General features: G+C 60.8%; 54 protein-coding genes and 4 pseudogenes (1 of these 58 running past the window's edge). 15 read left to right on the forward strand and 43 right to left on the reverse strand.

Annotated features, from left to right (window positions below; translation table 11 throughout):
- The first annotated feature begins 356 nt into the window (after window positions 1-356).
- A pseudogene (locus tag U5A58_RS40910) lies at window positions 357-1,067 on the forward strand (DDE-type integrase/transposase/recombinase).
- Between the two features lie 511 nt (window positions 1,068-1,578).
- Here U5A58_RS40910 and U5A58_RS36365 read toward each other — a convergent pair.
- From U5A58_RS36365 to U5A58_RS36380, 4 genes and pseudogenes are all read right to left on the reverse strand, one after another.
- Entirely contained in the window at window positions 1,579-2,085 is a 507-nt protein-coding gene (locus U5A58_RS36365) for a helix-turn-helix domain-containing protein (protein WP_321916161.1), read from the reverse strand.
- Window positions 2,086-2,349: 264 nt separating this feature from the next.
- A pseudogene (locus U5A58_RS36370) lies at window positions 2,350-3,018 on the reverse strand (alpha/beta fold hydrolase); the annotation flags it as partial.
- Window positions 3,019-3,409: 391 nt separating this feature from the next.
- Window positions 3,410-4,987 carry an aldehyde dehydrogenase (NADP(+)) gene (locus tag U5A58_RS36375; protein ID WP_321964979.1) on the reverse strand — a complete coding sequence of 526 codons (1,578 nt, stop codon included), beginning with the start codon at window positions 4,985-4,987 and terminating at the stop codon, window positions 3,410-3,412.
- 15 nt (window positions 4,988-5,002) lie between these two features.
- Window positions 5,003-5,626: an isochorismatase family cysteine hydrolase gene (locus tag U5A58_RS36380; RefSeq protein WP_321964980.1), complete on the reverse strand. Its 624-nt coding sequence runs from the start codon at window positions 5,624-5,626 to the stop codon at window positions 5,003-5,005.
- 476 nt (window positions 5,627-6,102) lie between these two features.
- Between U5A58_RS36380 and U5A58_RS36385 the strand changes: the two genes are divergently transcribed.
- On the forward strand, window positions 6,103-6,288 hold the full coding sequence (locus U5A58_RS36385; RefSeq protein ID WP_321964981.1) for a hypothetical protein: 186 nt from the start codon (window positions 6,103-6,105) through the stop codon (window positions 6,286-6,288).
- A 670-nt stretch (window positions 6,289-6,958) separates the two neighbouring features.
- On the opposite strand, the gene U5A58_RS36390 is transcribed toward U5A58_RS36385, so the two are convergent.
- The 3 genes from U5A58_RS36390 to U5A58_RS36400 all read right to left on the reverse strand — a co-directional run bounded on the left by U5A58_RS36390 (window position 6,959) and on the right by U5A58_RS36400 (window position 9,880).
- Window positions 6,959-7,768, reverse strand: coding sequence for a DUF2971 domain-containing protein (locus U5A58_RS36390; protein WP_321964982.1), 810 nt, complete (start codon window positions 7,766-7,768; stop codon window positions 6,959-6,961).
- Window positions 7,769-8,420: 652 nt separating this feature from the next.
- Complete coding sequence (locus U5A58_RS36395; protein ID WP_321964983.1) at window positions 8,421-9,605, reverse strand: PDDEXK nuclease domain-containing protein; 1,185 nt, start codon at window positions 9,603-9,605, stop codon at window positions 8,421-8,423.
- Window positions 9,602-9,880 carry an HU family DNA-binding protein gene (locus U5A58_RS36400; RefSeq protein ID WP_321964984.1) on the reverse strand — a complete coding sequence of 93 codons (279 nt, stop codon included), beginning with the start codon at window positions 9,878-9,880 and terminating at the stop codon, window positions 9,602-9,604. Before U5A58_RS36400 ends, U5A58_RS36395 begins: the two co-directional genes overlap by 4 nt.
- A 439-nt stretch (window positions 9,881-10,319) precedes the next feature.
- Here U5A58_RS36400 and U5A58_RS36405 point away from each other — a divergent pair, with 439 nt between their 5' ends.
- On the forward strand, window positions 10,320-10,799 hold the full coding sequence (locus U5A58_RS36405; protein WP_321964985.1) for a hypothetical protein: 480 nt from the start codon (window positions 10,320-10,322) through the stop codon (window positions 10,797-10,799).
- Window positions 10,800-11,170: 371 nt separating this feature from the next.
- Complete coding sequence (locus U5A58_RS36410; RefSeq protein ID WP_321964986.1) at window positions 11,171-11,362, forward strand: hypothetical protein; 192 nt, start codon at window positions 11,171-11,173, stop codon at window positions 11,360-11,362.
- A 64-nt stretch (window positions 11,363-11,426) separates the two neighbouring features.
- Here U5A58_RS36410 and U5A58_RS36415 read toward each other — a convergent pair whose 3' ends face one another.
- Both U5A58_RS36415 and U5A58_RS36420 read right to left on the reverse strand, forming a co-directional pair.
- A complete protein-coding gene (locus U5A58_RS36415) occupies window positions 11,427-11,657 on the reverse strand; it encodes a hypothetical protein (protein WP_321964987.1) in 231 nt (76 codons plus the stop codon).
- 276 nt (window positions 11,658-11,933) lie between these two features.
- Window positions 11,934-12,536 carry an H-NS histone family protein gene (locus U5A58_RS36420; protein ID WP_321964988.1) on the reverse strand — a complete coding sequence of 201 codons (603 nt, stop codon included), beginning with the start codon at window positions 12,534-12,536 and terminating at the stop codon, window positions 11,934-11,936.
- Window positions 12,537-13,138: 602 nt separating this feature from the next.
- Here U5A58_RS36420 and U5A58_RS36425 point away from each other — a divergent pair.
- Entirely contained in the window at window positions 13,139-13,471 is a 333-nt protein-coding gene (locus U5A58_RS36425) for an H-NS histone family protein (RefSeq protein WP_321964989.1), read from the forward strand.
- Between the two features lie 91 nt (window positions 13,472-13,562).
- On the opposite strand, the pseudogene U5A58_RS36430 reads toward U5A58_RS36425, so the two are convergent.
- Window positions 13,563-13,730: pseudogene (locus tag U5A58_RS36430) on the reverse strand (hypothetical protein); the annotation flags it as partial.
- A 34-nt stretch (window positions 13,731-13,764) separates the two neighbouring features.
- Here U5A58_RS36430 and U5A58_RS36435 point away from each other — a divergent pair.
- A complete protein-coding gene (locus tag U5A58_RS36435; protein WP_321964990.1) occupies window positions 13,765-14,079 on the forward strand; it encodes a helicase in 315 nt (104 codons plus the stop codon).
- A gap of 122 nt (window positions 14,080-14,201) precedes the next feature.
- Here U5A58_RS36435 and U5A58_RS36440 read toward each other — a convergent pair whose 3' ends face one another.
- The 21 genes from U5A58_RS36440 to U5A58_RS36540 form a co-directional block, all read right to left on the reverse strand.
- Window positions 14,202-17,201, reverse strand: a complete 3,000-nt coding sequence (locus tag U5A58_RS36440; protein WP_321964991.1) for an LPD7 domain-containing protein — start codon at window positions 17,199-17,201, stop codon at window positions 14,202-14,204.
- 22 nt (window positions 17,202-17,223) lie between these two features.
- Window positions 17,224-17,625, reverse strand: a complete 402-nt coding sequence (locus U5A58_RS36445) for a plasmid mobilization protein (RefSeq protein WP_321916920.1) — start codon at window positions 17,623-17,625, stop codon at window positions 17,224-17,226.
- 62 nt (window positions 17,626-17,687) lie between these two features.
- On the reverse strand, window positions 17,688-18,023 hold the full coding sequence (locus tag U5A58_RS36450) for a killer protein (protein WP_236597020.1): 336 nt from the start codon (window positions 18,021-18,023) through the stop codon (window positions 17,688-17,690).
- Between the two features lie 39 nt (window positions 18,024-18,062).
- A complete protein-coding gene (locus U5A58_RS36455) occupies window positions 18,063-18,554 on the reverse strand; it encodes a hypothetical protein (RefSeq protein WP_321964992.1) in 492 nt (163 codons plus the stop codon).
- Window positions 18,551-19,279 (reverse strand): StbB family protein, encoded by a 729-nt coding sequence (gene stbB / locus U5A58_RS36460; RefSeq protein ID WP_321964993.1) that lies wholly within the window; start codon window positions 19,277-19,279, stop codon window positions 18,551-18,553. The genes U5A58_RS36455 and stbB overlap by 4 nt, the downstream gene beginning before the upstream one ends.
- Before the next feature lie 41 nt (window positions 19,280-19,320).
- The gene (locus U5A58_RS36465) at window positions 19,321-21,939 is read right to left on the reverse strand and encodes a DUF5710 domain-containing protein (protein ID WP_321964994.1); all 2,619 of its coding nucleotides are present in this window, start codon (window positions 21,937-21,939) and stop codon (window positions 19,321-19,323) included.
- The gene (locus U5A58_RS36470) at window positions 21,932-23,977 is read right to left on the reverse strand and encodes a type IV secretory system conjugative DNA transfer family protein (RefSeq protein WP_321964995.1); all 2,046 of its coding nucleotides are present in this window, start codon (window positions 23,975-23,977) and stop codon (window positions 21,932-21,934) included. The genes U5A58_RS36465 and U5A58_RS36470 overlap by 8 nt, the downstream gene beginning before the upstream one ends.
- 373 nt (window positions 23,978-24,350) lie before the next feature.
- Entirely contained in the window at window positions 24,351-25,502 is a 1,152-nt protein-coding gene (locus tag U5A58_RS36475; protein WP_321964996.1) for an ATPase, T2SS/T4P/T4SS family, read from the reverse strand.
- Window positions 25,503-25,523: 21 nt separating this feature from the next.
- Window positions 25,524-26,732: a type IV secretion system protein VirB10 gene (gene virB10, locus U5A58_RS36480; protein WP_321964997.1), complete on the reverse strand. Its 1,209-nt coding sequence runs from the start codon at window positions 26,730-26,732 to the stop codon at window positions 25,524-25,526.
- Window positions 26,725-27,561 carry a TrbG/VirB9 family P-type conjugative transfer protein gene (locus tag U5A58_RS36485; RefSeq protein WP_321964998.1) on the reverse strand — a complete coding sequence of 279 codons (837 nt, stop codon included), beginning with the start codon at window positions 27,559-27,561 and terminating at the stop codon, window positions 26,725-26,727. The genes virB10 and U5A58_RS36485 overlap by 8 nt, the downstream gene beginning before the upstream one ends.
- Window positions 27,558-28,460: a type IV secretion system protein gene (locus U5A58_RS36490; RefSeq protein WP_321964999.1), complete on the reverse strand. Its 903-nt coding sequence runs from the start codon at window positions 28,458-28,460 to the stop codon at window positions 27,558-27,560. The genes U5A58_RS36485 and U5A58_RS36490 overlap by 4 nt, the downstream gene beginning before the upstream one ends.
- 185 nt (window positions 28,461-28,645) lie before the next feature.
- On the reverse strand, window positions 28,646-29,005 hold the full coding sequence (locus U5A58_RS36495) for a hypothetical protein (protein ID WP_321916935.1): 360 nt from the start codon (window positions 29,003-29,005) through the stop codon (window positions 28,646-28,648).
- Window positions 29,006-29,027: 22 nt separating this feature from the next.
- A complete protein-coding gene (locus U5A58_RS36500) occupies window positions 29,028-29,960 on the reverse strand; it encodes a type IV secretion system protein (protein ID WP_321916936.1) in 933 nt (310 codons plus the stop codon).
- 14 nt (window positions 29,961-29,974) lie between these two features.
- A complete protein-coding gene (locus U5A58_RS36505; RefSeq protein WP_321916937.1) occupies window positions 29,975-30,847 on the reverse strand; it encodes a type IV secretion system protein in 873 nt (290 codons plus the stop codon).
- Window positions 30,844-33,243: a transporter gene (locus U5A58_RS36510; RefSeq protein ID WP_321916938.1), complete on the reverse strand. Its 2,400-nt coding sequence runs from the start codon at window positions 33,241-33,243 to the stop codon at window positions 30,844-30,846. Before U5A58_RS36510 ends, U5A58_RS36505 begins: the two co-directional genes overlap by 4 nt.
- Window positions 33,234-33,431, reverse strand: coding sequence for a hypothetical protein (locus U5A58_RS36515; RefSeq protein ID WP_321916939.1), 198 nt, complete (start codon window positions 33,429-33,431; stop codon window positions 33,234-33,236). Before U5A58_RS36515 ends, U5A58_RS36510 begins: the two co-directional genes overlap by 10 nt.
- Window positions 33,424-33,852, reverse strand: coding sequence for a VirB3 family type IV secretion system protein (locus tag U5A58_RS36520; protein WP_321916941.1), 429 nt, complete (start codon window positions 33,850-33,852; stop codon window positions 33,424-33,426). Before U5A58_RS36520 ends, U5A58_RS36515 begins: the two co-directional genes overlap by 8 nt.
- Before the next feature lie 6 nt (window positions 33,853-33,858).
- Window positions 33,859-34,203: a hypothetical protein gene (locus U5A58_RS36525; protein ID WP_321916942.1), complete on the reverse strand. Its 345-nt coding sequence runs from the start codon at window positions 34,201-34,203 to the stop codon at window positions 33,859-33,861.
- Between the two features lie 12 nt (window positions 34,204-34,215).
- Window positions 34,216-34,887: a lytic transglycosylase domain-containing protein gene (locus U5A58_RS36530; RefSeq protein WP_321965000.1), complete on the reverse strand. Its 672-nt coding sequence runs from the start codon at window positions 34,885-34,887 to the stop codon at window positions 34,216-34,218.
- Between the two features lie 37 nt (window positions 34,888-34,924).
- A complete protein-coding gene (locus U5A58_RS36535) occupies window positions 34,925-35,218 on the reverse strand; it encodes a hypothetical protein (protein WP_321916944.1) in 294 nt (97 codons plus the stop codon).
- Window positions 35,219-35,221: 3 nt separating this feature from the next.
- Entirely contained in the window at window positions 35,222-35,434 is a 213-nt protein-coding gene (locus U5A58_RS36540; RefSeq protein ID WP_321916946.1) for a hypothetical protein, read from the reverse strand.
- A gap of 614 nt (window positions 35,435-36,048) precedes the next feature.
- Between U5A58_RS36540 and U5A58_RS36545 the strand changes: the two genes are divergently transcribed.
- Window positions 36,049-36,447 carry a helix-turn-helix transcriptional regulator gene (locus U5A58_RS36545; RefSeq protein WP_321916947.1) on the forward strand — a complete coding sequence of 133 codons (399 nt, stop codon included), beginning with the start codon at window positions 36,049-36,051 and terminating at the stop codon, window positions 36,445-36,447.
- Window positions 36,448-36,764: 317 nt separating this feature from the next.
- On the opposite strand, the gene U5A58_RS36550 is transcribed toward U5A58_RS36545, so the two are convergent.
- Both U5A58_RS36550 and U5A58_RS36555 read right to left on the reverse strand, forming a co-directional pair.
- Window positions 36,765-37,373, reverse strand: a complete 609-nt coding sequence (locus U5A58_RS36550; protein WP_321916949.1) for a hypothetical protein — start codon at window positions 37,371-37,373, stop codon at window positions 36,765-36,767.
- 445 nt (window positions 37,374-37,818) lie between these two features.
- A pseudogene (locus tag U5A58_RS36555) lies at window positions 37,819-38,045 on the reverse strand (IS110 family transposase); the annotation flags it as partial.
- Between the two features lie 579 nt (window positions 38,046-38,624).
- On the opposite strand from U5A58_RS36555, the gene U5A58_RS36560 reads away from it, so the two are divergent.
- Window positions 38,625-39,092, forward strand: coding sequence for a hypothetical protein (locus U5A58_RS36560; RefSeq protein WP_321916951.1), 468 nt, complete (start codon window positions 38,625-38,627; stop codon window positions 39,090-39,092).
- Window positions 39,093-39,140: 48 nt separating this feature from the next.
- Entirely contained in the window at window positions 39,141-39,410 is a 270-nt protein-coding gene (locus tag U5A58_RS36565) for a hypothetical protein (RefSeq protein WP_321916952.1), read from the forward strand.
- 574 nt (window positions 39,411-39,984) lie between these two features.
- On the opposite strand, the gene U5A58_RS36570 is transcribed toward U5A58_RS36565, so the two are convergent.
- The 4 genes from U5A58_RS36570 to U5A58_RS36585 form a co-directional block, all read right to left on the reverse strand.
- The gene (locus tag U5A58_RS36570) at window positions 39,985-41,142 is read right to left on the reverse strand and encodes a hypothetical protein (RefSeq protein WP_321965001.1); all 1,158 of its coding nucleotides are present in this window, start codon (window positions 41,140-41,142) and stop codon (window positions 39,985-39,987) included.
- A gap of 276 nt (window positions 41,143-41,418) precedes the next feature.
- The gene (locus U5A58_RS36575) at window positions 41,419-42,429 is read right to left on the reverse strand and encodes a ParB/RepB/Spo0J family partition protein (RefSeq protein WP_321916956.1); all 1,011 of its coding nucleotides are present in this window, start codon (window positions 42,427-42,429) and stop codon (window positions 41,419-41,421) included.
- Window positions 42,413-43,636 (reverse strand): ParA family protein, encoded by a 1,224-nt coding sequence (locus tag U5A58_RS36580; protein ID WP_321916958.1) that lies wholly within the window; start codon window positions 43,634-43,636, stop codon window positions 42,413-42,415. The genes U5A58_RS36575 and U5A58_RS36580 overlap by 17 nt, the downstream gene beginning before the upstream one ends.
- A 530-nt stretch (window positions 43,637-44,166) precedes the next feature.
- Entirely contained in the window at window positions 44,167-44,508 is a 342-nt protein-coding gene (locus U5A58_RS36585; protein ID WP_321916960.1) for a hypothetical protein, read from the reverse strand.
- A 22-nt stretch (window positions 44,509-44,530) separates the two neighbouring features.
- Between U5A58_RS36585 and U5A58_RS36590 the strand changes: the two genes are divergently transcribed.
- A complete protein-coding gene (locus U5A58_RS36590) occupies window positions 44,531-45,001 on the forward strand; it encodes a hypothetical protein (protein WP_415774345.1) in 471 nt (156 codons plus the stop codon).
- Window positions 45,002-45,126: 125 nt separating this feature from the next.
- Here the strand turns inward: U5A58_RS36590 and U5A58_RS36595 are convergent, their stop codons facing one another.
- From U5A58_RS36595 to U5A58_RS36615, 5 genes are all read right to left on the reverse strand, one after another.
- Window positions 45,127-45,456: an XRE family transcriptional regulator gene (locus tag U5A58_RS36595; protein ID WP_266232672.1), complete on the reverse strand. Its 330-nt coding sequence runs from the start codon at window positions 45,454-45,456 to the stop codon at window positions 45,127-45,129.
- Window positions 45,457-45,951: 495 nt separating this feature from the next.
- Window positions 45,952-46,182, reverse strand: coding sequence for a DUF3717 domain-containing protein (locus U5A58_RS36600; RefSeq protein WP_321916964.1), 231 nt, complete (start codon window positions 46,180-46,182; stop codon window positions 45,952-45,954).
- A gap of 63 nt (window positions 46,183-46,245) precedes the next feature.
- Window positions 46,246-46,554: a hypothetical protein gene (locus U5A58_RS36605; protein ID WP_321965002.1), complete on the reverse strand. Its 309-nt coding sequence runs from the start codon at window positions 46,552-46,554 to the stop codon at window positions 46,246-46,248.
- 51 nt (window positions 46,555-46,605) lie between these two features.
- The gene (locus tag U5A58_RS36610) at window positions 46,606-47,433 is read right to left on the reverse strand and encodes a DUF932 domain-containing protein (RefSeq protein WP_321916967.1); all 828 of its coding nucleotides are present in this window, start codon (window positions 47,431-47,433) and stop codon (window positions 46,606-46,608) included.
- 51 nt (window positions 47,434-47,484) lie between these two features.
- The gene (locus U5A58_RS36615; RefSeq protein WP_321965003.1) at window positions 47,485-47,898 is read right to left on the reverse strand and encodes an antirestriction protein; all 414 of its coding nucleotides are present in this window, start codon (window positions 47,896-47,898) and stop codon (window positions 47,485-47,487) included.
- Between the two features lie 208 nt (window positions 47,899-48,106).
- Between U5A58_RS36615 and U5A58_RS36620 the strand changes: the two genes are divergently transcribed.
- Complete coding sequence (locus tag U5A58_RS36620) at window positions 48,107-50,152, forward strand: ParB/RepB/Spo0J family partition protein (RefSeq protein WP_321916970.1); 2,046 nt, start codon at window positions 48,107-48,109, stop codon at window positions 50,150-50,152.
- Window positions 50,153-50,254: 102 nt separating this feature from the next.
- Here the strand turns inward: U5A58_RS36620 and U5A58_RS36625 are convergent, their stop codons facing one another.
- Window positions 50,255-50,842: a hypothetical protein gene (locus U5A58_RS36625; RefSeq protein ID WP_321916971.1), complete on the reverse strand. Its 588-nt coding sequence runs from the start codon at window positions 50,840-50,842 to the stop codon at window positions 50,255-50,257.
- A gap of 1,197 nt (window positions 50,843-52,039) precedes the next feature.
- Between U5A58_RS36625 and U5A58_RS36630 the strand changes: the two genes are divergently transcribed.
- From U5A58_RS36630 to U5A58_RS36645, 4 genes are all read left to right on the forward strand, one after another.
- On the forward strand, window positions 52,040-53,278 hold the full coding sequence (locus U5A58_RS36630) for a hypothetical protein (RefSeq protein ID WP_321916972.1): 1,239 nt from the start codon (window positions 52,040-52,042) through the stop codon (window positions 53,276-53,278).
- Window positions 53,279-53,550: 272 nt separating this feature from the next.
- Window positions 53,551-54,348, forward strand: a complete 798-nt coding sequence (locus tag U5A58_RS36635; RefSeq protein WP_321965004.1) for a hypothetical protein — start codon at window positions 53,551-53,553, stop codon at window positions 54,346-54,348.
- A gap of 384 nt (window positions 54,349-54,732) precedes the next feature.
- Window positions 54,733-55,446 (forward strand): hypothetical protein, encoded by a 714-nt coding sequence (locus U5A58_RS36640; protein WP_321916975.1) that lies wholly within the window; start codon window positions 54,733-54,735, stop codon window positions 55,444-55,446.
- Window positions 55,447-55,906: 460 nt separating this feature from the next.
- Window positions 55,907-56,819, forward strand: the 5' portion of a protein-coding gene (locus U5A58_RS36645) for a RelA/SpoT domain-containing protein (RefSeq protein WP_321965005.1). 2,108 nt of this gene lie beyond the right edge of the window; the window shows 913 of its 3,021 coding nt (coding positions 1-913); the start codon lies at window positions 55,907-55,909; the stop codon falls past the right edge of the window.

Raw genomic sequence — 56,819 nt, forward strand, 5'->3', positions numbered from 1 at the left:
CGGACGAGGACAGCTTGAGGTCGACGACACCGTACTCGCCACGCTGGGCGCTGGGGTCGTGATTGACGGTGGTGTGGGTGTTGCCCGAGAAGAGAACCTTGTCGATCGTGGTCATGATCTATTCCTTGATGAAAACATGGGTTAAGACGTATATGCGTCGCATGTGATCGTATCGCATGCGACGCAGTATGCAGGCAAGCCACACCATTGTCAAGCACATGAGATCTAATCGTATGCGATATTAATAATTGGACGGGATTGCTGACTGGCCCGAAGTTGTGGCCCATCAAGGGGCACCGGTCACAGCAAATGTTGGCTCTGCCGGCTTGACGGGGAGGCGGCGGTAGAATGAAGTGGTGAAGAAAACGAATTCGCTTTCTCACGGTCACCGCTTCCCAGCCGTCGTCATCAGCGGCGCGGCTCGCTGGTATTCCGGTTCAGCCTAAGCCATTGTTGCTTTAGCGTGATGTTGTGGTCACATACGAGACGATCCATTGCTGGTGCGACAGGTTCGCACTCGAATCGCCCATCGCGCCAAAGCGGCGAGGCGCAATCCTGGAAGAACATGGGATGTGGAAAAATGCTCGTGACGCTGCATGGGAGCCGTATTTGTCGCGGCGAGCGGTCGACGAGCATGGTGCTGAACTCGACGTGCCGGTGCACGAGCGGCGCGACGCCGCGGTAAAGCGCTTCTTCCAGCGGGTGTTGCGTTCAAACCTGCTGCCGCGCAAGACCGTTACCAACCAACCGCGCAGCTATCCCGCAACAAGGGCTGACATGCCCGAGCTCGCTCATGTGAAGCACGTCTTCGTCAAAGCGGCGGCACGCGTGAACAACCGTGCCCAGAACAGCGACGACCATTCGATCCGTAGAGGCGAACGCCAGATGTGCGCTTTTCGCGATGCGCGTCGCACGCAGGCATCCCTCTCATGCCTCAACCGAACAGGCAGCACTTTGCTTTGCCCTGACATCAAATAGACGCAGCATGTCATTGTGCCATACTCAAAGAACGCTTCGCCGCATGGCATGGTCGGACTGTTACTGCCGCACTCGAGGAAGTTGTCTGATAAGAATAACGACGCTTCAGCTCAGCAAGTTATCTTCGCCTGCCAACATCACAGAGCCTTGTGAATTCCTCGGCAATCCTTTCGTCATCCTGCCATGCATATATGCGAATGCCGCGGAGTTCACCCGGACGATGCCACTGAACCGAAGCGTGCCGCCCTCTTTCGGCTTTATCTTGGAACCCATTGGTCGAATGGCGCATAGCCCTCTAAGCTGTCAGAAAACGGACCGCCCAAGAACGGTGTGAGGCCGTAGCGGGGTACATCCTCAATGTTTGGGAGGAGGACACTGACGCTCTCGCGCAAGCGCAGAAGAAGGTCCTCTGAAGTCTGGATTGTATATACGCGATCAACAAGCCCACGAACCTTCGCCTTGTCGTGGATCCCACAGCTCTCAGTGACCAATGCGCCCCAGCGCGACGCACGTGGCGACAAGCTCATCGGTCACCAGCGCCTTGGGGCAGTAGGCGCTTATTGAGCCCGAAAGCAACACTCGCACATCATCGTATCTGCGTCATGCTGACTTCAGTGCTTTCGCTGCCTCCTGTCGCGCAGCGCGCTCCTGTGCGTATGAGGGACTCAATTCGGCCTTCAGATCGCTGCGCTTCAATGGTTCGCCACACGCCTGACAGAAGGTGCCAACGCCGGCATCGTGGCCACAGGTGAGATGCGTATAGCGCACCGCAATGTCCTCGCCCCGTGACTTGCACCAAGTTTCGCCCCATTCGCGCAGTGCCAGGATGACAGGGTAGAACGCTCGGCCCATCTCCGTGAGTTCGTATTCGTAGCGGGGCGGCTTATCCATGTAGCGCTTGCGCTTAATCACGCCGTCTGCTTCGAGCCGTTTGAGGCGCGCGGAGAGCATCTGCGGGGTTGCCTGCGACTGCGCCAGCAGGCTATCGAATCGTCGATTGCCCATGAAAAGTTCTCGCACGATCAGGACAGCCCACCTGTCCCCAATGATGGCCTGAGACCGTGCGACCGGGCACAGCGTATCGTTCATTTCAGGCAGCCCAGCCATTCGAACCTCCTTCGAAATCACATTGCCTATTAAATATGATAATCATATTGATTATGGCATCGTACAGTACACTGGTGCTCCGGTCACGCATTCCTTTGAAAGCCTGCGACGTGCGCAGATGCCTTTCACGCTAGTGTCAAGGCGCCCGCCGATCACGTTGCCAACAGCTCTTCATCACTTCTGCGCGTTGGCTCTGGCTTTTCTGTTTCCTGTCACGACTCACGTGTGCGCGTTACGTTCTCTGTCGGCATTCAATACAGCCTGTCACGCGGCGTCCAAAAACAACTGCGCATGACTGACAAACAATTCGGGATACTGGAATTGTGAGCCGTGCCCAGAGTCGGGATACACGATGAGCTGCGCGTTCGGGATACATTGCGACAGCGTGAAGGAATTGACCGTCGGCACCATCACGTCGTTGCTGCCGTTCACCACTAGCGTTGGCTGCTGAATCGTCTTAAGGTAGACGTACCGTTCGCCACGCTGCTCGCGCCATGCGAGGAGCGCGGCCACCTGAGCCTGAGCGGTCTGAGGGGAGGAAGGTGGATCCTGGTCCTTACGCTGGTGGCGACGCTCCCAAAACGCCCGCCCCGCTGCCTCGCTCGATGCCGAAGGTGAGAAGAACAGAAACAGGAAATCCTCCCGGTTAGGTGTCGGGTTGCCCGCCACCTTGAGCACCTTCGGATCCGTCCCCGGCTCGCCGTTACGCGGAGCGGTGCCCAGCAGGATGAGCTTTCTAACTAGGTGCGAGTGGCGCAGCGTGAATTCCTGTGCGACATAACCGCCGATCGAGAAACCGATCACATCGACCTGAGACACTCCCAGAGCATTTACGAATACCGCAACGTGATCCGCCATTTCTTCAATCGTATTGGGCGTCTCGCCGGTAGAACTCGCCACGCCCGCGTCGTTGAACAGGATGATTGGCCGCCCTTTGGCGAGCCCATCCGTTACAAGTGGATCCTAGTGGTCCATCCCGCCGCGAAAATGTTGCAAGAACAGGAGCGGTGTGCCCGTATCCGCGCCGAAACGCCGGTACGCGTATCGGATTCCATTGGCCTCGACGAAACGCGTGGGGGCCGTAACATGAGTGTCAGCAGTCGTACTCTTTCCGTGGGTTAGCTAATATGGTGTTGAGCCGCGAGTCCCCCGCGGTTGTGTACCGCAGGGCCCTCGGCCGTCACCAGGTTTCCGCGTCGCGCATGAAGCACAACGTCGGATCTTTCACCGGTAGCTCGGCTCCCAAACTCTCCGGTGTGAACGGATTCCGACAGAAGCGAATATCACCGCCAATCACGTTCACGTTACTGAGGACGTCCGTCTATCACGCTTTGGACAACTCTCCATCGGTGAGACGCCAGATACCGAGAGGATTGTTATGCTGCAGGGCTTCCGGCAGCAGTTCGTCGGGAAAGCCCTGATAACAAACAGGTCGCAGGAAGCGCTCAATCGCACTCATGCCAACCGAAGTGAATCGACTGTCCGAAGTTGCGGGAAACGGGCCGCCGTGAATCGATGCATATGACACCTCTTGCGGATGCGCAAATGCATTAACAACGATGCGCCCAGTACGACGTTCGAGAACAGGTAGCAGGCGTTCAGCGAGCGCATAGTCGACCGTATCGATCTGCATTGTTGCCGAGAGTTGGCCGCGAAACCGCCGCGCGATGGCGATCAGTTGCTCTACATCCTCGACCCGCACCAGCAGCGCAGCCGGGCCAAAGACTTCCTCCGACAATGTGGGTTTGTCGAGCAAGCATGCGCCGTCGACCTCGAAGAGAACCGATTGACCGTCCCACTCACCATGTGGTTCACCGCCGGCTGCAATTTGCACCGCACCCGCATTGTTCTGACGCTCCAGGTTCTTGCGATATGCCATGTTGATGCCTGGCGTAAGCATCGTACGCGCCTGCATTTCGTCGACGCGGAGCATCATCGCGTTCTTTAGTTCAAGGTAACCCGGGCCGTCCACGGCGAGCAGGATTGCCGGCTTCAGGCAAGCCTGACCAACGGTGACGAGCATGCGCTCGGTAAAGCCGTCGCCGATTGCGGCGCCACGCGCGGCAAGCGCGGCCGGCAGGACAAAGGTCGGATTGACGCTCGTCATTTCCGTAAAGACCGGTATCGGATCCGGGCGCCGCTGCGCGCGCCGGAACAGCGCCATTCCACCACCCTCAGAACCCGTAAAGGTCACGCCCTTGATCAGTGGATGATCGACCAGCGCTTCACCGATCTCGTTACCGGCGCCACGAAGCAGTGAAAACACCCCTTCATGCAGGCCAGAATCGCTCACAGCCTGCTGGATCACACGCCCCATCAGCTCCGATGCACCCGGATGTCCGTTGTGCGCTTTCAGGATGACAGGACAACCTGCGGCCAGCGCCGACGCAGTGTCACCGCCCGCGACCGAGTATGAAATCGGGAAATTGCTTGCGCCAAAGATCGCGATCGGACCCAGTGCGATTTTCTGCATCCGGTGATCCATCCGTGCGCGCGGTTGCCGGGCCGGCTGAGAGGGATCGATCGTTGCCTGGCGAAAGCGTCCTTGTCGGACGACGCTCGCGAACTGCCGGAACTGAATCGCCGATTTCGCAGCCTCTCCTTCGAGCTGAGCGACCGGCAAGCCGGTCTCAAGTGAGGCGCGCCGCGCCAACTCCGGTGTGATGGCATCGAGGCCGTCCGCGATACGCTCGAGCAACGCAGCGCGCACGGCAAGACTTGTGCGGTTATAGCTCTCGAACGCGTCATCAGCCAGTTGTACCGCACGATCGACCTGTTCGATTCCACCAAATGTAAACAGCGGTTCAATCTCGACATTCATCACTGGATTCAGCGCCATCATTCTGCCGGCCGTCCCCGACACTTCCTGCGCGCCAATTAATAAATTACCGGTTAGCTTCACTAGTTATCCTTACAATTAGATGGGAAGTGCGGCAACCATCTGTGCCGTCGTCAGGATTGCATGGGCGAAGGTCGGGCCGTTCAAATCGTGTGCGGCACGCATCATTTCCTTGGTGAAAGCGGCCGTTGCATCTCTGACAAGCGTCACGTGATAGCCCAGTTCCATCGCGAAGCGGCTCGTGGACTCAATACATGTGTTCGCCAGCAGGCCGACTACGATCACATGCGTGATCCCTTGTTGTTTAAGCTGGAAGTCGAGGTCGGTATTCGCAAACCCGCTTTGGCCCCAGTGCTCGTGAACGATGATGTCGCCTCCCTGCGGCACGAAATCAGGATGCCACTCTCCTCCCCACGTACCCTTGGCAAAAGTCTGGCGTTGCTGCACGAGGCGTTGAGTCGGATTCGGGTGATCCCAGTTGTCGTAGTCACCGGCCTGCCAGCGTCGATGCGGGACGTAGATGATCTGAATATCCGCTTTCCGCACGGCCTCTACCGCGGCGCGGAGGTTGTCGAGAAGGCGGACGTCTGTGGCGACATCGCGGAGCATTGGGAACAGCTTGCCGCCGTCCGAAAGAAAGTCGTTGTACGGGTCGACCAGCAACAGTCCCGTACGCTGCGCTTCATAAACAAGATCGGACATTTCAGTACTCCATTCACAAAGTGTGTGCGAACAGCTTCGCGTCGTGCAGTCGTTTTGGACTGCTTTTGTTGGACGATTCGTGATGCCTTCACGCATCACATGGTCCCGCCAAGGATATAACTATGATAATCATATCGTCAAGATCATGTGAAGCCTTGCGGCTAGTTTTCGTCCAGTCGACAAAGCTCGCTATCCGCGTCTGGACCGCGTCAGTTGCCGATCTTCGTATCGATTGCATGATGGCTGATGGAGGCCACGACGATGCCTTTTCAGTGATAGGAGGGGCGCACCGACGGCCATAACTCTCCGTTCAATGCAATGCTCTCATTTACATCCATTCGGATACGCATGCGATTAAATCTCATCCGCCTTATGCCACAGCTAACTTTGCGCATCTTACTCCACGCTGCACTTGACACTATGAATACCATAGTTATATAGTCGCAGCGCGTGTCCACGCATAGGAGGGATTCGTCATGGAAGGGATCGAGAAGATCCTCGTCTCAGGCAACGGCCACGCCAAGCCCATTCGCGCTACCGATGACCAGCGTGGTGGGCACGGCGCGCTCGAACTCAAGCTGTCAGCATCCGCCGTCGAACGCCTGGAATTCACCGCCACCGAGCTGCACCCGAGAGCTGAGAAATTGTTTGCGGGCACCTGATCGGCCTGTTACGCGACAGTATTCGGGAAGGTGCCCAGTAGAAGAAGATCACACTGGCGCCCGGCTACTCCGTGGACATTCAGCTAAGCATGACGTTCGAGTTGGGGTCCGCCTGCGGCGGTAACTACAACTTCACGACACGGCATGTCTTCTCGGACAGTGACGGTACGCGATAGAGGTGAATTGGGTCTGATTCTGTTCACATGCATAATGGCGTGGCACTCCGATTTGTCGAGTTACTCGGTTTATGGCCCGGTAAGCAAGGCGTTTCAAAGTCGAGCGGCCGTCTAGTCAGAGGTCCCTGTAACCGACCTCGTCACAACACCCAATCTCGAATTCAAAAATGAGATTGAAGAAGCGGGTGGCGCCGAACGGCTGGAGTCAAGCATCGTTGCGACGTTCGGTGAAAACCGCCGAAAGGCAGGTACGGGTCGCACTGCGCCTGTCGCCACCCTACCAATCACGCCGCACCCATGCAAAACACATGAGGCCGTAGCCGGCAAATACCGGCCTTCGATCCAAGCATTCGCGCCGACTTTCATACGTTGGCTCCACACCTTCAGCAGCCGTTCGCTTCCTGTAACCCCAAAGCCGGCCCTTAGCTCTACACAGATTGAAGGTTATGTCGGGGGCTACGGGGCACTCCAGTTCGTGGTTTCCGCGGTGGTGGTTAAATCGTACCCAGCATGGTGATGTCCAAAAGGAAGTGCCTGTCGTTCAACTTGGCTTCGTAGAGCGTCACCGGACTACCCCTCTGTTTGAGTAAGTTCGTTGCGTAATCACGATCTTCTGGCGACATCAGTCGTCCGAAAATTACACCTTCTAATAGTTCGATTGGATAGGCAGTGAGACGTTTCGCTGGGTCCTTCCTGAAATTGATGACTCGCCATTCGTGCTCATACTCCCAGCCCTGATACTTCGTCAGGAATATTCGCTCAAACTGACTTTGCTTGTCCGTGTCGTCGAAGAAATCGACGACCGGGTAGTCCATGCCGTATTGCACCGGCTCCGCGAATGCGAAGAAATCAAGGCTACGAAACTTTAGGCACATACCTGTATGCCCGGCCGCGTAGTGATAGAACATCACCGGATCGCGATCATTCTCTGAGAGGCATAAGACGCCAACCGTATTTTGCAAGTCTTTCGACAATAAAGCATGCCCCATGCGGCAGAGTGATTCATCGAACTGCGGATACTGCCTAGCGTACTCTTCCAGCAGGTTCCTGCAATGATCGCCTTGCGCATCTGGATGATCGTGCTTCACCTTGGCTTTGATTACGGTTTGACGAAATTTTTCTCGTTCCTCCGGTGTCCCACCGTCGAAGGCGAATCCTGGTCTGCAATCCATCGGATCGTTGAAGGACTCAGGAGCGGCAAACCACAGATGAGGTGCGAGTAACAGGTCGTCAAGTTGCTTCTGACGCTTCTCGTCCGATGGCGCTCGTAGGGGGGTGTACTTGAAAAGGTAATCCGGAGGCATGGCTCGAACTCGACGGGTGGCTATCAGGTTACTCTAACAACAGGATAGCCATCTGCATCGGGAAGCGGTAGATGAGGTGCAGTGTGCGGACATCTACCCTGTAGCCAAACGGGCGAACGGCCGTTGTACCTTGGAAGCCGCCGTGTTGGTCACGCCGGCTTGAAGGTCCGAAGTGGGTGGCGGATTCAACCGGTCGATGCAACACCTAGAATCTGCGTGAGCAGCGGAGGTATTGCATCGACCGGTTGAATCCGCCGTCGGCAACACGCATTCGCTGAGCTTCGTAGCGGTCGTTCGCCTCAGGTTGCAGACGCGATTTTAATCAGTCCGGCATTCGCTCACCCGGCGACCTAGTGGAGCCCGCCTCAGGTGGAAGACCAGGGGTGAAAAACAGTGACAATTCAGCCCATCCGGCGTCCACTACCTGCTGGCGCTGCACGTCTCTGGCTGACCGAGTCGTTCGACATGTCCTAGGCGTTAGGTTGTTCGCAACGCGAATCTCAACATTACAGCCGGAACTTCACGCGCGGATTTAATAAGCAGTGCGAATACCTCAGTCAGTGCGGTGCGACATGACGATTACATGCCTGACTGAGGCGATGCGGCCCGGGACTTTCAATGGAGGCTGATTTATTGTGGAATGCGACGGCTATCAGGATTCCGGCGCTCCCTCGTCCGAACGTGCGGATTGCTTGCGCTCTTCCAGTGCAATGCGGGTGCGTTCGAGTTCCCCCGCTATCAGCATCTCGTCCGGCAGCACTGTCCGGTACTCGGCCGCCAGGATCTTGTTCGGCAGGTTGTCGAGTGCGTAGTGCGCTTCGGCCGCCCCTTTCTCGGCGCACAGTATCAGCCCGACCGGCGGGTTTTCACCCGGCTTCATCCAGTGCTCCCGTGCGTAGTTGAGATACAGGTGCATCTGCCCCGCGTCCGCGTAGCTGAAGCGGCCGACCTTCAGGTCGATGATCACAAGGCACTTCAATCCGCGGTGGAAAAACACCAGATCGACGCGAAACCACGTGTCGTCGATCCGCAGGCGACGCTGACGGCCAAGGAAGGCGAAGTCATCGCCGAGTTCCAGAAGAAAGTCCGCAAGGTGCTGGATCAGCGCCGCTTCTAGATCCGACTCCGAGTACTCGTCCCGGATATCCAGAAACTCGAGGACGAACGGGTCACGAATCGCCTCTTCGGGCGTCACAACGTCACCCGGCTGCGCATCGCCGGCCTTGCTGAGGAGGGCCGCCTTGTTGCGCGAGAGCGCCAGTCGTTCATAGAGCTGACTGCCGATCTGACGGTCGAGCTGACGCACCGACCAGCCCTGCCGCAACGCCTCCGTCTCGTAGAAGGTCCGGGCGGCCGCGGTCTTCACGGAAAGCAGCCGCACATAGGCGGACCATGGAAGCGTGAAACGGCTGGCCAGCGAGAGATAATCCGGCGCCGCTGCACCCACGTTGACCGCACCGCCTGCCGGGGGCGATTTTCCAGACGGTGTCTGGATGTTCCCGGGGGGCATCGATTTTCCAGACAGTGTCTGGAAAATCTCTTCCTCTGGCCAGGCGAGATAGAACGCGCGCATGCTCGCCAGGTTGGCCCGCCCGAACCCGCGGCCAAAGCGGCGCGTCAGGTCGTCTGCGAGGTGCGCGATGAGTGCCTGCCCGTAGCCGGCGCGTGCCCGGCCGCCCTGCTCGCTGCCGACAATACGCCGCCCGATCTCCCAGTAGGCAGCGGTCATGACCGAATTGACGTTGCGTGCGGCGGCCTGTCGCGCGGACTCGACCACCGTGACCACGCCATCATGAAGCCAGGCGTAGTCGCCGGGCACTATCACAGGCTTCGTCATGACGCGCTTACCGCCTCCTTGAGTGCCTTGGCGGCAGTAAATTTCGCCGTTCTCACTGCGGAGATGTAAATCTCCGCACCGGCGGCCGGATTGCGGCCGCTGCGGGCCGCGCGTCGCCCCACCGAAATTGGACCGAAACCAACCCGTTGCACGGAGCTACCATCGACAAGTGCATGCGTAATGATCCCGGGCACGGCGTTCCCCAAGCCAGACGTGGCGGTCTTGCTCCCGCCGGTACCAGCCGCTACCGTATCAATCAGTCCCTGCCTGTTCATGGCCTCTCCTGTCCAGGATGCGAAACCTGGCACCCTACCGCACGTGCCGCACGCTGGCAAATCCAGGGCGTACAGGCGGTCGGGGGTGCCCCTTCCTTCACCCGCCCGGTTCCAGCCATTTTGCCCAGTCGGCGCGACGAGTGCGTATCAGCCACCGTCTGCTACCCAATCCCCCGCTGTCGGTCACTCCTGCCGCCGTGAGGCGCAGGTTGCAGGCACAGCGCGATGACGGTTAGTTGCACGAATACATTGAATGGTAGCAGGCCGGCGGAAGATTGAGGAGCAGCAGGAGTCACTCGCGAGAAGAACCGCAACGGCCGGCGACGGAGGTGAAAACCCGGACCGCCTCGTCAAAGGTTAAATCTGGCAGTGGCACTTGATGCCGCTATGTGTGATCCCAATATGGCCGTGTCAAATCCAGATCAACCAGCTGCCGGACATGCCCAGCAAGAAGAACTCCCGCTCAACGCTTCGGCCAGGTGCCGGAATGCACGCAAAGTCGCTCTTTCTCCCCATGCCGCACAAGGAAGCGATGGATCTCGCGCTGCGTGCGCGGATCGCGCTTGAGCGCCTGCGCAATGGTGCAGCGGACCGACCGCTGATCAATCTCGTCTCGCAGGTCGTCATCATCGCGGGCTTCATCACCCGGGCGGGACACGGGAAGCTCGATATCGGGGAGATTGAACGCGTTGAGCGTGGCCTCGGAGACGTGCTCGCCGAGGCAGATAGCAGCGGAATGTGGAATGTGCCTGAATTGTTAGTCGAAGGCCTCATTACCGTAATAAATGAGTACGACCGGCAGCTCTGTGTCACGCGGATGGAGATCATTGTCCGGGCAAGTGATCATCTCGGGAAACAGGTTGATCTGGCCGCGCGTGATACCCGCACCGACGACAGCCACCTGCAGGTCGCACGGTAGCTCATCAAGTTTCCCTTGCCTGCATCACTCATCAGTCAACGCGCCGTGCATTAAAGCTCGCCGGCAGTGGCAGACCTGCGGGTGTGAGAAACCGAGAGCAAACGTCATACGGTTTGTTCTCGCCAGCCCGATGGTAACCAGCCCCCATAGACGGAGACCAAACCACAGTGCGTACGCCGCGAAGGAACAGGAATCGCGATGGTCACGCCGTGTCATGGCCTGCGAAAGCGCGCAACCACTCACAACAGGCAATTCAGCAACGCCCAGCAGACCGAAGACAGGCGTATCCCGCGCTACACTGCGTCCACAACCAAACGCCCCCCGCTCTCGAACAATGCGGTGCCAGCAACCACGCCCCAGAACGAAAAAACATGGAAATTCGCGTTGCGTACGAACATAGTCTGGCCTCTGCGCCAGAAGAATTCATCGTTCAGGTGCCCTCGCAACTTGTGACCGATATTCCCGCGAATGTGCCGCGCGCGCTGTTGCCGGAGTTCATCGCGAACCTGATCGTCGAACGCTCACCGAGCATTGGAAAGATTCGCAATCTCAGGGTTCTCTAGCGGATTGCTTATCCTGCGGTGACGTCTGACTGATGAGCGACGTTGTCGCGCAGCGCAAGAAAACTCAGAAGAGGCTCTGTTGCCTGATATCGCGCGCCGGCGGCAGTGAAGGTTTCTGGCGTCGTGCGCCTTTGCGTCGGCGACGCACGTGGGCGGACAGTTCGAAGCTTTCATCCGCAATGCTGAGCGTCAGCCTGAACTGCGTCAGCCCATCCGGTCCGATACCGGGCTGCACCCGCAGCGATGCACCCATGTCGAGCCGACGGGCACGGTCCACAAGTTGCGCGCGACTCATCCCCGGCCACGCGTGCGAAATCAGTCGACCAACCGCCGGAGGAACCGACTCGGGTGGACAGTCAACTGGCAATGCGAGAGAAACAAGTTCAAAACGGTAAGCCATTGGATTGACGGCTCGCGGCCCGAAGTCCGCACTTCCTCACGTACAAACATGGCGCCGCTCTCATGTGAGGTGACGCGCGAAGGGACCTGAGTAATCAGTCGTAGCGGGCCGCGAATGCGGCGTGGCCCAGCATGTCACTGCGCCAGCTACGACTGGATCGCCCGTTACCGGTTACACTGCTGCGACTTCAGGCGTGGCAGCAGCATCAGCTGCGGCCGGTGCCTTTCTGGCTGCAACCTTGCGCGGCGCCGATGCCTTTTTCGCGGGTGCTGCGGCCTTGCGTCCACGCGCGCCCTTTGCCGGAGCCGCCGCTGCACGGCCAGCCTTTTTCATGGCCACTGCCGTCGTCGCCGCCTTTTTGGCCACGACACGCTCTGCTGCAGCCTTCTTCGCGGGAGCCGCCTTTGCCCCGGTGTCCTTCGCTGTTGCACCGCCTTCAATCAGAAATTTTGAACGATCCTTGACATCGCGAATCCAGAGCGGTGCCAGGCCACGGCCCGACCACGTCGCACCCGTTTTCGGATCTGCGTATTTCGGCGCAACGTGATGCACAATTGCACGCGGAGCTTTTGCTGCCGCCTTCGCCTGTCCAGCCGCAGGCTTGCGACCGCGCCGTTTCGCAACAAAGCCTTCAATGTCGGCGACAGTCAGTCCGTGCTTGTGCATCAGGTCGCGGATTTTCGTCAGACCCACCGACGACTGCTTTTCGGCAATCGCTGCTGCCTGCTTCTGGAGTTTGGCAATTTTCGAGTTGATTGTGTCCAGGGTAACCATTTCTATTCCTCTCTGTGGGATTTACCGTTCATGCGATCCTGGAACTTCCCTGTCCGATTTCCCAGGCACTTCGAAGTTTGGCATGCCCGTCAGAATTGACGCCTTCGTCACGGTCGTGATTATGACTTTATTAATACGCCCGCGCAAATCAAATACATGGTGCGCAGCGGTTTGAATGCCACTGGTGGTTAAAAACAGACTCACGCCCGAGTTGTCTGCTCGTTCCGCAAGGCCTGCTTTTCCCGATCGAATGCTAACCCACTGCGAAGGAATCGACTCTCTATTGTCCAGACATGTACCCACGCATCGTCGTTCGCCCGACCAAAGTTGCTGTCCACTGGACCCACGATATCGCGAGTACAACAAAAGACGACGAATCGTGCGTACGCAAACGAAGCGACGCTCGCCGGTTGGCTTATACTATTTAAATGTGCCAGCCGCGAGTCGCGGCGCCTTCCGTGTGCCGCTCCCACCAAAACGTCGATCAAGCCGTCACCGCCCACTTCGCTACCGCATGTCCAGCGTTGGGTCACGTGATATCCTGGCGGCACGCGATTTGCATTCACCTGCCCAACGACAGATTGTTGCGCGGAGAAGACTCAATGGATGAACGAAAGCGCGAAAGCATCGTGGCCTATCTGTTGCGACGGATGGCCGAATTCGGAATCAACCCGGAAGACATTGCCACATCAATTGCAGCCGACCAGGAGCGTTTGCGGGCAGTGCGTTTTCGCGACGCTTCTGGCAACACCTGGGATGGCAAAGGTGCTCCGCCACAATGGGTAGTCCAGGCGATCAGCGCTGGACAGTCTCTTGAGCATTTCGCAATTGATGGGGCATCAAACCGGGACTCGGGCAAACGCACCGGCGCGAACTGGCGCAATGACCCGTTTGCAGGTACCAGACTGGCAACAGCCAGGACAGAGGACGTTTGAACTGCCCTGGAGCAGAACGTGAGAACGCAGGCATTATCCCCTTGAATATAGCTTGCAGGTCGTCACGCGGCTCCAGGCATTCAAGTCTCTCAAGCAGGCTCGCCAGATTGTGGTAAGCATCCGCGTACGACGGATCATGCTCAAGGCAACGCTCATAGCCTGCAGCGCCGTCAAGCCGCCCCGGCTCCTCAAGGGCAACGGCCCGCTCCCCAGGGTTGAAATGCTCCAGAGATATCACGCCGGTCGCAATTACGCCCACTGTTAGAATGGCAGCCTTTTTTCAGGAGACGCAAATGTCCTGGTTCATCTATGAAGTGCCCGAATACAACGAAGACGGGGCGCGCATCGAACCGTTCAGCGACCTGCGTAGCCGCGTCGTGAAACTCAGTGGGCAGGCAATGGCTGACGAACTGGAAAGCGTCCGGGAGAACGCCGCAACGACGGCGGACACGCCCACGCGCCCGCTGCGCACGGCGGAAAACCCGCACGTTTTTCCGATCCCTTATGCCGACTCCATGATCCTCGTCGGGTTTATCTTCGAACTGAAGCGCGAGTTCCGGCAACTGGTGGTGTCACCCGTGGAAATGCCCTGGCTCAGGGACGCGTAGAGAACGGGACAATCGAAGCAATCCCAAACCTGAGCGGCGAACTACACGGCGGCGGCGCCATGTCGCGAAGCCGGCCCACGAACTACGGACAGCTGATTCCGGAGTGCCAGGCCGATCGAGCATCAGAGGGTCGGCTTGCCATCGTCGGAGGAGTTCGGCCAATCCTGTGCCAGTCGATCGGTTTTCGGCTGTAGTGGTGGATCGGTTGGCGGAGAGGCACCAGGCGTGCCGAGCGCGTCCTGCACCTGCTGGTTGACGCGCGCGTGGCGATATTGGTCCATCGCCCGGTTCAGTCGCTCGTCGCTGAACTGTACGCGCAGCCCGGCGTCCACGACCACCCTCGCGGCCGCCAACTGGTGCGCGTCGTCGCCAGTCAGTTCGAGCGTGCGACCGAACTTGCTCTGCGCGAGCCGTAGCCCTGTTTCGATGGCGGACCGCTCCGCCTGCAGCACCTGAACACTGGCGCCACGATCGCGAACAACGTCGCGGCCATCATACTGATAGGTGACGTGGCCACGCTCATTAACCGACCAGGACAGACCAGGCGAGCGGAAAATGATCGCGTTGTATTCGTCCTGTGCGTGCCCCCGCGGCGTGTTCGGCCGGATCACATTGAAGGCTTCGCCGCCGAGATCGGCATTGACCTTGACCGCACCCGATACACGCTCCGGGCCCGCAGTGCGTCGCAACTCCTCGAGCGCGCGCTCATCGCCCTGCACCGCGCGCGTGCGCAGCCAGCCGGAAAAGCTCGGGCCGCCTGCCGCTCCGAATTTTTCCTTGAGTGCGGCCCGCTCGCGTGCGATCGACTCCCGCAGCGCGTCGTCGCGGCCCAGTTGCCCTGCGCGTGCGAGTGACGTCGCCGCGCGTCGGCCAGCCGGTGTGAGTCGCACATCCCGCCGGATTTCCGCACGCCTGGTGTCGAACGCGGCGCGGATCTCAGCGCGGCGCCACTGTTCATTTGCGCGCTGTGTGAGCCACGCGTCGCTACGGGCCGCGACATGCGCTTCGCGCGCGACCGAGTATTCACGCCAGAGCGCCGCGCGTGGCAGCTCGCGCGAAGCCGGGACCGGCTCACCGGCCTGCTGTCGCTCATACACTGCGCGTAGCAATGGTGCGGCTTCGCTCCACGACAGATTCAGTTCTTTAGTCAGGAAGTCCGACACGTTGAGGTTGCGCGAGCCCGCGCGGATGCGATCGGCGCCGTCGCGTCCCGTCGTGACCGCATATTTCGCGGGCCGCACGCCGTGCGTGTGCGACAGTTCGGCAAGCAGGCGACGGGCGTCAAGACCCTGGCGAATCTCACGAAACTCGGTGTGCTGACTACCTGACTCATCACGCTGCCGAAGCTCGCGCGCGAGTTGCGAGACCACACTGTCCGAGACGCGGCCAGTGTGCCGCGGTGTGGCATACGTGGCGTCGTCGGTGCGAGAGCGGCGCGACCGGTACGGTGGAGCATCAACCGCGAATGCGTGCAGCGTCCGCAGGATTGGCCCGCTTGCCTCGAACTCGAACGACGCGTCGATCGAGTCGAACCGGCCTGGAAGCGCGTCTCGCCGGTTGCCGGAAAACCAGCCTGGCGGCGACATGCCGGATGGTGTCCGTGCCGGATGCGACTGCATCATTGGCAGGCTGTCGAACGGATCGCCGAACGCATAGTGCCTCTCAAGCGCACGGTTGTACGCGTCCAGCCCGCTGACTGAGGGGGCTGCGTGCCCTACTCGTTGCGCTGCAGGCTCTCCATCGCGATCTGCAGCCCGTCGCAGGCCGTGCGCGGATACGGCGCCGTCTGGCTCCAGCTGGTGAAACGCATGATGCGGCAATAGCACTGCAGATCGATGTCCGACGCCGTCCACAGGGCGGCCGGGCACGTTTCGCACAGCGTCGAAGGGTTCGGGCGCCGCGTGCGCCCCACCTGGGATAAGGTCAAACTCGGCATCGAGGCCGCCGTATCCATCATCGAAGGGTTCGGGCGCGTCGAGTTCTGATTCGCGCGCGCCTCTCCCGTCGACTGCGTCGGGCGGCTGGGCGCCGAATTCAAATGCGCGTCCGCTTCTGTGAAGATGTTCTGCGAGGGCTGGGAGGGAGTCGTCTGCTCGTTCATGATGTGCCTTCAGATGTTGTGCGTAAAAACCGCGTTCGAGATCCGCAAGCATCAGCTCGCGATCGTGGGGAGAGGATTCCTGATAACGCTGGTACTGACGGCTACCGCTGTTGAGATACTTCACTTCGCGCGCGCGGGTCGCGTACCACTCATCCAGCACGGCCGCTATGTGCGCTGGTGTGCGTCTGGGCGCAACACCCGCCTCATAACGGTCGGCCGCATCTGCCGACAGCGCCTGCAGCTTCTCTGCGGTCGGCAGTGCGATGAATTCAGGCGTGAATACGTATTCCTTGAGGTTCACGCCCTTGTCGGCGCCAGCCGGCTTCACATTCAGGTAGGCGTTGTCGAGACCGGTATTGCGCATGCGCACGGCACCGTGCCCGTGCAGCAGCGCCATGAAATCCGCATGGGTCTCGATCTGGCGATCCAGCACCGCGTCGAGAATCTGTTCCTTCAGCTCACGACCGTTCGCACGGAACAGGTCGCCACGGTAGCGGCTGATCATTTCCGATGCGTCGGTCAGCAGCGTGCGCCGGTTGTCCTTCGGACTCGCAAGGCCATACTGCGCGTTGACATGCTCCTGGAACGCGTCGATGAAACTCAGGTTGGCGCGCACGTAGCCGAGCGGTTCCAGGTGCCTTTCAGCCAGCAGGTTCCAGCGCGGAATGACGATGTGGATGTGCGGCTTGCGCTCAACCAGTTCGCCAGTCCGCTGGTCCACATAGCTCTTGATCCGGGGCAGGTGTGCCTCGGCATAGAAGCTGTATTCGTCCGGGCGGTAGGCGTGCAGCGCGAACGCCTCGAACTCCCGGACGATCTGAAACAGCGTTTCCCGGGCGACGTGATCCTCCTTGAAGGAGAGCGTGATGGACAGGTAACGTTCGACACCGGGTGCGGCGTTGATCGACTGGATCACTGCGTCGGTCAGGTCGAGATCACCGGCGAGCACCACGCGCTCATCAAGGTCATCACGATCCAGGTCGCGGCCAACCTTGCGGCCTTCCTCGAGGTACTGCTTCACGCCGTCGTGACGGCCGTCCACTCTAATCAACACGATGAAGATGGGCCTTCAGCAGTTGCGTGATCAACTCCAGTTCGTCGACCAGGGCGACGAACGTGGATTCGGATAGCTGGCCAGCCACGCGCGCCGTATTCGCCACGTGGACCAGCTGGTTGAGGTTGTTGCCGGTCTTGTTGATCACGTACATGATCCGTTGTCGCTCAACGGACGCGGGTGGGCGCGCGACGATCTGCGTACGGTTCGTCAGGATGCATTCGCGCAAAAAAACAGACGGACTCATGCCGGAACGTTCGACCTTTTCATTGAAGATCTGCCACTGGTCGTCGGTGAGCCGCGTGCTGACCGGCCTGCCAAGGGCCTTCTGCGCTTTTTTTCGACCACGGCGCCTGGCTTGCGCCACAACATTGAGATCGTCTGCGCTCATCGCATGTTTTCCGTTACCAGAGAGACATCGGGCGGCGTACTGCCGCCACCGGCGTGCAAGAGTCAGGGACCGTACTGGGTTCGCCCGTATTGCGAATTGACAGGCCCCTTCACGTCACTCCCGGCCGACTGGCACTGGTTCAGGAAATCGCCTCGCGCGTTGGCCGTGCCGCCCTCATCGAAGTGACCGTGGTGAAAGCGGACGATGGAAAAGTAGCCCGTCTCGTATTCGGCGCACGTCTTGCCGCCATTGCCACCCATGATCAAGCCGGCAAGACAGAGCACCGCGCCACACGCATCCTGGTTATCAGCGGCGTGCGACGACGGCGTGGCGAGCGCACAGGCCAGTGCCGCGCTGCACAGCGCGGCCGCAATCGCCCGTCGTTTCATTGCGTTCATGATCTAACGTTCCCCTCGAGGAGATGCGGTGGTTTTCGGCTAGGTGAGCGTGTGTGCCAGACGGGCAACGACCCAGATGAGCGCGGCGCCCGCGCAGAAGGCAATGCCCATGAAGGCGACGAGCGAACCGGTTGCTGCAACTGCCGGATTCGTGGGTACGACGCGACCACGCGATTCAACGGCAGCCCGCAGCCGCGCCAGTTCGTCCACGACATCCGCTGTTGCCGCACGTCGCGCCTGGTCAGCCGCCTTCGCGGCCACCTCGCCGATGAACGCCTGGCGCGATTGCGTGAGCAGCTTCGTCAGTTGCGTGTTCTCCTCGCGCAGCGCCTGCACCGTCGCGGTCAGTTTCTGGTCGGTGGACTCCATCAGCGCGACAACATGGTGTTGTGCATCCACGACCTTCATCTGCTCGATCAGGATCTCCGCGAGCACGGCCAGCTCGTTCGACGCCGGCATCGTGGCGATCACGTGGCCCAGGCGCTCAGACGCTCGCCCGGCGTGATCCGGCTGCGGCGTCGGCTCGTTCATGCATCTACCCCTGCCATCAGCGCGGTAAACGCCCGATCCAGCAACGGCTCGATCGACAGCGCCTTGCGTTTGAGGCCAACCAGCCTCACAAGACGGTCCTTCTCCGAGGCACTCGCAGCGTCGATCAGCTGCACCTTGTAGTCCACCCCGTCTGTCGCAATATCGTGGATCGTACGACCGGCGGCCGCCGCAAGCGTAAACACGTCGTTCTTTGGGATCAGCGCATCCTGATTCAGTTCGAAAGTCCGCTCCCTCTCATGCAGTTCGAACAGTTCCCCGAAGTGCCGGCGCAGCGTTACCTCGCGGTCCTCGCTCCTGACCAGATCGACCTTGTTCAGCAGCACACGGATGCGCCCAGGCTCGACGTCGAGATCCGCGAGCATGTTGATCGTCTTCATGGAGTCCTTCATCTGCTTGCTCTCCGGTTCGACCGGCACAACGAAGCACGCGTAATCCTCCTGTGCCCCTTTGGCACCATTGAGGCGGTTGAGATACTCCTCGACGTTCGACGCACCGATATCGACCAGCAGATCACGGCCGCGCATCAGCTCGTCATGCAGTTCGTCAAAGCGCGCGGCAATCATCACCTCGACCTTCGGGCCGGCCGAGTCATCCGTATTGATTGACTCAATCTGGCGCACCAACATGGACGGCAGCCTTGGCGCGAGCAGTTCGCGGGTCACGGTAGTCTTGCCGACGTTGCCTGAGCAGTTCACGATAGCCATACTCATTTCGAAGTCCTCATCAATATTTGGAGTGCCGCCACTTACATCACCTTCGGCGCCAGTCGGCCTGTTTGCGCTTGCGCGGGCGGCGGGATGTTCGACGGGCCCTGGGCAGGCGCGGCCTTCGGTGCCGTCCACGCCGCATGCAGCTCGGCCGCGCGCCTGTCGATCTCGGCCGGGCCGGCATCACGACCCAGTTCGCCGCGTGCAATCCGGGCCTCGATCTCCGTGCCCGCCTGCATGCGGGCATCGAACCGGCGGATCACCTCGGCACGCATGCGCGTGGGGGCCCGCTCAAGTGACTTTTCAAGGACTTCGCGCAACTGCGCGACAGTTTTGGGTGCTTCAGGCGCGGGCGATGCCGCCGTGTGCGCTGCAGGCGAGAAACGCGCTGCGCTAGCCGCCGCTTCCGGTTTTGGGTTTGACGGCGCGCCCGCTGGATTCTCCTTCGCCGGGTTCGTCTTCTGCGCGACATCCGGCGCGGGCGACGTTCCGGCCTTGATCGTCAGCGCCGCACGTTCACGCTTCACGGCCTCGAGCAATGCCTCGTCGCTCTCGGCGGGCCTGAAGCCCTTTACATCCACACCTGCGAGGGACGCTTCGATCCACGCGTTGCGGCGGAACGTTTCGCTGCCGCGCACGACGATCGAATCCCAGTTCTTGGCCTTCGCCACCGCCACCATGTCGGCAATCGTTGCGCGATCGTTCTGCCGGGAGTTCAGGCGTGCCCCCACATCCTCGAAGTGCGGCTGCATGGTCGCTCCTGGATCCCGCTGCGCGCCCGAAGACGTACCCAACCCGGCCTCCATGCCATCGAGCTTCCAGAACCGGCCATCCTTCACCATATAGCGCGCCGCGATATGGGCGGGCACGTCGTAGCCGTCTTTCGTCACGACCGGCTTGCGTGAGGCAGGATCGACGCCGATCTGGTTGTCGCTACTGTCGGCGACACCCGCAACGGCAGCCTCGTGCGCGTCTGCCGCTGCACCGGCGTCGCCCGCGTGCTGCCCTGGCATCGGCTTGCCCTGTTCGCGAAGCAACCGCTCGGCGGCCTCTCGCTCGCCGTCGCGCACCGTGCGCACGCGCTCCAGATCCTGAGTCGACACGGAGTCAAACGCCGGGCGCTCCGGATCGTTCGCCGGATTTCTTGCGTCCGTTTCATTCTGCGCGAGCGTCTGCGTGCGCCCGATCTGCGTGTCGATCGTGCCCGACACGGCTGGTGTGTTCATCGACGTATCGTTCGCTGCGCGGCCGGGCTGAACGACGGGTTCGTTAGCCGCCGCCGCGTTGACAGTCGGGCGAGCGACGTCCTCGTTGCCGGGTACGGCATTTCCCGTGATGCCACGTAGGCGCATTGCGTCGTCGATTGCCGCTGCATCGCCGACGTCGGCAAAGGTCACCGCATCGCCGTCCATCTTGACGTCCGGCTGCGCCTGCGAGGCTGGAGATTGCGCCAGTGATGCATCGACCTGCCTGTCGAGTGCTTCGCGCACGTGGGTCACGAACGGCTCGCGGGCGGCCGGCGACATAAATTCAAGCTCCTGATCGAGCGCGGCGGCAACTTCAGGCGCGGTCCTGCCTTTCGCGAACTCCTCGCTGATACGCCCCGTCAGCTCGCGAAAGTCGGCCAGGTCTTTCGCCACCATCGGCCAGTCCGTTCTGTCCTCGTGCTCACGACCGGTCGCAGGCATCGCCTCCACGGGGTCGAACGCTTCGGCGATGTCCGCGAAGGTGGCAATGCCGTCGTTGCGCTCCGGCTCGCGATGGCGATGCCGGTGTTGCGGCGCGACGCTTGCCCCGTCAACCGCAGGCGCATCGTCCACCGGGTCGGAATCCGTCACGTCGCGCGCAGGCGTGCGCTCGTCGATTTCCATCGGACTCAAGCCCGCTTCGTCGCGAAGTTTGGCCAGCGCTGCGGCTGCCCGTGGCGGCAGGGTCTCCGCCGCAAAACCGGTGCGGTTGCGGATCTGCTCGCCAATCGCGCGCTCGCCATCAACAGCGTTGCCGGACTTGCGCCACGCTTCACGATGGATCGACTCCAGCCGCTGCTCAAGCGCCAGCGTATGGTTGACCTCGTTGCCACGCAGCGTGACCGCCGTCGTAATCGACTGGATCATTTCGCGAAAGCGGCGGCCGAGCGCCGCGTCGTCGAGCTTCGGCTGTGCCGCCTGCTGGCCAACGCGCGCGCCCCGTCCATACAGATGCTGCCGGTCGGCGAAATACTGGTGCCGCGCGTGAACACCGGCTTCCCGCACTCCGTCAATCATCTCGAACGCAGAGGCACCCTGCGCGCGCAACCGGTCCCGTGCCTCCAGTCCCGCCTTTTCCGCGGCGGCCTGAAGGGAATCCCGCACGAAGGCGCGGGACTCATCGAGCGGTTGACCCATTAGCTCGCTCAGCCGCGCGGCTTCCCGCTCGATGTCGGCTTCACTGCCGAACAGCGTCTGCGACTGCCCGCGCACTGCTCCGGGTGGCTTCCCTGCCTGCGGCTCTTGCGCTGGCATCCACCGCGCAAAGGGCGCCACGTTAGTGCCGCGCGGCACGTACCATTTTTTCGATCGCCGGTCGAACCTGGCGCCCAGATCGTGCGCCGCGTCCTTCTCCCTGAACGGGACGTCCAGATACGTCCGTTTGCCTTTCGGCCTGTTCGGGTCAGCCATGTGATACCTCCTTTGCCTCGTTGTCCGCCGGCGCGACAGACGCGAGCGCCGGTTCAATCCGGTCCTGGACAGCGTCATCCCCGCCTGCCACGTTGAAATCGATGCGGATGCCCGCGAGCATTTCGCGCACGTCCTCGCGCATCGCGACGCCAAGCTCGGCCAGGTCAGCCTCGAAGCCCGCGAGCGCCATGCCGGTCGCGAGTGGCCCGGGCGCGCGTTGGTCAAGCGCGAGAAGCTCGGCCGCGGTCAGCGGCTTCGCACCCGCCTGACGTGCAAGTCGGATTTCGCCAGCGGCCCTCGCGGACAGCGCCGCGTGATACGTCTGCGGGTTGTGCGTCGGGATGCCGGTCGCGCGCAGCTCACCAGCACGCCAGGCCGCCCTGATTTCGTCTTCGGTGGGCAGGCGCTTGTTGATTGCAGCGAGCATCGGACTGACCGAGCGCATGCGGTCGATGAACAGGTCATCCTCGTAATAGGTCGCCTTCTCGCACAGGATCGGACGCTGGAAACCAAGCACGATTTCCTGGTCCTGCTCCATGCGCTTCAGTTCCTGATCGAGCATCAACGCGCGGCCCTGATCTGACGTGTTCGTGCCGGTCGACGTGTTGCGGCCGTGATTACGGCTTTTCGAGGTTGCCTTCTCGGTGAACGTCCCCAGGGTCTCGGACAGTTCCTTTGCATCCTGCTGGTTGCCAGGCGCGTACGCCACCAGGACTGCGTGGTTGGTGATCAGCGTGCGCGCCCCGGCCGGCCCGTACAGATCGTTCGGCTCCAGCTGCGCCTTCGACTGCAGGATCGTGAGCAGGCGAATCCAGTAGCCCGCGATGAACGCGTTGCCCTTGTCGAGTACCTCGATGCGACCGAGCGCAGTAAATTCGTCCCCCACGCCAAGACACTGATATTTGATGGTCGGATCGTCGCCCGGCAGCATGTCGAGGTTGTCCTCGATCCACTGCGTGTAGAACAGGTTGCCGAGCAGGCTCGCGACGGCAAGCTCACGCACCGGCAGCACAACGTAGATCGACATCAGCTCGCGCCGCACGCGGTCGAGCTCGAAGTCGCATGCGCTCGTCGCCTGGTCGACGATCGGGTTGCTGAACAGGCGCAGACCGGCGTTAAACGTCGCAACGATGTTCAGCATCGTCTCGTCGGGCGAGGCCAGCACGCGCGAGAGCGCGCCCAGGCAGTCGCCCGACAGCGGCAGCCCCTTCTGCGGCTCGTGCTGCATCAGATCCGACAGGTGCTCACGCACTTTCTTGTCGGGCGTGCTTGCGAGCCGCAACACCTGTCCGAACGTACAGTCACCCGTCATCTCCATCAGGTAGAGCGCAAGGCCCATGAACAGGTCACTCGCCTGCTCATAGAAGAACTTGTTGCGCCCGTCGGTCGTGTGATACAGGCGCGCTGCAATCGCCTGCAGGCGACCGACCCGCACGAAGGATGCACTCTTCGCAATCCTGAAAAGCGGATTCCAGCGGTGCGTGTAGCCAGTCTGATCAAATGGCGCCCAGCGAAACACCTGCTGGCCGCAGGCCTGCCGGTACCGTGACGTCAGGTCGTAGTTCTCTCCCTTCACATCGAGTACGACCACCGAATCCGGAAAGGTGAGCAGATTCGGGATCACAATGGCTGCACCTTTGCGTGAACGCGTTCGCGCAGCAACCATCACGAACTCCGTTCCGCGGAACGTCAGGTACTTGCCCTTGTACCGCCCGACGATGATCGACGGGTCGCGGTGATCGCCCTTGCGGCCGCCCCTGTTTCGACCGCGCCCGTTAGCCTCATCGAGCAGGCCGTACCGCCGAACCTCGTAGCTGTAGGCGAAGCGGGCATCGCCATGCAGTTCGCGCTTCGGCTTCATGACCAGCGCCGCGACGATCGCCGCGACCGGCACAAGCGGCACGATGACCGATGCCGCTGTCGCCATCTGCAGCGAGCGTTTCACCGCCTTCACGTCGCCAAAGGCGCGCCAGTAGTCGTGCAGCGTCCACACCCCGATTGCGGAGTCCGGCAGCTTTTCCAGCTTCGCAAACAGCATCGCGCCAACGTACTGGCCAGCCGCAGCGAGACCGATCGGAACCACCAGTGCAAACAGACCGGCCGCGATGATCCGGTCGGCAAGCGTCGCGGTCTTTAGCAGCACGGCGCTTGCACACACACCCCACAACGCGCACGTCACGACGACGAGAGCAATCACGGCACCCATTTCGACAGGATCGCTGATCGCGTCGAGATGAAGCAGACGGCCGGCGGCGAACACGACTGCGCCGGACACAATGCCAAGCAAACCGCCAACAAGGAGACGGGCTTTCATGCTGACGCTCCCGCTGCCGCCTGCGTCTGCCGCTCCTGGGGTTCCGGGCCGGTTTGCCCGCCACTGTCACCAATGGCGGAATCGTTCGGTCGCGCTCTCATGCATCACCTCGCAGCAGCCTGTTTTTCGTCGCCGGATCGAACCAGATTTCCGTCAGATCGCGGTTCTCCATGAACAGCACCACGTCGACCGTCGTGCGGATCTCGCGCATCAGGTAATCAAACGGGAGCGTCTGGCCGACCGGGCTTTGTTTGACCAGCGTGGCGATGCGCGTGAGCGTCGCGACCGAGTCGTTTGCGTGCACCGTCGTCAACCCGCCCTGGTGCCCGGTGTTGAGCAGCGTCAGGTAGTCCCAGGTTTCGTCGCCGCGCAACTCCGCAAGCAGCACGCGATCGAACTTCATGCGCAACGTCGCCTTCACCAGGCGTCGCGCCGGAATCGCCTCACTGTAGAAGAGGTGAACGTGATTGCGATGCAGTGGCAACGGCAGCTCGTGGGTATCCTCGATCGTCGCCAGACGCGCCTCGCGCGGAATAATCGGGATCAGGTCGGCCAGCGCCTTCATCAGCGTGGTCTTGCCGGAGCCCGTGCCGCCCACGAGCACGATGTTCAGCCGGTTCAGTATGGCCAGCTTCAGAAACCGCACGACATCGCGCTGCGCAAGTGCGTCGAGCATCTCATGCTGGAAGCGCGCCAGGCCATAGGCGCCCAGCGCCCGGGACGGATTGAACACCGCAGTGGCACGGCTGACGTCCAAACCCTCTGAGCCTGCCGGTGCCGCCGCAGCGTCGATGTCGCCCTGCGTCATTGCGCTACTACCGCCGGGTGCGTCCCGGACCACATCACGGAACCTGGCGAACCGCCCGGCGTCCGACCACTGCTGTACCGAAAGGCGCGTTGAATTCGGTACGCGAATCGTCAGCGACACAGTGCCCGGCTCGCACGCCGGTGGAATCACGATCTGGCCGCGCTCCCCGTCGGGCAGGCGCACCGGCTTTTCCGGCTCGGCCGCCGATAGCGGCGGCTTCGCCTTGTTGTAGATGGCCAGAGCCGGTGCGAACTGGTTCAGCATTTCCAGCGACGCATTCGGAAGATCATGACGCTGCCAGCCGTCACGCGTTTCGGTCCAGCCTTCATAAGGTCGGTTGATCGCTAACTCGGTGACGCCGGGCATCGCCAGCATTGCGGCGATGCCGAGTGTCTTGAGGTGACTGCGTACCGTAAGACTGTCGTCGTATTGCATGCTCATAAGCATCCCGAATTAAATGAATCACGGCGTGGCCAATTCGTACACATCGGAGAAATCCACATCGCGCGCAACGAAGATTGTCGTCATCGACCCGTACTTCGAATACGCGGTCGGCGGCACGTTGATGGTGTTGCGCAGCGCTTCGGCCGCTACCTCACCACCGGCATTCGTGGTGTTGTTAAACTGGATCCCGCTACTGCCCGAGTTCGCGGCCAGTGTCGACAGCGCCTGACCGGCATCGCTGATCAGGCTGACCATCATGGCGCCGCCAAACCGCGTCCAGAAGTGGTTGTCGACGTAGGCCGGCAGGCCACTACCGCCGAGCGCATCGGCCGCCGGCGAATCGAGTTGCACCTTTACGCCGTCAGGCGTCGTCAGCCGCGTCCAGATCACGAAGATCCGCGCCTGACCCTGCATCAGCGCCTGCCGCTGCTCACCCACGACCTCGGAGCCGCGCTCGACCAGCAGCACCTTGCCGTTCGCCGAGTACACGTCTTTCGCCACGTGGCAGGTGGTCATGCCCGGGTAGTCGGTCACGATCTCCGCACCCTGCACGCACGGGATCGTGGTGCCCGCGATCAGCAGGTAGTCACGCGACGGTATCAGTTCCGCCTTCACCGTTTCCAGCTTCGATGGCTGCAGCTCGCTGTCCAGTCCATCCTTCGCAAATCCGGCATGCGAATTGGTCAACCCGGGCGTGCCACCAGGGGCTGCCGCGTCGGGCGTCTTCTCATCCTTGACGGTGAGCAGCACGTCGCCATCGAGCTTGCGTTGTGCCGGCGTCTCCACCGCGCTGGCCGCCGTCGCTGCAGCAGCGCCGTTTCCATTCGCCGCACTGGCTGCGTTCGCATGCGCAGGTGTAGCAAGCGCCGCGCTAGCCGCGGCCGCTTCCGACGCCATCGCCGCTTCCTCTGCCCGCTGCTTCTCGATCTTTGCCTTGTCGCGCGCAAAGTCGTGCCGGTCATCTGACGGCTTGTCCTTTGCCGCTTCCGCCCTTGCCGCCTCGGACTCGGCGTGATGCTGCGCCGACCACCGCTTGATCGCGACACCCACTGCGATCGCGCCGAACAGCAGGATCAGCACCATCCCAATGACGATCGGTAGCATCCGGAACGGGCTCTTGCGCTTCGTGCGGCCAACACCCGGCACCCCGCGCTCGCCTATGCCGGCGGGCTCGACCGGTGTCGGGTTCGCCATGTTCGGACCGTTCAGATTGATATCGTCACTCACCGCCCGCCTCCTTTTGCTTCACGAGACGCACCGTGCCCGGAATCGTCGTGCCTGTCGGGTTCAGCTGGCCGTCTGGCCGGTATGCATTGTTGCGAATGCCGAGTACGGCGTCCCCCAGGCGCAGGTTGAAGCGCTGCGCCGTGTCGTGCACCACGAGTACGGGGCCGCGCACGTCATCAGGATTGACGAGCGCTTCCTTGCCGTCCCCGTACACGCGATAGATCTGCGGCAGGTCGCGGCTCGTACTGAACTCGAAGTAGGTAAAGCGGCCGTCATCCCACAGCGCCGTTGGCGCGAGTGTCGTGTCACCATGCATGTCGTAATTGAAGTTGCCCACGCCAGACGTGCTGACGGTCTGCGCCAGCAGTGACCGCGCTTCGGCCGAGCGCACCGCGGCGGCCGCCGACGCCTTTGCACGCGTGTCCGGATAATCGAAGGTCAGCGACCAGACTGCTTCCTCGTGCCTCCTGACCGGGACCAGCTTGAGCACATAGCGACGTCTGTTCGTGAGCAGAATCAGGTTGGTGGCCGCCTGAGGTGCCTTCGGCTTGAAGAAGAAGCCGTTGCCGGCAGGGCCAGCCGTCCATGCCTTACCGTCGCCCATGCCACCACCGTCGATTTTTTCGCCTTTCTCGAAGACGAGGACGGTCGCCTCACCCGGGCGATAGGCGATCCGGTAGGTCTCATTCGGGTCATACACGGCGCACGCAATGTGCCGGTCACTGCCGCACGCACCGGGCACGACTTCGGCGACAGCCGGTAGCGACATGCCGAATAGCGCGGCAGCGATCGACGCAGCAGCAAGCGCTTTCGGGAGCCGGGCGGTCATGGGTTGGCCCCTCCGGCCGGTGCGCTCAAGGACATACTCGACGGTGCCGACTGGGACGATGTGGCCGCGGACGGCATCGGTGTCACGCCGTCTGCGGTGCTGCGCGTCCAGTCGCGGTCGACAGAGTAGCTGGTGACACGAAAGCCCGTTGGATTGAGCTCCTGTTCGTCGCTGCGGGTCGGCAGATCGCCTATCTCGTAGGTGATCGTCGCGACCCAGTATTCGGTTTTAGGCGGTGCCAGCGCCGTGCCGCCCTGCGACGACAAAGAAATCATCGTCTTCGAGAAGAACACCTGTGCGGTGGATCCAACGAACGTAATCGCTCCTGGGCGCACGATCACGCGATATTTATCTGTGAGCACGTTTTGCGGCGAGTTCTTGCGGTTGTAGAGCGCCGCATACAACGCCTGCTCGCGTGGCGAGTTCATCAGCGTCACGGTGTCGTACGCATCCTGGATCGTGTACCAGTCGTACTTCTCACGCAGCTTGACATACGTGCGCAGTGCTGCCCGCACCTCGAGTTCACCGAACGTCACGGATCCGCTGTGCGCGACATCAATCACCTGCACGTCGCCGGTCGCGGTGTTGTCCCTAATAATCACAGGTGGCGACGGTCTCTTTAGTTGTACTAAAGCTGACGAGCCAAGAATTGAGACAAGTGCGACGAACATGGCCCCGCCCGCAACGCGCCATGCAATCTTCGTCATGTTTTCCTGCAGCTGCTGCCGGGACTTCTCGAACGAGAGCGCTTCCCTGAAATACATCCGCGCCATCTCGCGCGGATCGGCGTCGGCGAGTTTCGCCGCAATGTGCTGCAGCGCGGCCGCGCAATTGCCATCGACGGCAACCGCGACTGGCTCAGCCCGCGCCGGCGCCGGCTTCCATGGCATCCATTTCATGGCGCACTCCCCTGTGTCGCATGGTTGACGGGCATCCACGGCCCCTCCGGTTGCGTCGGCTTTGGTGCCGACGAACACGCAGCAAGGAGCGCGGCGCAGCAAAGCACGACGATTAATTTCACGTCAATCTCCGATCGATGTGTACTGTCCGCCGTCTCTGATCGCTCTGGCGGACATGCTGCCGTTTATTTCTCCCGCTCGAACTCGGAGCCAGGTGTAACGAGATGTCCATTCGACTTATCGATCGTCATTGCATATTGAATGCTGGAACTAACAATCATCTTCCCATCCACAATCGTGGCCGGTTGTTGGCGCATTACCGTTCCGACCTTGTTTCCATCGTCGTTGTACTGATCTTCCCGATGCGAAACATAAAAATCATTTCCGGTCCCATTTCTGCTAATGACGATATCTTTATAGTCCTGACCACTAACGCGCGCCCACTTGCCAATGTACTGATCACCATCGTTGCCCTTGCCGCATCCAAATTGCGCCAACGCCACGACGACCACTACTGTCGCCTTCGCAAATCGAATTTCCCTCATGGACATCTCCTGGTATGTAAGATCACGCGCGGCCAATCGAGTTGGTAGGCGCCGATGATGCCCCACTTGCGCGGCCGCCTGTCAGCTTCATCGCCCTCATGGCTGCGCTGGCCGCGTTACCGAGCTTACCAACCATCGAGGAGATGCCCACGCCACCTGCAAGTTGCGATGCGAGTGACGGCATGCTCAACGACACCACGATGAACACAAGCCCCGCCCCGATAATCTTTCCTTCAATTGCATAGGTCAGCATCACGTTATGCACGTCGAATGTCTTCGGCAGTACAGAGGTCATGAAATTCACCTCGATCGCGCCTGTTGCACCGAATAGTGCGACGAGCAGGCCATAGTTCAGACACTGTCCGACCCAGTTCTGGAAGAACTGGCGCGTCGCCGGGAAAAGTGCCGCAACAACGAAGGCCGGCCCGAGCGCGAGCAGCAATCCAAGAGCGAACTTTGCAAGGATGATGTATGCCGCTGCAATCGCGAGAAACGGAACGCCGACCAGCAGGATGCAGATTGCAAGTACTGAAACTTCGATATAGAGGCCGACATCGCTCCACGTCAGTCCCGCGTACATTGTCTTGATTGCGGAGATATAGAGATTCAACAGCGTATCGAGCCCACTACTCAGGCTGTTGCCACCCATCAAGGCACTACTCAGATCGTCCCCGAGGCCATTGAAGAACGGCACCACGTATTCGCTGTAGTAGCTGATATTCATCCCGAGCGTGAGCACAGCCGCCCACCCGGCCATCTTCAGCAGGAAGTCGGATATCGGGCTGTCGTTGTGGCCACGCCAGTACGACACGAGTACGAGCAGGACGTAGAGACTAAAGCAGGCTGCGACCAGCGGACTGATCAGTGAGATCATCCGGGCCGAGCCGGTATTAATCGTGTTCAGCACGTTCTGGTCGAACGAGTTGAACATGTCGGTAAAGATCTGCAGTTGCATGATCGCACTCCGCGTTATTGATCGGCGTTGTCGTCGCCGTTCAGTCGTTGCTGCATGTCGTTATGGGCGGCCTGTTGCGCGAAATCCTTCTCCGCATCCTGAAGTCGCGCCGCGAGGTCGAGGCGCATCTTTTCCGCGTTGATCGACGAGTTTTCTGCCGCCCACCGGTTTTGCAAATCGGCCTTCGCCGCCGGATCCTGTGTGAGGTTCGACTGCTGCATCAGCTGCTGGATGTTCGTCAGCCGGTCGATCGACGCCTGATACGAGCGCATCGCCATTGCCTTGTTGGCGGCCAGAGTATCGTTCAGACGCTGCTGCCCGGGCGTGTACGCGGTCATCCCCTCCTGGCTCTCGATACTGCTGGCGAGGCCGCTGATTCCGTTCAACTGCCCGCTCTTCACTTCGTCGTAGACCGACTGCCACTGATCCGGCAGGTAGTTGCGCAGCGACGGGTCATTGAAGAGGTTTCCGAGGCCGCGATTGCCGATTGTCGACTGGTACTGGTCCGAGAGCAGGCTGTATTGCTGCTCCAGCTGCTTGACGGTCGAGATCGCCTGCGCGATCGCCTGCAGGTCGATCACCGGGACACCCTGCGCGTGCGCTGCCTGCATCGAGAACGCGGCCGCGATCAATGCGGCGCCCGTCAAATCGCGAATGACCTTCATCGTCATGCTCCCAAGCTGGACTGCAGTTGTCGGCAAACCATCGCAATACATTGCGGCGGCGGCCAGTCCCGCGCAGCCAGTCGAGCAAGCCACAAGCAAAACGCGCTCGGCGTCCACTCTCCGGTGCCAGCGCCGGTCGTGCTCGTCCGCCCGCTCCTTGAGCTGTTCGCGCTTCGCTGGCTCGATCGCCGACGAAAGGTGAAGATCGAGGGTCGTCATCATTCGGTTTCCTCAACAAGTTCGGCTTCGTGCTTACGATCGCGTTTGCCCTTGCGGCGTGCCTGGAACAGCTGCATTCGCAGGTCCGTGTCGCCATGTGCGTCGCGCGCGCATTCTTCCCAGATCGCAACGTTGTCCAGACTGCTGGAAAGCACCGCGATCTCGTCGTTCATACCGCCCAGGTCCAGTGTTGCAAACGCCGACTGGTTGCTCTGCTTGATCAGGAACGTGCGCGACTCCTTCGACAGCCGCTTGAGCGTGTCGAATTCGCGGTCGGTCAGGTTCAGGAGCTTGTAACCGTCGCGCGTCGCGTCCGGATTCGGCAGATAGATCTTTGTCGCCGTCAGGTCGCGGATCTCAGCGAACACCGGACACTGGATGGCGTCCTCCGGCGACTGCGAATCCAGGATCAGGAATTCGTCTGCCTTGCGGCCCGTCTTGAGCGACTTGCGGATCAGCTCCTGTGTGGTGGGGTAGCTGGCCGGCAGCCAGAATTCGGCAATCACCGTCGCGAGCAGGCCGCCCCTCTTCTGCATCTGGTCCTTGAGGTACAGCAGGTGTGCAAGCACCGGCTCCGTGGCGGCATAGTCTTTCTTCAGGAAGTCAGTGACATCGAAGCCGATCCGGCGCACGTCGGTAATGTTCGTCAGCGCATCCGGTACGTTGTCCAGCGCCCATGCGAATCGACCGTTAGTTGCACCACACCACTGGCTCAGACGTACCCACAGGCCGCTCTCGTCGCCCGTATCCGGAATCGACTCCAGTAGGCGGCTGAAAGTCCTGTGCTCGATGTTCTCCAGCTTCATGACGGTGTCGACCGCGTGCTTGATCTGGCGCTGGTCGTCAGCACTTAGCTTGCCGTTCTCGTCGCGGCAGCAGGCACCCACCAGGTCGTAAAGGTGCGCGAGGTTGCGCTTCGTCTCGGGCAGGCCAAACGGCGCAAGACCTGTCGGCTCGCCTTCGCGCAGCGTGTAGTAGACCGCGCCCATCTCCTCGAGGAAGATCCGCAGACCTTGATCGAGATCGAGCGCGAAGATCTTCGGGTCGAACCGCTCGAGGAAGGCGAGCAGCATCGTCTCGAGGGTGGTCTTGCCCGTGCCAGTCGAGCCGAGAATCAGCGTGTGGCCGGCAACTTTCTCACCCACGCTATCCTCATCCAGGCGCGAAGCGTGACAGTTCAGGCTGAACAGGCTTTTCGCAACGGTCTGCACCGGCATGAGGGCCGTGCCGTCGCCGAGCGGATTGCCGCGTGCCTTGCCGGCCGAATAGGTATGCATCGAGAACGACGACGCGAGACTGCGGGTCGACTTCGGCATCGGCCGCGGCTTCGTTCTGAATCCCGGCACCTGGCTCATGTACGTGAATGGCGCCGATGCCGTCGCCTTCACGAACTTGAAGCCGCAATCGTTCAGCGCACGACTTGTTACGTATGCGCCGTTACTGATTGCCTTCTCCGGCGTGTCTCCGTACACGACAAGTGCACCGTGATAGTCGCCGAATGCGAGATCGCGACCGGCGATCAGCGCCACCGCATCCTCCAGTTCCTTGATCTGGTGCTTCGCCTTGTCTTCGACCGACCGCAGGTGATTGATCTGGTCTTCGATCGCCTTCATCGCTTCGGCAGTGCTCAAACAGCCCAGGCTCTGCGTGAAGGTGAATTCGACGGGCAGCGACAGCAGCGGATTCGTCTGCCCCCAGCCGGCCTTCGGAAAATCCTTCAGGTCGTAGCAGACCGCGAACCGGGTTGAGCGATCGGCGCGGATCTCAACCGTGTCGTAGTGGAAGTGCAGGTGCGAAGTCGGGATCAGGTCGCGGCCGGTTGCCTGCGTGACCGGCACACGCTCATCGACGCCGTTCACGAGTTCGCCAATGAACTGATACGCCTCCGAGAACAGGATGCCGTTGTGCCCGTATGTTTCGAGCAGTTGAGGATCGTAGGCAACGAGAGCCTTCATCAGCCCCTCGCCCAGCTCCTCGAGCTCGCGCACCGTCTCGTCCAGGTCGTCGCCCTGCAGGATCGCGGTGATGTAGAAGCTGTTCTCGAAGTGATCGTGCCTTCGGAAGCGCTGCAGGTATTTGTCGACGGCCTGCTGGATGAACGGATTGCAGAAACGATACTCGTCGCCAAACGAGACGCTGCGCCGGCGAAACGTGGTCCACAGCGACAGGCGGTTGCCTTTCTCCAGCGTCATCGCGGCCAGCTGACGGTTCCAGCTGTCGTAGCGTGCTTCGATCTCGCCACGGCTCACCGATTCGAATGGGACGCCGTTCACGCGCATCACGAGGAAACCGCCGCCGTTGTCGATGCTCGTCGCCGTTTCCGACACCGGACGGCCGATGCGCGGCAGCTTGTCCTCCGCGGACGCAACGAGCCGGTTCAGTTCGTTGCTCACGCGCATGCCTCGCCTCCCGCGTCCGGCGCGTCGTCCGCGCCGCGAATGCGACGGCGCTCCTCCGCGAGCCGGCGAAACACGTCATACATTGTCTTGCCCGAACCGGGAGCACCAGCCGTCATGGTGTGGCCCACAATGGGCGGGCACGCACTGGCAGCGCCATCTGACGACGGCGCAGGATTGTGGTCATTCATCTTCGTCGTCCTCTGCGTGCGCAAGCAGGCGCTGACGCAGCGCCTCGAAGCGCTCAAGGTCCCGGCCGCGCGAAAACGAGCGGGTGTACACGTCCAGGTCACGGCCATAGCGCATCGGTGCGAGCGTGTATGTCCTGCCGAATACCGACACACGGCGGCGGTCCAGCCAGCAGCGAAATTCCAGCCACGTCAGGCGCAGTGCCTGGTCATCGGTCTCGCAGACATGCCGGAAAAACAGGAAGATGGGCACGCCAGACGAGCCAATCAACAGACCGCCGGGACCGAGCACGAAGCCACCGACCATACTGGTGATCAGCGATGTGCAGCCAATGATCAGCGCCGGGAACATCGGGACGCCGCCGATCATCGCGGCACGGTTCAGGCCTGCGTACGAGGGGTACAGCGTGCGTTCGTCTTCCATGGTGATTCAGGCGAAGAGTCCGAACGCCCAGCCGGCGAGCACGAGTGCCGACCCCACGCCGGCCACCTTCGCGATGCCGCCACCAAAGTCATGGATCCAGTCGGCCTTGTTGGACCAGCACTGAACCCCAACCCACAGCAGATACGAACCGGCCAGCACGCCACAGATGCCGTAGAACCAGAGCGTGAAACTGTTGACCGCCGAGGTGCCCGCGGCGAGGCCACCGCCCGCCCGGGCTCCGCGGGCGGCCATCGACATGACCACGGCGCCGATGCGCCCGGCATTCCTGCCACGCAATCGCACCAAAGCCGCGGCACGGCCGGTCAAGGGTTCGAGAAGAATCTTCTTCATCTGCCTGCTCCGTCAAAAATCGCCCAGGGCATCCCAGGCTGGATGGTGATTGACCGGTTGGGCGTGGTCGGCCCCGGTGTCGGTGCTCACTGAATCATCGGCCCGCCGCACGCGGGCCGGCTGCACTGCCGCGCGCGATGCCGTGTGCACAGCGGGTGTCTTGCCCTCCGGTACGACGGCGATCGGCGGCACGACCGCAGCGCTGGCTTCGCTATCGGGCACGTTCGCAGCCACGCGCTGGACATAACTCGTGCCACCCACATCCGGTTTGAAGCCGCGCGTGAAATTGCCGCTGTAGTAGCAGCTAAGCGCCGCACGCACGGCATCCTGCGGCACGCGTCCGCCGGCGGCCGCGCGGGTGTAGCAGTCGGTGAGGATGGCGCCGCCCGCGCGCAGGTTCGCGCACGGATCGAACGCGGTTTCAGGGGTAAGGCCATAGACCCGCAGGTTCGCGCGATTGACCTGGGCCAGGCCCGTGCTGTAGTTCCAGCCAGCCGCCTCAAGCGCACGCACGGTCGCCACCGCCTCGTCGCGGTTGCGCGGTTGGCGCACCAGGTGGCCGCCGACCACGCCGATGGCGAAGGGATCGAAGCCGGATTCGGTCTTGACGAGCGCCTGCAGGGTGGTCGGATAGACGGCCGGGGCGCATTGCTGTGCGAGCATCGCGAAGTCGACTGGCATCATGACCGCTCCGTTGCGGGCCCCAACGCGAGGTGGGTTTTCATGCGGCGTCTCGGTCGCGCCTGAGCCGATGCGCGACGCCTTCGGCGACGGCAACCGCGACCGCAGGCAACTGGGGCGTCACTCGCATTGCAGCCGTACCGCCCACGCCCAGCTCGAGAGCGGCCGTCACAATGACCGATAGCGACAGCCCATGCATCCGCTGGACGACCCAGCCTACGTAGTGTTCGAGAAACCAGCACATGCCACCGCAGCCGCACGCGACGAGCACTCGCAGCTGCAACAGGCCCATTCCAACGGCTTTCGCAAGGGGATGTCTAAAGAGGCTGCGCATGGTTTACCACTCCCGGTTGTCAAGCGGCCAGCCGCGTCTGTACGCCACGCAGCCGATCGCGGTCCAGCCCAGACCCACGATGGCCACCGCCATGAGCTCGCGCAACGATGAGTGACGCTCCACCATCCAGTACGCTGCGCCAAGTAACGATGTCGCGCCCACGAACAACAGCAGTGCGCACGCACCCTTTCGAATCCACCCGAAAACCGTGCCCATTACGATGCCCTCCAATGTGGCAAGACCTCACTTGCATGCTGCGAGCCCGTCGTGCCCATGCCGCTATCCCTCCGACCCCGCCTCACGCGCCCGGACGAAGCTGCCGCACGGTATCTCGCTGCGCGCAGGATCTCGATTTGAGCATCGACAGCGTCCACCCCCCTCATTAATCATTAGGAATGCTAACGTTATACATTGTTGAATAATGTGGTTCCGATCAAAGCCTTCATGTAACAGGTCCAGATGAGCGCGTTTTCGCTATTGCTACTGCGGAAACTGACCGATGTGACAAACCATTTCAATGCAATGCATATAACTTAGTTATGCTTATTGATTTGGCGAAACCTCCCACAAAAAACGTTAGCACGTTCAGCCCGTTAGCTATTTCCATTAGACGTCACAACCCCGTCCTTGAGACATAGCAAGACCGCAGCGTTGAGTTACGTGTGGTCTTTCCGTTTCGAGCTGGGCGGCAAAGCACGGAATTCCTTGCCAGATTGTTCGTCTTCCACTGTTTTCAGTACCATGGGTGGCCCGTATACTGGTCCGATGAGATGAATTTCTTCCAGTATGGGACATTTTTGTCCCATACACAACACAAAAGACCAATTTAAATGCCATTTTCGTTTGGTTCGCGCCTAGCCGAAGAGCGTGATCGGCTCGGATTTACTCAGGGAAACATCGCCGAGTGGACAGGCATCAACCGTAAGACTCAATCTGCCTACGAAAAAGAACAGCGCTATCCGGATGCTGGCTATCTGATGACGCTAATCGAGCACGGCGTGGATGTCGCCTATTTGCTAACCGGGAAACGAGCTGCGCGCTACGGAGCGGTGGATGAGCAATTGCTACAAAAGGTGTTTGCGACCATCGAAGCCAGCATCTCTGCCGCAGGTCTTCCCGTGGATGTTGAGAAGAAGGCCAAGCTGTTCGCACTGGTCTATCAAGCGTCCTCAGAAACTGGGCAGGTAGATCCGCTGATCGTGCGAAAGGCAATCAGCCTCATTTCCTGACCATCTCAACCGGTTGCGTGACTCAACACTGCTGCCCGCTCAACTGCATCCACAGGCGCCTGCGATACCGCGTACAGGCCCCCTCTCTGTCATCCCTGCGCGCCGTTCCCGCCGCTCGACAATTAATTGCGCGCTTTTGGAACGCGACTCATGCCGTGCGCGCTCAGTCAGCCAGTCGTTTAGCTCGCGCGGAAGTCGGCACTGCGAGCGAACAATGCTACTCATCCGCCCCTCTGCTTCACTCGGGCGGCATAGCGATCAACTGGCACTGCAGTGACACTTTCGCCGAAACACCGTGACAACTTCAAGATGCCCAATTACTCTAGTTTTTTATGGGAACTTGTGCTACGCCCCACTACCCTGGCTTCTAAGCGCCCGGGTGCTGCGCGGCGGGTCTGCCCGCCCCTCTTTTTGCAGTGGTCGGCCGCAGGTTTTTCATGTCTTGTACGTTCTGCCGCATACATGCGGGAGCGATTGTCTTGCAGATCGACTCCCGCTTCGTGAAACAAGCGACGAAACAGGACAAGCGAGCGACGGAGGTACTGATTGGCAGCGTCTGACTCGACATGCAGGCGCTCCGGGAACGTTTGCGCATTCTCCGGCGTGACATGGCCGTTAGTGGCATCCGTAATTCCCCTCGCCAACCAGAATGCGTAATGTGGGAAAAGGTGCGCCAGTGCCTCGATCATATCCGGCGTTGGTCGTTGGCGTCGATGAAATACCTTGCGCCACCGTTGCGTGGAAACTCCAGTGTACTCAGTCAGACGCTCAAAAGAGCCTCGCCCTGGCTCCGGAATTTGAATCAATTCGGTAAACGAATCGACGACTCGCCGGAGCGCTCCGCGCCGCAGGCCACCTTCCGTTTGCCCAAGCCGTGCTTGCTCATTCAGAAGCACGATAAGGCGATCTTCAATCGTTGTAGACATGTCCAGAATATCCTGATCCGGTGACTTGTCCTGTTAGGCCGCAACATTTCGTATGAAAATACTGCACCTCCCTCTGAGCATGCCATCTCGGTTACACTCAGAAACATTGATGACAGTCGTTCGGTGGTCTGTCGGTAAGAAGCTCTTTGACAGGTCGCAAAACGCGACATTAGGTCGGCAAGAAATTCGGCACCTGGCAAAGCGATTGGTAGTTAAGCTAAGCGCACCACCGGTCAACCAAAGCGGTCGGTCAGTTTCCTTGCGACCCGGTACGGAGTGGCGGGCGGTAAATCGACTGGATCAATGCACGGCGCATGGTAAGCGACCGATAGACGCGTTTTGTCGAGCGTGCATAATTGGGATCGCAATGCGCAACCATTAGGAGTGCGAGCAATTCCGGATTTTCGGAACTGCAGCCAGCTCGTCCCATGTGAAAGCCCACGCGTGACCTTAACGGCACAAAACGCATGGAGGGGCTATTTGCGGCTTCGCAGATCGCTTCGGCATCGAGGGCGTCGTTTTTTCATGAGCGCCGCCCTTGCGGTACGGGGCGACAAACTGGGGTGGAATCAGGCGCACGTCATGTCCGAGAGCGCGGAGTTCGCGTGCCCAGTCGTGCGCGGCGGCGCAGGCATCCATTGCAACGAGGCACGGTTTAAGTTTTGCAAACCAGATAACGAATCGATCGCCCGTAAGCGCAGTAAGCTTCCGCAGGGTTGTAGTCGCATTTATTTCGTATTCCTTAATTTATTGCCCAAGAAAGCAAGGAATAAGAGAATATGAAGAGCGTCGCCACATCCATCGCTACACGACGAATTTTCACTCAACCCACGCACCTCTTTTGTCGTCGTTTCGTTTTGCATGCCGGTTCCTGTGTGTGGGTTGGTCGATCATATGACCTTTCAAATTATTGCCCACGCGTGGGTTTTTTATTCGTCTTAGGACCCGGTTAGGAAAAATAAAATGCGCTCGACACGCCACGCTCTCGGCCTGGAATCTATCGACTTCCAAGACCGTTTTTGTTTGACGCCCTGACCGGGGCGTACGCGACCATCACAAGATGGGGTACAAAACGATCGAGACGGCGGACGGGACCGATCCAGAGTCTCCGCAACAGATGCTCTCGAAGATCGTCGAGACCCACACGAAACTGAAGATCTCGTTTGATCTTAGCTTCGCGGGTCCGTCGGTCAGCTTCCCCAAGGTCGATCGCAACCACCCATGCTCAACGCAATGCGGCACCAGTGGACCATGTCGAAGGATGACCTGAAGATCATCAAGGGCGCCGGCTCCCGTGGTGCGGGTCCCGTGAATATCGCGACAGGTATGGTGTCGGGCGCATTCGCTGAGATCGAACCGACGATCTACATGCCGGTCGATCTGTTGGTGGACCGCGGATTCTCCGCTGAAGAGCTCGCGCCAGTCACACTGCGCGAGATCGGTCGCGTGTTTGTCTATTTTGAGTTCATCTCCCACACCGCTGCGACCAACCAGGTGCTGACTGGCATTGCGCGGGCACTGGACACCACTGACACACAGAAGGATCGTACGGTGATCCTGCTCGCGGCCCGTGAAGCACTCAAACTCAAGGACTTCGATGCGAAGGAGCTGGAGAACATCACTGACAAACGGGTCATCGAAACCGTCCTCTTGTCGAACGTTGTGCGCGAGAGCCGCTCGGAGCTGGGCAGTGACATCTACGACGAAAACAGCTACTAGTTCCTCGCCGACCAGTACACGACGCGTCATGGCGCGGGGCGCTATCTCGTGACCTCGCTGGACAAGCTCTACAAGTCGTCGTGGGGCATCAGTACCCGTTTGTTGCCGAGCTATGAGATGGTCGAAGGCCTCCAGCTCGGCAAGCTTCCCGCGTTTTCGCTCTATGCGGGTTTTCTGAGTCTGATCATGATCGCTTCGGACAGTCATCTCGACGCGACCTACGACCGTCCTCAGCTGAGCCGTCCTCGCGCGTCGGCAAAACGATGGCCAACTCTGCGAAGAGAGGTTGGCTGGCTCGCTGATGCGTGCGCGGAGTAACTCACCGAAACTCAGAAATAGACCGCGTTATCAAGTGCGCAACACTGTCGGGACTTCGCACTCTCGCGCCGTGGTGTCCTCTGCTGAGAACCACGGTTGTTAGGTCGTGGGTTGGTGCCAGCGACGCGGGCTCTGATTGATTGCGAGTCGCACGACGTTGTTTCGGCTTGGTCGCGTGCCGAAGGCCTCTGCAATTAGATCCGTAGCGCGCTTGAAATCGGTCGTCGGTAAGAGAGTCGGTGCCCACGAAACCAAATCGGCCACGGCTCGATAGTCACTGCGCAAGGCTCGATCGAACAGTATGCGGACTTCCTCGAGGATCAAAGTCCGGTCTTTGGCCACAGACCCTCCGTGCTCTCGTCGATTTTGATCATGTATTGGTCTCGTTTATTACGAAATACGTGATGCGTACTACAGAAGCGTACTTCGGCAGCTGTTCGCTACCTCCCTCACATTCCCGCGTGGGGCTCGTAGGGTCGTGACGTCCGAAACGACACAGTGCCCCGTGAAACAATGGCCATGAAATACGCTGAAACGCTTATCTGGCAAGGGTTAGAACGATGCGTAAAAATCGTCAGGCATGTTTCACGCGGGAGCCACAGAGCGCTTTGAGAGCGGCGAGATGTGTCGCCGCGTCGCTCGTGAGCTGCCGCGGCGCTTGGGCGATTGTTGCGGATGCAGCCGCGCGCGGAGCCGGAGCGGCAGCGCTGATTTTATTGATCTGGCCCCGTTTAATCAAATTCACAAACTCCACGGCCCATTCGCCGCCGACGCGTCGAGCAACGTCCTCGCCCGAGCGGTAGACCGTCAAACACGCCCCACCCTCGCTCACGACGTAGCGCTGCATGCCGGCAGCATCCTCGAAGGCCTGACCATCGAGCTGTGCGAGATCGCGTGCTGCGCGCTGCTTCGCCTGCACGGCGTCGCTTGCAGCAGCTTGTTCGGCGTGACGAGCACGCAGTTGGTGGCTGAAGTCCGTCGGGCTTGTGAGCAGCGCTCGCAGATAGCTGATCGGGTATATCGCCTTGCGCAGAGGTTCCCAGCAGAGCTCGACGACGTGGGAGAGCAGTTTTCCCGCTTCGCGGGCTTGGCGCATCAGCTTAAAGATCAGGAAGTCCGTGAAGCCGAGCGTCCGCAGACGCTGCAGGTCTTCCGGCGGTTGTCCGGGTTTGTTTGTGGAAAACTCCGCCGGTTGTCTCTTTTGAAAAGCTGTAGGGATAAGATCCTTAGTATTAGCACCGTCTGCCACGCAGTCATACGGCTGCGTAAATTCTTTGGCGGATTCGGCGGCTGCTTCGTTAGGCTGCGTGTCAGTCTCCGCGTCAGGGCCTTCCGCAAGCCCGAGCAACACCGCAGCTTTCTCCGTCAGATGCAGATACGCACGACCGAACAGACCCGCTTCGACGTAACGGCGCTGCGGGCGACGGTCGATCAGTCCAGCGGTCTCCAGGTCCGTAAGGCTGCGGTAAAACGTGCGTTCCGATTGCATCGCGCGTTCGGTCAATAGCGTGCGACGAGCAAAGATCTCACCGAAGGGTTTAGCGGCGTCAACGGTACGGGCGAGGGCGGCGAGAACCGCGCGTGCGCGTGCCGGCACACCGTCGAGCCGAGCAGCCCGATGCGTCGCCCGGAGGATGACCCAAGGGAGGTTGACGTTGTCAGTGAAGAGATCTGTTTGCGAAGGGTGTGTTTGTCCCTCGCCAGCGGTACCGAGTACGCGCGCGATAGCCATAGCCAGTCCATTTCCAAGAATGGATTCGAAAACGCTTGACTGACTAGGGGGATCGGCTACACTCGGTGCTGTACAAAGCCTGCCCGGTTATGTACAGAACTCGATGACTGGTTGGCGCCAGATATCGGGTAGGTAGCTTCGGACCCAGTCCTCAAGCTGCTGGTCAAAAGCCTTCGGTTCCAGCCGAGGGCTTTTGTTTTTTGTGCCGTGGTTAGCTCACGTCAATGCTCCTGAGGTTAGTCGGTTTTACCGACTCCTTAAAAATCAAACACTTAGTCATTCGAGATGGTGGCTGCTTTCTTGTGCCATCCGCTCCAGATGCAAGCGAATCGCCTCTTGCGCCGCACTCGCCTGCTCTTCCGACTTGAACTCGATCCGCATTACGTTGCCCACGCGGCGCACGTCGCACCAAGTCGCCTTTCCAGCTTTGACCTTGAACTTCTCGGCGGCCGCTGCCGGCTTCGCCGGCGCTTCGACGGTGCGTGCGAACTTCAGGGCCTGCTTCTGATCGAGCTTCTTATCGGCCAGTTGCTGAACTGCCTCAATCACCCGTGCTGCTTTTCCTGCCTCCGCGAGGCTGGCCAAGTCAGCTGCAACTCCGGCGCCGAGGATCGTCTTGTTGGCGTCGACGATATCCAAGACCTCACTAGGGAGACGGCCGAACGCGAAAAGATCGCTGACGGCTTGCTTCGAAAGACCAGAGCGCTCCGCAACATCGGATTGCGTGAACTCGGGATGGCCTTCGTGGAAGCGCTTGAGACCGATGAATTTCTCGTAGTCGGTCAGATCCGACTGCATCAAGTTTGCGAAGAACGCGCCGTCGGTTGCTTCGACTTCATCCTTGGCGGTGCCCAACACGCAGCGAATCGTTGGTAGGGAGAGGTCCCTGTGCGTGTCCACGCGATGATGGCCTGACCAGATATCCCACTCGCCATCGGGGCGCGTGAGGACAACGACCGGCTCGATGAGTCCATTGTGGCGAACGTTCTCAAGCAACTCGACGTACTTCTCGCGCGGCTTGAACCGTCGGCGACCCGGAACCTCGTGGAGCTTGTCCACCGGGAGTTCCACTGCACCGCCGGTATTGCGCGCCGCTTCCAGCTCGGCGGTCAGCTCCTCGATCTTCCTTTGGTAGCGCTGCGCCTCAAGACGGAAAGCGCCAAGCTGACCAGGCATCGTCATCGGACGCTGCTCAGCGATTGGCGTGCGTTCTGTTGCGCCCTCTGCAACCTTGTCGGCGAGATTCGCAGTCCGTGCCATCAACCGGTCTTTAAGTTTGCTCGACATCTGCCACCTCTCTACCTTGAGCCTCAATCTGCAGACGCCAGGCGTGCTGCAGTTCAGCCTCCAACTCATCGATCACGCCATCGAACGACTCGAGCGCCCGGTTGTACGTTGCGGTCGAGCCGTCGTACTTCGAGAGGTCGTAGATCGTTTTGAACTCGGCCGTCGCGTTCTTGACCAGATCGCTCTCCAGTACTTCGGAGCGTGCGAGTAGTTCAGCGTAGGTCTGCTGGATCCAAGACTTCACGACATCGGTGGTCGACACGCCCGGCTTCACTTTCGAGAGCACGACCTTGATGAACGCGAAGGTTTTCTCCACCGACCGCCCATCGGAGAGCGATCGGAAGAGTTCAGCGAACTGCCGGAAGAACTGAGTGCTCGAGGCGTAGTCGAGGGTTTCCGGGGGCAGGGGGATCACCATCCCGTCGGTCGCCATGAAACAACCGATCGCGAGATACGAGAGCGTCGGCGGCGTGTCAATCACCACCACGTCGTAACGCTCGCGGATCGTGTCCATAGCGCTGTCGAGGACCTTCCAGAACTCGTAGTCCGGCTCCGAAGCCTGCTTGTTCGGCAGATAGTAGTCAGCACCGAAGAGCGCCGACGACGACGGGATGATATCCAGACCGTCCCAATATGACGGGATCGCGACGTCGATAAGATCGGAAGCTTCACCGTAGACAACCGGCATCACCGTCATCTCTTCGGTGACTTCCGGCGTCGGGACGTAACCCATGAGCGTCGTGGACGATGCTTGCGGATCGAGGTCGATCAGCAGCACCTTATGTCCGTGCAGGGTTAACCCTTGGGCAAGCGCCACGGCGTTCGTCGTCTTTCCGACGCCACCTTTGAAGTTCCCGACAGAGATGACAATGCCCTTAGCGCCGTTGGGGCGCGGATCGTAGGGGCCAGCCAGTCGCACGAACTGTTGGGCTTCAGCGAGCGTGAACTCACGATTGCGTCCGCGCATCGTCCCAACAGGAAGGCCTTCGCGGTGGCCGCGAGTACAGAGATAATTGATCTGTGCCCGCTCGAGCTTGCAGATCTTCGCGAGGCGAGCGCCCGTCACCGTGGGCGCTTGCTTGCGCGGCCACGGTTCGAGCAGATCGTCGCGGAGCTTAGCGAGCGTACCCTCGGCGCGGTCGGCGATCGCGTTGAGCTCGTTCACCCCAATCGTGATTCTTGGGGGCGAGAGGTCTTTAATTGCCATGTCTGTAACCTCGTTTCACGTCCGTCATCGAAAAATGCCAGATTCTTCGAAATCCGGCGACGTAATCGTTTAGGCGAAATGTAGCGGGTTAACAACGCCCTTGCAAGTTAACTTTCCTGGGTCGTACCCCAGGGAAAGCCGCACCGGGCCTGGGTGTGGCGGAAAATCCTCGAATTTGGATCAGGAAATCCCACCTGGACAAATGGAATTTCTTGCCCGCTCAGGTGGCGGCGCGTTGGGTTTGCAGTGCAGCACTGCTCTCCTCGCAGCGAGCGATGAGGTTTGCGTGGACGTCTAGGTCGTGAAAAATCGCCCACGTTCCGCAGAGATGGCCAAGTTGGTGGACGATCAGTCGCACCGCGGGGTCTTCGCTTGGGTTGGTCCCGTCTTGGTGACAGGCGCCGATCGACTGGTTCAAAGCTCTGCCGTTTGGGAACCCCGTAAAAAGTTAACTCTGCTTCTGGTCGTCGGAGACCAAAAAAGTAGGCGTGGCATAAGCCCCCTCCCGGAGGAGGGAGCTTGCGGGATGGTCAGTGGGCGTGCCGAGCCGCGGAGCGCGTACGCTGAACCCGAATGCTCGAGTAGCACGTAAGGCGTTGGACAGAGGCGAGGTTGATCAGCCAGTTCGGCTTGTCTTCCCGCAGGTGCCGCTGATCGTTGTAGATGGTTCCTGCACAGACGCCGAGGAAAGTCGCCATCCGTCGGCCGGTGAATCCTTCGGCGCGCATGCGGGCGATCCAACGCATGCGTTCTTCCTTCGTGAGCCACGCTGTGACGACTTCGTGGCCGTCCAGGTAGTGACGGATGGCGTAGCGTCCGATGCTTGCCGTTACCACCGCGATGTTCAGGATCTTGTCCGGTTCGATCAGCACGCGTCGGTTGGACCTGACGCCCTTGGAATACATTTCGTCGATGAATTGCTTGATACGGTCACACGTACCGTTGCCGCAGGACGAGGCGTCGCGCCATCTGATGTGCGATCGAGGGGAACTGCAGAAGGAAGTGCTGCAGCATCGCGACCTCATGCGCAAACTGCTGGTCACGCTCGGCCGCTGGGATGAGGTCGATCACAAACAGTTCGCCGGCCCGCTCGCGCGTGATGGGTGCGGTGCCACGACGGTGCCGCTCCCGCCCGAGTTGCGGGAGCGGCTGCTGCGCGAGTGCCAACGACTGGCGCTGGCCGAGCAGCAACTCGCGACGCTGGAGAAGACACGCCGGGCGAACGTGCCGGCTCTCGCGCGCCAGCGAAGCAATGCCCTTGCGCGCCTGAAGGGGATAGGCGACGTAGGCGCGTCGCGCCTCGCGCTCGAGCTGCAACCGTCGTCAGGTGGGCGCCTGCGTAGGGTTGCTGCCGCAGCTCTATGACAGCGGCCAGAGCCATACCGATCAGGGGCATTAGCAGGCAGGGTAACCGGAGAGTACGCGCGTTACTGGTCGAAATGGCCCACGAAATACAGGTGGTCCTCTTTTTGAGCGTCGTCGCAGACCATTCAGTCCGACGGTGTGCCGCTGTCTTCCATGTCGTTTGATCCGTGCGTCGTCCGCATCTTCGAAGGATCGATTTCCCAGATGAGCCCGTATCCAGCGGCGTAACACAATAGTGCCCAGGCAGAATAAGGAATGTCATTCTCGGCGCTTGTCCAGCGTCGGATATGACGCCCGGTTTTGTCCTTTAATCCAAGATATGCAGCCGCGGAACGGTCCGTCATTCCAGACTGCCGCAGAATCTCCTGAATTTCTGCACCTGTTGGCTTCGCCCAGTAAATGCCGGGTTGCAGGCATTCGCGGCGGATGGTGAGGTAAGTATTTTTGGTAGTCATTTGTGGTCCATGGAATCAGCCCCCACGGCTTCGCCGCGGGGGATACACGCTCCCTTCGGTCGCTTGACGGCCCCGGCCCGTGGTCTGCCTGGGCTATGCCGGATCGTCCCGCCGCTGACGCGGCGCGCCGGCGCTCTCCCCATGTCCGACGATGCGGCCATGGGGACCCCGTGCGCCTCGATCCGGGCGCGCGGCGCGCGCGACACTCCCGTAATTATCCAGCCCCCACGGCTTACGCCGCGGGGGATACACGCGCCCTGTGGGCGCTTGACGACCCCGCTGGTGGTCGGCCTGGGCTGACCCGGATCGTCCCGCCGCTGCCGCGGCGCGCCGGCGCTCTCCCCATGTCCGACGATGCGGACATGGGGGGCCCCGTGCGCCTCGATCCGGGCGCGCGGCGCGCGCGACACTCCCGTGATTATCCAACCTCCTGGCATGCAAGGGGAGGGGCGCCAGCGCGCGGCCGTCCGGTTAGCGTCGCGACAGATCGCTAGGCTAACGCGGTGGCGGTTGCTGGTTTCCAAGCGCCGAGCGGACGGCGTCGACCTGTTCGGGCGTTAGCCGCGACACCGCTACAGACGTGGCGCGCTCGTAGATCATCAGGCCGTACACGTCAGCCAGGGGGCGCGCTTTCGCACACAGCCCCCCGCCCTGGCCACGCGATTCCTGCGCGCACCAGTAGTTGATTGCCTGCTCGATTTCAGCAATGGTCAAGACGGCAGTCATGGTTGCCTCACGGGCCCGCGCGATTTCTACGCGGGCGTTGAATATTAATAAGGATGCCGAAGTTTAATGCAGATTCCCGTTGTGCTCCATGAGCATGGCAACAGGTGCACAGGGCGGCACGCGCTCGAAACCAGCCAGGGCGACGCGGGCGATGGCGCGCAACTCCTCGCGATGTATCTCTACCGGATCGCCTTTGTGATCGAGCATGCTGGCAATGCGCCGGAGCGCATCGGCGGATTGTGCCGCCGCGTCAGCCGACAGGGCCATGCGATACAGTTCGCCGCGAACGATGCCACGGTCTCCGTACTGCCAGACAGCCAGGAGCGGCAGCAGGGCGGACAGCCACGTAGGACGGGTATTGAGCGGATCCATGTGAATTCCCCTTTATGGGTGCGCCCCGACCGGGAGGCCGGGGCGGTCCGGTTAGCCGCGCAGGCGGCGCAGTTCGTCAGCCAGCACCCACAAGGCACGATTCAGACGGATGTTTTGATCGATGCCCGCGACGGCTCGGGTCGTGGTCGCCTTGCCCTTCGCGTTCCGACCGTGCAGCCCACCGCGAATCATGTTTTCCTGCACACGGTTGAAGGTGGTCCAGATATCGGAGCCCTGGTCCTCGACACGACGCGGCGCGAGAATCTGCCGTTCCGTCACCGGCACAGGCGCGCCCTCGTCGTAGCGCAACGCGAGCGCTGCGCGGGCGAAGGCGACCTGTTCGCCCTCATCGAGCACCGTTGCCGCCATCCCTTCGCGTTGCTCTGCCGTCTCATCAAAGCTTTTCACCACCTTGAATGCGCCTTCGATGACCTCGCCAATCACATCACCCTTGTGCGGGATGCGGATATCGTTCGTCACGTTGCCGCATACGATGCCGTTCTGGCAGGCCCAGCGAATCATTCCGGCGATCATCTGGTAGCTCGATGCGCCATTGTGCGAGTTGACCAGGATAACCTCGTTGGCTTCGCGACCGCCGATCTGGTCGGCGTGGCGCAGGCGGATCATGTGCTTGGTGAAATCGCGCATGTCCTCATTGCGCACACGGGTCTGGCAGACCATGAAAGGCTGAAACCCCTCCTTGCGCAGGGCGTCGAGTACATCGACTGTCGGAATGTAGCTGTAGCGCGCCGAGCGGCTTTCGTGCGCGGTGTGGGCAAGAATGGAAGGCGCGACTTCTGCAATCTGGTCATTTGTCAAAGGATGCTGCGAACGCAGTGCGATGGCATTTCCGCTAAAACGGGTTGCAAGCTTGTTCATTTGATTCCCCAATGAAGGAGCTAACCCGGCCCGGGGCCGGGGGTCGGTCAGTTAGTCGATGGCGCGCAGGATGTTGGCCGCTTCCACGTGCTGCGTGGCGAACTCACGCAACTGGTGGTAACGCTCGATGATCGTGTCATCAAGGGTCTTTTCCGCGAGGTGACAGAGGGCGAAGAGGGTGACGGTAATGCCGAAGGCATCCGCTCCCATCATGTCGCTGTAGCCGTTCATATGCCAGCGCACATGCACGCGGCCCATGTTGGCCGGAGCCATGTAGAAACCACCATTTGACAGCGTGAAGTAATGCCACTCGCCGTGGTCGTAGCTGCTGCACAGGCGTGCTGCCCAGTCATAGACAAGTGATTCGCCAGCGATGTAATGGCGGCCCAGATAGCGCGGCAGGACATTCAGTTTCAGTTCATCGGGGATGACAGATGAGGTGATCTTGCAATCAGTAGTACTCACGGTTTGCCTCCGTTTTCGGCCTCAGCAGGATGCCTGGCCACGTTTCTATAATAGGCGGTTTTGTCCTTTATATCAAGAAATACACGAATTTAATTCAATATGAATAATTTCTATTTTTCATTTAATCTCATCGCTATTACGGCTGTTATGTCCTATTATTGATGGATGGCCAGGCATCCCGCCGAGGCCGAAACCCGGAGAATCTTTCATGGGAAAGATTGAAGCAACCGAAAACGCCGCGCAGCGGATCGAATACGTCGCCCTTTCGCGGCTCACGCTCTCGCAGTTGAACGCGCGCAAGAAAGCGCCGACCGGCATCGAAGCCCTGGCCGAAACCATTCGCGAAAAAGGCTTGATGCAGAACCTCGTCGTGCATGAAATGAAGGGCCGCGCGAAGTTGCCGAAACTTGGCGTATGCGCGGGCCAGCGTCGCCTGGCTGCGCTCGACCTTCTGGTTGAGAAGGGGCAGATTACTAAAGACTACGAAGTACCTGTCCTGATCGTCAGCGAGGGCGAAGCCGTCGCCGCGTCGCTAATCGAAAACCGCGAACGTGAGGCGATGCATCTGGCGGATGAGTGCGTGGCGTTCCGGCTGCTGACGGAGGAAGGCAGGAGCGTGGCGCATATCGCGGCCCTGTTCGCGGTGCCCGATGTCGCCGTACGCCGCGCGCTGAAAATCGCGAACCTTTCGCCGTCACTGCTCGACCTGCTGCGTGACGACAGGCTCGACTACGAACAGGCGAAGGTGCTGGCCCTGGCTGATGACCACGCGACGCAGGAACGCGTATGGGGCGAAGCCGTCAATAAGTGGCAGCGTCGACCGGACGAGTTGCGTAAGGCCATCACGCTCGCGGAAGTCGATGCACGCGAAAGCGCCCTTGCGCGGTTTGTTGGCCTGGACGCCTACGAGGCGGCAGGCGGACGGGTGAGGCGCGACCTGTTCAGCGACGACGCAAACGCCGGATACCTGGAAGATGCCGAACTGTTGCACCGGCTCGCAACGGAACGGCTGATCGAGCTATCCCAGGCGGTCGGAAGCGAAGGCTGGCAATGGATCGAGGCACGGACGCAATACCCGGCGATGGAGATCCTGCGTTGTGGCCGGATTGGCTCGACCACCCGCAAGCCGACGAAGGACGAGAAAGCCGAACTGGCCGCGCTCACCGCAACGAACGACGCCGCTCAGGCCGCGCTTAACGCGTACTACGACGAGGACGGTGAGCCGGACGAGGAACGGGGCGAGCGTCTGGAGGCTGAGGCCACGGCGGCGACGTTTGCCGTGGACCAGTACGCGGAGCGCTTCGAGGCGTTCGACCCGGAAGAGATGAAGCAGGCAGGCGCATATGTCTATCTCGATGACGATGGCCGGGTCTGTATCGAGCGGGGACTGGTGCGACGCGAGGCGGCAGCGACTGCGCAGGCAGGCGCAACGCACGCGGTGAGCGCAGGTGCGGCGAGCGCACCGAAGGAGCGCCCGTTGCACGGAGAGAAGCTGTGCAAACGATTGACCGCGCACCGTACCGCCGCCGTCCAGATCGAGCTTGCGCAGCAACCGACCGTAGCCCTTGCTGTGCTGATGCAGCGCATGATTCCGGTCGTTTTCGATGACGTGTACGGGCGCGCGTATTTGGACTACGCGGTCAGGATCGACGTGCACACGACGCGCGAGGCGCTGGTATCGAATGCCGACGACATGGGCGAGAGCGTGGCCTGGAAGGCACTGGAAGGCGAGCGCGAGAAGTGGTCGCGCATGCTGCCCAGGCGCGCGGCAGACCTGCTGCCCTGGCTGCTGGAACAGGGCGAGGACGTGCTGTCGAATCTCTTCGCGTTCTGCGTGGCGGCGACGGTGGACGGTATCAGTAGCGCAGACCGCCCGCACGCGGTGAACGAGATCTCGAACACGCTTGCGGTGGATCTTTCGCGCTACTGGAAGCCGACGCGCTCCGGGTATTTCGAACACGTGGCGAAAGACCGGATTGCTGCCGTTTTGGGCGAAAGCGTATCGCCCCAGGCGGCAAGCGAAGTGCGCGGCATGAAGAAAGACGCCGCAGCGGAGGCGGCAGAGCTTCGCATGACGGACTCGGGCTGGCTGCCGGAAGTGCTGCGTAACCGGGAGGTTCCGGAGCGCGTCACGTACGGCTACCACGAGGACGACGAGGGGGGAGATGACGAAAACGGCGACGCCGCCGCCGAAGCGGACCAAGTTTCCGAAGCGCAGGCCTCGCCTGGGGAGGAGGAAGTCGAGCCGTACTGAGCGCGCGTCGCGCGCATTCAAGTAGTCCACACGAAGCCGTCCGGATGGAAGTCCGGGCGGCTTTTCATTGCACGCGCGAATGCAGGGTCAAATTACCGGCGCTTATGCCGGCTTGTCTTTTTCGGGGGGCACTGGGTCGAACGGGTTGGGCCAGTATTGTTTGACCTTGGCGTCTGCACGCGCTACGCGCTGTTCGTGCGTCAACAGGTGTTTCTGCTCGCGCGTCAGTTCTGCGGTGAGCCAGTCGTCGGGCAGCCTTTCACCGACAGGCGCAATCGGGCGACGCTCACGCACGGCGGGGCGCGCAGCCGCCACAGCCGGGGCCGCGCCAGTGTCACTGTCGGGCAAACCGCGTTCGGGTGCTACCGGGTTAGCCGCCTGCCCTGGCACATCTGCGGGAGCACGGCTGACTGCCGGGCCGGTTTCCGCCTGTGACGCGCGCGCGAGGCGGGACACGATGCCCCGTTCGCGCCGGATTCTTTTGAGTGTCAGAGCGAAGGTCTGATAGGTGAAGACGAGTCCGGTTGCGGCGAGTTCCTGGATGATCGCGGCGTACCGGACGCCCGAGCGAATGGCACGTTCGACGCTCTCGAACACGTCGCGAAGCTGGGCGGTCTTGGACCGGCCATCGGACGAAGCCGCGAGGGCGTCGAGGCGTTGCGCGCGTTGTACGGCAATCAGGGCGTCCATTTTGAGCGCTCACGTCAGGGGGAACGGGCACAGTATGGCGCGAATGATCGAAAGCTGCATCCTATCTGTTAGGGCTGCGATCTTTTCTGATCCGCAGGCTATCGAGAAATGCTTGAGATTCGATTCATCGTGATCCATAAGTGATCTATCGATCGGCGCTCGGCGGCAGATCGAGGCACGACGTATATGTAGACGGAAATGCTGACGCATTTCCGTCTACATATACCGTGCTCCAAGGGGATACCCCTTGGAGAACCCGGCCGCGACCGCCACCGAGCGTGCTCGGCGTCGCGTTGCAGGCCGGTGGCGCGTGCTCCTAGGCGCACCAGGAGTTTTGCACCGAAGCAGTTGCATGCAGTTGCGCCACGGAATTCGGGCGCTCGTGTCCGCCAAAGCAATGTAGTTATGCGAAGCAGTTGACGCCTTTCTTCGGGGGCATGCACCCACGACAGTGCGAGGTGATGGGTGCGGAGCTTCTCGGCTATGGAACCGGAGGCTGATCCGGGTTATCAGACTTGACCACGCTCGCAAACTGTAAAAATTGCGCTCTGGTCTTATTGGATTGCCCGTGGCGACCGGCTGACGCCATGACAGGCGATGGGCGAGGCGCTACGGTCTTCGCAGGTGTGTTGGCGCTGAAGATCGAGTTTCCAGGTCATCCAAACGCATTGGTCAATTTTGCAACTAACACTCCGCGCCAACGAAACCACGCAACCAGCCCCATGTTTGCGCCGAGAAGCGCGTAATGACTACGCATAACAGGAGCGATCCCGGTTTTAGCGTATCAAAGGCAGGTCTGACGATAAGAATTATCAGACTTGATGAGGTTCGCAAACATGGTTTTTGTCTTTCGAGCGTGTCGGGATCAGGCAGGGCGCGGCGCACCGCATCGCGATGCACGTTGCCGCGTCTGTGCGTCGGATGCGCGTCGGGGCCGCCGCCCGCCCGGGTGTTCGAACGCGCGGACCAACTTTATTTTCGAATTGCTCTTCGAATAGCGCGACTTTTGCCGATAAAAGAAAATTCTGACAAAAGGAGCCACATCATGCCGTCAGCTGTAGACCGCTTCGCCCGGGTCCGCCCCGTTCATCGGCTCACCGGCTTGCGCGTTGAACGCGCCGCCGCGCACCGCATCTGCCCAGCGCCGGGCTTTTCAGCCTTTCAGTCGGGCCGTGCCCGAGCAATGGAGGTGGCGCAATGAGCATCGCAAACGACAAGACGCCAGCCGATGTGCCGGCAGGCAGTTCCAGGTGGTTGCACCGCGCGAGGGTCACGGGCGGCGCGGCGCTCCTGATCGGCTTCGTCGCGCTGGTCGTGTGGTTGATGTTCTGGCCGCAACTCGACGGCCATTACACCGGTGACGCCGGCAGCCTCACGGTCGATGTGGTGTTCGATGGGGCGGCCGCGCACGTGACGATGTCGGGCGATGCAGTGCCACCCGGGCAGCAGGGGCGCATGAATGCCGACCGGGGTTTCACGACCGTCACGTTTGGGCCCGACGCCATGAACCGCCAGGTGCTGGTGTTCCATCCTTTCAGAAATGGCCCCGGGCAGTACGAGCTGGTCAGTGGGTGCCGTTCGGTCACGCTGACCAAAAGCACGCCGGGCAGCCGCTTCGGTCGCGCGCATCCCTATCTGGCGATGTTCCTGCTCACGGTCAGCCTCGTGAGCTTTATGGCTTATACGCTCAACGAGAAGGCTAAGAGCGAGCCGGAGAATATCTACACGATGTGGTATCTGTACTGCCTCGTACTAACGGCGAGCCTCATCGTGCTCGGCGCGGCAGCATACCTGGGGATGTTCGGATTCGACGGCGTCCCGCGAAACGCGATCGCGCGCGCCATTGTCTGGGGTGTTGAGTATTTTCTTGCCGTACCGGAGGATTGCGCGGTATTCCTCGGGATCCTGGCAATCGTCGTCGTGCCGCAGTGGGGGGCATACATGCTGAGTGGCGGCGTCGGTGCGGCGCGACGCTCGCGCCACGTGGTGTCCACGGGCAAATGTGTTGCGCTGTTCATTTCCAAGGCCTTCCTTAGCGCCTCCGCAGTCGCGCTGGCGATTGTCGCTGTCGGGAGCTATTACGCCTGGCTCACTCCCGGCCCGCTGAATGTACTCGCGAATGTGCTCACTGCCGTCCTGCTGCTGCTGATCGGCCTGATGATTTTCTGCTTCGTCCCGGTCAGGGAGGCGAAGAGGCGGGTTGCGCCGCAACCGGTCCGACGTAACCACAAGTGGATGCGTCGCAAGATGCGCAAGCCCGCGCGCGCGGTCGCGGAGCAGATCGAACGGGAAGCACGCGAGGCTGCGCAACGGCGGCGCGCTGTTCTGCATGCCGTGCATTGCGCGTGCGGGCGTGGCAGGTGGGTGTGGGAAGCCTCGCACGGCCGGGCAGAGTGGTGGCGGCGGACGCTTTTTCGCGCCTGGCGCCGGCGCTAGAAACGTAGAGCGCAATGAGAGTGTCACCGTCGATGGCTCGGTAGTATGGAAAGTGCCGTCGCAGTGACACTTTTCCTTCCGGTGCGAGCGAAATAAAAGCGTCACTACACCTCGGTCCGCATTAAGCTTGACACTTCGCATCGCGACAGCGCTTGCCGAACTTTGCGATGCTTGAGTTAGACGGGGAAATGCCGCGCGTGCTTACGCAGCGGTGTCACCACAAGAACAAAGGGAACGCGCACATCAGCTAGTCCCTGATACTGGACGACGCTATGGACAAAACACTTGAGGCGCGCTACGCCGAAATTCTGGCGACGACACGCCCATCCTTCCTGGATCCCGCTGTAGCGAAGACGCGAGGGCTTTCTACGCCGTTTCTCGTGAACGGTCCCAAAGATCCGGGCGCGCGGCGCATCATGGTGATTGGCAGGGAGCTCGGCGGAAAGCATTGGCACGTAGATCCCGAGGGTGGTGGGGTCAACGCGTACGTGGCGAAGGCACTCGCCAAGCATCGCGCATCCTTCGACAAATGGCTTGAGAAAGATGGGGACGGGGGCACCACCTTCTTCAACTTCATGCGCGCTCTAGCAGATAGGTTTGGTCCGGGCGGACTTATCTATTCCAACCTGTTTTGCATCGATGCTGGTGGGGGTGACCCCAGCGGCTCGGAACACTTTCTCGAGATCAAGCGCCTTTCCAAGCAGCTGCTGGATGTACAGTTCGATCACTTCCAGCCAGACGTCGTTATCTTCGCTCACGGGTCAGCTTCCGCGGCCACCAGGCGTGAATTCTTCCCGACCAAGGGAGCCGGAAGTGTTTGCGTTGGGCGCCAAGATTGGGAGGACGTCGGGATTTCCAACATGCAGCTCTGGGAGTTCGAGCTGTACGGAAAGTTTCTGTGCTACCGGATTCAACACCCGGCAAACTGGAGGGGGAAGGCGGCGGCTGAAGCGGCGAAGGCTCGTCGACACCTACTGGACCTCCTGACCCAGACGCTCCCCCAAAGACCGTCGGTCGCCGCGCCAGTGGCCGAGGCGGGCGCTTCCGCTATCGCCTTATCCGCGCCATGAAACAACGCGTCCGCATAAAGCTCGTTCAGAGGCGACAGGCGCCGTGGTGTTCGACTCGTAGGTCTGCCGTCGGAACAAAGCGATATACGCGAGATGACAATCGGTCACGAATGATCGGCATCTACGCTGAGCATCAAGAGTTGTTCAAGCGACTAGAGGACGCGTGAGCACGACAACAGTCGCGACAACGTTTCACCTAGCAGAGGACATCGCGGAGCCGTGGGTCCATGGCGTGCACTACCCCGACAACCGGCGCACCTGAAGAACCCGCGCCTTGATTTCCCGCCTCTTGGTGAATGGAAGGTCGCTTCAGGGTCGAGTATCCCCTGGATCGGTCGGCATCGAACCGCCCCATGTCAATCATTAAAGGTCTTGGGAGACCATATGCTGCACAACGCAACGTTCTGGCGTGGCTATTTCCAGAGAATGTTCAAGCCGCATCTCGAACGCATGCTGGAGGTGCTCGAGCATCGCCTTCTGCCCACCTTCGACGGGATCGAAGCTGAAGCCACGGCGCTCCAGGAGAACACGTACAACGATCTGATTTCCATGCCATTCGATCCCGACAGGATAGACGGATATGACTTGGTCAACGCCGCGTTCGAGGCGGGCTACGGGCATTACTCCGGAATGGATTCCGTCAGACAGGCGCTCATCAATTCGTTTGCACCTATGCTGTATCACGCATGGGAGCAACAGCTGCTGGCCTTCCATCGCAAGGAAGTTTTGCATCCGAAAGAAGAACGCAAAAACAAGTTCTTGCGGGTGGACGTTTTGCAGACGCGCCTGATGGACAGCGGATTCGACATCAGCCACCTACCAACGTGGACGACGATCGACGAGTTGCGGATATTGGCGAACACCGTGAAGCATGCCGATGGCGGATCTGGCGATCAGCTCAAGGCGAGGCGACCCGAGTTATTCGAGCCGCATCATGCGAAGGCCGAAATCGTGGCGATACCTTTTCGCTACACGCCGAGCGTTTATCGGCCGATGTCCGGAGAGGACTTGTATCTCACAATGGCCGATCTCCGAATCTATGGACGCGCGACGATCGACTTCTGGGACGAGTTTTCGGACGCCCTCGAATGCGCGTAGGAACTCGTTTCGCAGTGGTACGTGGACAGCCACGAGGGACTCTGGCAGAGATCAGCCGTGAGCGTATCGACCAGCTGGTCAAGCGCCCGGGCGAAAGACTGTCCGCTTCCGTCTCTCGTGAGCGGCTGGAGTGGGGTCGACACCAGTAGTTCGCGGGCATCGGCAGACGTGCTGGCCCCGTCCGCGTCTCAGCGCCACCCGGTCGGCACCGGGTCGGGCGCCCGGCGCGTGGTGATGTATTTACTGTCGTAACGGTGACATTCTTGATGCGTTCTACGGCTTCGGCCCCCGGTCGCCGCAAAGGCCACTTGATGTGAACTCGGCGTGGGTGACCGCGCGTCGCAGCCGCCGATCTGCGTCTTCATGATCGCTCGGCGCCGTCGCATGCCTGCTGGTGGGGCGAAGTATCATGCAGGACAACCTGGGGGGCCGGGTCCAGTGCCACGTGCGGAGCAGGTGTATGAATCTCGAGGACTATGAACGGCATGGTCGGGGCGCTTACGCTGCGTTCGCGTCAACCGTCGCCGCAATACTCACGGCCGCCATCAACGCCGAAGGTAACTCGTTTCGACTGCAGCAGGTGAAGTCGCGCGCAAAGGAGCCGGCTTCCCTGCGTGTAAAGCTGGAAAAGAGGGGGCTTGCGGGGACGGAGGCGCTCGAAGGGCAAATCAAGGATCTTGCAGGCTGCCGTGTCATCTTTTACACGGACAGTGATGTCAATCGCTTCATCCACTCCGGCCTCGTTGGTGAGAACTTTGAGATCCTTGAAGTCAAGGTCCACCACCCCCGGCGGGATGCCGACGACGCGGCAGAGCTCTATACATCGAATCACTACGTGGTCGCGCTCAAACGGGAACGTCTGACCCTGCCGGAGTATGCAGGCTTCGCCGGGATGCGCTGCGAAATCCAGATCCAGACGATTCTTCACCATGCGTGGGCGGAGATGGCCCACGATACGATCTACAAGGCGCCCGAACTCGCCAGTTTCGGAGGCAGGGCATTTGACGATATCAGGTCGCGGCTACGGAAAGTGGCCAGACGGTATCTTGTTCCGGCCGGCTACGAGTTCCAGAAGATCGCCAGCGATTTCCAGCGTCTGGTCGAAGGCAAGGCATTGTTCGACGGAAATGCGCTCGAGGCAATTGTCGAGGCGGCCGACAACAATGCGCGGGCCGACGCGATCGAAACTTTCGCTGAGCGCGTCTTACCACTTTATGACGATCCGGAGAGCTACTACCCGGAAGTTGTCGCACGCCTGCTCGTGGCGGTGGATCGTGCGCGCGAGACCGGACCCGTGTCGATCGAGACACCCTTCGGAATCCTGGAGGGCAAGACCTCGGGCGATATCCTCCGGGCAGTCGTGGAGATTCTGG

The organism is Paraburkholderia sp. J7 (assembly GCF_905220155.1).
GTDB lineage: Bacteria > Pseudomonadota > Gammaproteobacteria > Burkholderiales > Burkholderiaceae > Paraburkholderia.

Coding starts and splice junctions, on each gene's coding strand:
- U5A58_RS36465 (WP_321964994.1), bottom strand. CDS start 21,939: ATGGCTGACCCGAACAGGCCGAAAGGCAAACGGACGTATCTGGACGTC.
- stbB (WP_321964993.1), bottom strand. CDS start 19,279: ATGGCTATCGTGAACTGCTCAGGCAACGTCGGCAAGACTACCGTGACC.
- U5A58_RS36535 (WP_321916944.1), bottom strand. CDS start 35,218: ATGCGCAGCCTCTTTAGACATCCCCTTGCGAAAGCCGTTGGAATGGGC.
- U5A58_RS36595 (WP_266232672.1), bottom strand. CDS start 45,456: ATGACTACCAAAAATACTTACCTCACCATCCGCCGCGAATGCCTGCAA.
- U5A58_RS36495 (WP_321916935.1), bottom strand. CDS start 29,005: ATGAGGGAAATTCGATTTGCGAAGGCGACAGTAGTGGTCGTCGTGGCG.
- U5A58_RS36365 (WP_321916161.1), bottom strand. CDS start 2,085: ATGGCTGGGCTGCCTGAAATGAACGATACGCTGTGCCCGGTCGCACGG.
- U5A58_RS36610 (WP_321916967.1), bottom strand. CDS start 47,433: ATGAACAAGCTTGCAACCCGTTTTAGCGGAAATGCCATCGCACTGCGT.
- U5A58_RS36435 (WP_321964990.1), top strand. CDS start 13,765: ATGTCCTGGTTCATCTATGAAGTGCCCGAATACAACGAAGACGGGGCG.
- U5A58_RS36415 (WP_321964987.1), bottom strand. CDS start 11,657: ATGAGTCGCGCGCAACTTGTGGACCGTGCCCGTCGGCTCGACATGGGT.
- U5A58_RS36395 (WP_321964983.1), bottom strand. CDS start 9,605: ATGACGAAGCCTGTGATAGTGCCCGGCGACTACGCCTGGCTTCATGAT.
- U5A58_RS36400 (WP_321964984.1), bottom strand. CDS start 9,880: ATGAACAGGCAGGGACTGATTGATACGGTAGCGGCTGGTACCGGCGGG.
- U5A58_RS36545 (WP_321916947.1), top strand. CDS start 36,049: ATGCCATTTTCGTTTGGTTCGCGCCTAGCCGAAGAGCGTGATCGGCTC.
- U5A58_RS36550 (WP_321916949.1), bottom strand. CDS start 37,373: ATGTCTACAACGATTGAAGATCGCCTTATCGTGCTTCTGAATGAGCAA.
- U5A58_RS36635 (WP_321965004.1), top strand. CDS start 53,551: ATGGACAAAACACTTGAGGCGCGCTACGCCGAAATTCTGGCGACGACA.
- U5A58_RS36520 (WP_321916941.1), bottom strand. CDS start 33,852: ATGGAAGACGAACGCACGCTGTACCCCTCGTACGCAGGCCTGAACCGT.
- U5A58_RS36570 (WP_321965001.1), bottom strand. CDS start 41,142: ATGGCTATCGCGCGCGTACTCGGTACCGCTGGCGAGGGACAAACACAC.
- U5A58_RS36560 (WP_321916951.1), top strand. CDS start 38,625: ATGTCGAAGGATGACCTGAAGATCATCAAGGGCGCCGGCTCCCGTGGT.
- U5A58_RS36390 (WP_321964982.1), bottom strand. CDS start 7,768: ATGCCTCCGGATTACCTTTTCAAGTACACCCCCCTACGAGCGCCATCG.
- U5A58_RS36620 (WP_321916970.1), top strand. CDS start 48,107: ATGGGAAAGATTGAAGCAACCGAAAACGCCGCGCAGCGGATCGAATAC.
- U5A58_RS36600 (WP_321916964.1), bottom strand. CDS start 46,182: ATGACTGCCGTCTTGACCATTGCTGAAATCGAGCAGGCAATCAACTAC.
- U5A58_RS36530 (WP_321965000.1), bottom strand. CDS start 34,887: ATGATGCCAGTCGACTTCGCGATGCTCGCACAGCAATGCGCCCCGGCC.
- U5A58_RS36640 (WP_321916975.1), top strand. CDS start 54,733: ATGCTGCACAACGCAACGTTCTGGCGTGGCTATTTCCAGAGAATGTTC.
- U5A58_RS36485 (WP_321964998.1), bottom strand. CDS start 27,561: ATGACCGCCCGGCTCCCGAAAGCGCTTGCTGCTGCGTCGATCGCTGCC.
- U5A58_RS36470 (WP_321964995.1), bottom strand. CDS start 23,977: ATGCTGTTTGCGAAGCTGGAAAAGCTGCCGGACTCCGCAATCGGGGTG.
- U5A58_RS36630 (WP_321916972.1), top strand. CDS start 52,040: ATGAGCATCGCAAACGACAAGACGCCAGCCGATGTGCCGGCAGGCAGT.
- U5A58_RS36425 (WP_321964989.1), top strand. CDS start 13,139: ATGGATGAACGAAAGCGCGAAAGCATCGTGGCCTATCTGTTGCGACGG.
- U5A58_RS36575 (WP_321916956.1), bottom strand. CDS start 42,429: ATGTCGAGCAAACTTAAAGACCGGTTGATGGCACGGACTGCGAATCTC.
- U5A58_RS36420 (WP_321964988.1), bottom strand. CDS start 12,536: ATGGTTACCCTGGACACAATCAACTCGAAAATTGCCAAACTCCAGAAG.
- U5A58_RS36380 (WP_321964980.1), bottom strand. CDS start 5,626: ATGTCCGATCTTGTTTATGAAGCGCAGCGTACGGGACTGTTGCTGGTC.
- U5A58_RS36455 (WP_321964992.1), bottom strand. CDS start 18,554: ATGAACGAGCCGACGCCGCAGCCGGATCACGCCGGGCGAGCGTCTGAG.
- U5A58_RS36505 (WP_321916937.1), bottom strand. CDS start 30,847: ATGATGACGACCCTCGATCTTCACCTTTCGTCGGCGATCGAGCCAGCG.
- U5A58_RS36490 (WP_321964999.1), bottom strand. CDS start 28,460: ATGAAATGGATGCCATGGAAGCCGGCGCCGGCGCGGGCTGAGCCAGTC.
- U5A58_RS36510 (WP_321916938.1), bottom strand. CDS start 33,243: ATGCGCGTGAGCAACGAACTGAACCGGCTCGTTGCGTCCGCGGAGGAC.
- U5A58_RS36605 (WP_321965002.1), bottom strand. CDS start 46,554: ATGGATCCGCTCAATACCCGTCCTACGTGGCTGTCCGCCCTGCTGCCG.
- U5A58_RS36385 (WP_321964981.1), top strand. CDS start 6,103: ATGGAAGGGATCGAGAAGATCCTCGTCTCAGGCAACGGCCACGCCAAG.
- U5A58_RS36540 (WP_321916946.1), bottom strand. CDS start 35,434: ATGGGCACGGTTTTCGGGTGGATTCGAAAGGGTGCGTGCGCACTGCTG.
- U5A58_RS36625 (WP_321916971.1), bottom strand. CDS start 50,842: ATGGACGCCCTGATTGCCGTACAACGCGCGCAACGCCTCGACGCCCTC.
- U5A58_RS36405 (WP_321964985.1), top strand. CDS start 10,320: ATGCCCAGCAAGAAGAACTCCCGCTCAACGCTTCGGCCAGGTGCCGGA.
- U5A58_RS36515 (WP_321916939.1), bottom strand. CDS start 33,431: ATGAATGACCACAATCCTGCGCCGTCGTCAGATGGCGCTGCCAGTGCG.
- U5A58_RS36525 (WP_321916942.1), bottom strand. CDS start 34,203: ATGAAGAAGATTCTTCTCGAACCCTTGACCGGCCGTGCCGCGGCTTTG.
- U5A58_RS36450 (WP_236597020.1), bottom strand. CDS start 18,023: ATGAACGCAATGAAACGACGGGCGATTGCGGCCGCGCTGTGCAGCGCG.
- U5A58_RS36500 (WP_321916936.1), bottom strand. CDS start 29,960: ATGCAACTGCAGATCTTTACCGACATGTTCAACTCGTTCGACCAGAAC.
- U5A58_RS36445 (WP_321916920.1), bottom strand. CDS start 17,625: ATGAGCGCAGACGATCTCAATGTTGTGGCGCAAGCCAGGCGCCGTGGT.
- U5A58_RS36410 (WP_321964986.1), top strand. CDS start 11,171: ATGGAAATTCGCGTTGCGTACGAACATAGTCTGGCCTCTGCGCCAGAA.
- U5A58_RS36580 (WP_321916958.1), bottom strand. CDS start 43,636: ATGGCAATTAAAGACCTCTCGCCCCCAAGAATCACGATTGGGGTGAAC.
- U5A58_RS36475 (WP_321964996.1), bottom strand. CDS start 25,502: ATGAGCATGCAATACGACGACAGTCTTACGGTACGCAGTCACCTCAAG.